The following is a 56839-nucleotide window of genomic DNA, read 5'->3' as shown; positions in this document are numbered from 1 at the left end:
CGAGTGCGTGAATACGGCACCGTTCGTTCCTGGACATCGGAACGGATTTTTGAAGTCGGTGCGCCAGGATTTGGGATGTGCGTAGTATTGCGCGGGATGATTCGCGTGACTAGCCGCGACGCGTTCGGGCGTCATGCCGTCGTTAGCGAAAATGGTCCGGGACAATTCGTTGCGGAAGTCGGGCAGCTATCTGGAGGACGATGCATAGTGGACGGTGATGCGGTCGGCGCCGTGTCGGCAATTCACATCCTCCCTGAGCAACTCCGAGCGCTTCTAATCGCCGAAGCGGAGTTGGGCGAGCGCATTATGCGGGCTCTCATCCTTCGACGGGTCGCTCTCATCGAGCGCGGCGATGGGATCGTTATAGTGAGCAAGCCACATAACGCTCGCCTCCACGCTTTGCAAAGCTTCCTGCGCCGTAACAACGTTCCCCATGCGGTCATCGGCGCCTCGTCGGAGGATGACGAGACCGCCAGCTACGTAGCAAAGTGGGTACGAGATGACTCGGACTACCCGCTCGTGTTGCATCCAAACGGCACTATCTTACGAGCGCCTGATGAAGTGGATCTTGCCAAAGCTTTAGGGTGGCTGCCTGATCTCGATCCGGATTATGTTTATGACGTTGCAATCGTTGGAGCTGGTCCAGCGGGTTTGGCGACGGCCGTCTACGCCGCGTCCGAAGGGTTGCGAGTCATAGTGCTCGATCATAGTGCTCCAGGAGGACAGGCAGGCGCCAGTGCTCGCATCGAAAATTTCTTTGGGTTCCCGACAGGGATTTCCGGACACGCGCTCACCGGACGCGCATACGTACAGGCACAAAAATTTGGAGCCGACGTAGCAATTCCTGCTCAGGTGGAGAGTCTTGATTGCGGCACGACGCCGTTCACGCTGCGCTTGTCCTCCGCCGTCACCATCCGCTCGAGAACTATTGTTATCGCCTCGGGCGCTGCGTACCGCAAGCCGGACATTCAGGGCCTGGAACGCTTCGAGGGAAGAGGGACGTATTATTGGGCTTCGCCCGTCGAGGCAAAGCTCTGTGCAGGGCAAGACGTATTGTTGGTCGGCGGCGGGAATTCCGCGGGGCAGGCCGCCGTGTTCCTCGCGTCGCGGGCGCGGCGAGTCTCTATGCTAGTACGCGGAAAAAGCCTTAAAGCCAGTATGTCGCAGTATCTAATCGATCGCATTGCCGCTTTGGACAATGTCGTTGTGATGCATGGCAGTCAAATTACCGCCCTTAGGGGTGGTAAGACGATCAACGAAGTGGAGGTCTTAACCGGGACTCAGCGATCAACCTTACTTGCAGAACACGTGTTCTTATTTACGGGTGCTTCTCCTAACACCGCGTGGCTTGGCGGCTGCGGCGTCGTCGTCGATGAGAACGGCTTCGTGCGTACAGGTGAGGCCGCCGGACCCGGGGCGCAAGAGCACGAAACAAGTGTGCCTGGTGTGTTCTGCGCGGGAGATGTCCGATCCGGCTCGACCAAACGAGTTGCTGCGGCTGTGGGCGATGGTGCTGCCGTTGTTGCGCAGATTCATCGTCATCTGGAGCGCGCGGTCGCTCAAGCATAGGCGCCGCCAGCGAGGGTTTGGCGTGCAATACGCGGGGCTACTATTCCGCACTTTCAAGGTGCTGCCCTACCGGGCGATTTCAATTGACGGAAAAAGGGAAATTCGCGATGGCAACGATCGAGCACTTCGAGCATGTATTTTTTGGCTGTGGCAAGGGCGGAAAGACTCTGGCTATGGAACTAGCGCAGGAGGGCCGCAAGGCTGCAGTGATTGACCGAGGCGTGATCGGCGGTTCGTGCATCAAGGTTGCGTGCATACCGGGCAAGACGTCGACCCAAACAGCGCGCACTGAACACATCCCTCATCAACAGGATGGTGCGTCCGCAATCATGGCGAACGTATCGTCGCGTATAAAAGCCGTGGTCGACGGTGCGGTGGAGATCAATCGCAATGCCTTTCGCGACTTCGACCTTGAACTTGTGCAAGGTTGGGGGTAGATACCCATTCCTTTTTTTCCCGGTCCGTTCGCCTTCGTGAGGATGTCGCGCTCGAGCCGCAACCATTGCATGTCGGGTCGAAGCAATTCCACCTGTCGTTCCAGTTCAGCACGCCCAATGTCCGGCGCTGGATTCTTCTGGCGTTTCATGGACGCTGGAACCTCTCGACCGAGTAGCTGATTCTTGAAGTTGTACAGCATCGGCCCGCTCACGCTTGTTTTCTGGGCAACCCCGGGCGCGCTTTCGTCTCTGGCGCACAATTCGATGACTGCTGGCCTGTTTGACCGTCAGCGATTTCGGAACGATACGAGCTACTTTGCCGACAAGGCGTTTTCGGATTTCGCGACACAGTTCTTTAATCCAGGTTTCAAGCGGCCTGCGAACCGGATAGCCCAAGGCCTTCAGGGTTGCGGCAGCGCAACGGTCATGGCTTAGATAATGATCGACGGCGGCCTGCTTCTGTTCGGCCGAATACCTCGGCGTGGCACGAACATAACCAGTTAGTAAATCATGACGCTGTTCGTATTCACGATGCCCGGTCTTCAAAGCATTCTTTGTGGGGTAACCCAACTCCTTGATGGTCGCATTGATGCGTTTCCCCAAATTCGGATAGAGCCGAACCGCTCGAACGCGGTCGTTTTACGAGTACATGGACTACCTCCAGGTAGTCAAACATTTTGTCCGCAAGCCCTGATCATGGTGAGGAAGATATGCTAGAAACGGAGAACAAGGCAGATGTCGTTCCCATCGTGTACGTGGTCGACGACGATCCAGCGATGCGGGCTGCGCTCGACACGCTCTTGCGTTCGGTGGGATTTCACGTCGTCGCATTTGCCAGTACAGCTGAATTCAGGGCGGCGGGTTGGGAGAATATCGAGAGTTGCTTGCTGCTCGACGTCCGTCTGCGTGGCGAGAGCGGCCTCGTATTCCAGCAGCAGACCGAAGGCCGTCCGCTAATCCCGATCGTGTTCATGAGCGGTTTCGCCGATGTGCAAGTGTGCCGGACGGCCATGAAGGGAGGCGCAGTCGATTTTCTGGTCAAGCCCTTCGCAGACCAGGAATTGATCGATGCCGTCAATTTGGCGTTATCGTTCGACGCAAAACGTAGAACGCAGAAGAACGCAAACAACCAGCTTCAACAATCGTTCGCTCTTTTGACGCGTCGCGAGCGCGAGGTGCTCTCGTATGTGATAAGCGGCGCTCTCAACAAGCAGACTGCGTCATACCTCGGGCTAAGTGTGATCACCATCAAACTGCATCGTGCTTCCGTGATGCGTAAGATGAAGGCCGCTTCGCTTGCCGATCTGGTTCGCAAGTCCGCGGCGATCGGTGTGCAAATGCCCGTGCACGATAGCCGTCACATAGATATTTCATCGAAGGCCTGAATATGGATATTCAGCCGCAAAGCGGGCATCTGCGATTTGAAGGCGCCGGAAAGGCCTCGTCTCCATCGGCCGGCATTGGCCTAAGCCTGATTCAGATAGCGGCTCTCCTGGCCGCAAACGCGTTCGAATTCTTCGACTTCTTCATGTACACGACGCTCGCCTCTTTTATCGGGCGTGCGTACTTCCCGCCTGGGACAGCGGTGAACAGCGCCTTTCTGCCGCTCGTCATTTTCGCTGTTGGCTATCTATCGCGGCCCGTCGGCGGTGCAATCATCGGGCGTTATGCCGATACGCGCGGGCGCAAGCCCGCCATGCTGCTGACCGGCTCGCTGATCACACTCGGCACGGTTGGCATTGCGATCACACCGACGTACGAAGTGATCGGCGTATTGGCATCGTTTCTAATACTCGTGTTCCGCATGCTTCAGGGCGTGGCTATCGGCGGAGAAATGGGGTCGTCGAGTGCGCTGTTGATCGAACGCAGTCCAACGGGAAGAGGGGGCCTCTTCGGAAGCTATCAGATGGCAGGACAAGGCATTGCCCTATTGACCACCGGCCTGTGCGGGCTTTCGCTCTCCATTGCGCTATCTCCCTTGGCACTTGCCGATTGGGGCTGGCGATTACCGTTCGCGCTAGGCGCGGTTCTTGTTCCTGTCCAACTGTTTCTACGGAGGTCGATCGTTGAGTCTGCGGCGCGCGTCGAATCTGTCAAACAAGCGACCGCCGGTAAGGTACGTGCATGCGATTGCGGGGTGCCACTGATTCTCTCTATCCTGTTGATCCTGGGCGGCACAGTGCCGACTTATATCGTGATCTACGTCACGAGCTTCGGGCTGGGCGGTCCTGTACCTTCTGCAACCGCATCATTCGTCACGACGGGCGTCACCGGAGCGGTCACGCTGGCAGCATCGATTGTCGGCGGTGCGCTAGCGGACGTCGTTGGCATGAACGCCGTGCTCATTGCATCGCGGGTTCTAACCGCGCTCGTCGTTTATCCTGCCTTTGCTGTAGCCGTCTCGCATCATTCGGAAACCGTGTCGATGCTCATGATCGCGTTGATCGCCGGCCTTTCTGCGCTTGGCGGAGGTCCGACAATCACGCTGATCCTTCAAAAGTTCAGGGCACATCATCGCGCAACCGGCCTTTCTCTCGCTTATGCGACCGGCGTCGCGCTCTTTGGCGGTACGGCACCGCTCGTCGCAGCGAGTCTGACGCGCTGGAGCGGCAATCCGCTCGGGAGCGCGTGGTACGTGATGCTTGCGGCGGGTTGCGCCGTCGTCGCGCAACTGGTGCTGACGAGGTGGCCAAGCTATCCGTTGCGGCGCTCACACGAAGCCGTGGGGGCGCTACGCGGCCAGCCTCGAAGGATCGGAAGTCGCCGGAAGTGTAAAGCTAAAGCAGGTCCCCCCTCCACGCTCGCTTCGTGCCCAGATGCGCCCCCCGTGAGCCTCGACGATAGAGCGCGCTACAGGTAGACCCATGCCCATGCCGTCGGGCTTGGTGGTAAAGAAGGGCTGAAACAGCGCATCGATTCGTGTTGGGTCGATGCCTGGCCCCGTATCGCGCACTTCGAAAACGACTTCTTTTGCCTCGGGTTTGACGGTAGCCGTGAGTATTCGTGCGGTGGAAGGCCCCGAATCGATTGCGTGAATGCCGTTCAATAGCAGGTTCGCGAGCACCTGCTGGATCTGGACCCGGTCACCAAACACGTGGACCTGCGGATCGACCTCGCTGACGACACGTATGTCTTTTGCGTTGGCCTCGGGCGATATCAGGAACAGCGCGGCGTTCACCGATTCCACGGCCGGAAACTGGACCAATTGCACCGGCACCTTGCCAACAAAGCCGCGAATCTTGCGGCAAATCTCGCTTGCGTCACGTGCCCAACGCGCCGTGTCGCGGATCGCAGTCACGGCTTCTCTGACGTCTGGCGTATCGCGCGTGAGCCAGCGCAATGATGCATCGGCGGACGCGCGGGCAGCCGAGAGCGGCTGGCTGATCTCGTGCAGGATCGAGGCCGACACTTCGCCGAACAGCGATATGCGGGATGCTCGCGCCATTTCGGCGCGCATGGCCTCCAACCTGTCGCTGTTTTCCTTTTGCTCGGTGACGTCGAATGCGTAGAAATGAAGCCGCCGATAACCATTCTCGTCTTGGGGCAGCGAGCAGCGCCAGATAATTGGTACGGCGCGTCCCGTGAACGTGACCAGGGTGCGTTCGCCCCGGCATGCTGGTTTGTTCTCGAACATGGCGCGAAACACTGCACTGTTGCTGATCCGGTCAGCGGGCAATAGCACCTTCACCCGCTCGAAGAACTGCGCTTTCGATTGCGCTTCGAAGAGACTGACGACTGCATCGTTGGCGTCGACGAACGAGTGCAGCGCACGCAGTTGTGACACGACTTCGGGATGGTCGTCAAAATAGCTGTCGATACTGGTAATGCCAGACGCCTGCAAATCTTTGATGGCGCGATAGATGCGCGACCAGTCTTCGATCAGGATTGGAATCGGCGCTGATCGAAAAAGATTGTCCTTTGCCGGACCGACAGATGCGGCGCGATCAGAATTGGGAACATTGTCCGTCGACAGTGGGCGCATTGTGCACATGCTGAAACCCGGCGCTGGGCGCAGGCCGGATGGCCGAAAAAAGAGGAGTTGGCTCACGGGCCGCAGCCTCTGGCTGTTGTTCGAAGTAGCCACAACTATACCCGAGGGCAGGCGTGTGCTGCTTGGCGTCTTCTCGCTGCCGACGCTTGCCGGAACGCCGACGCGCTGTGCGCTTTTCGCGGGACGAAACTTACCTCGAAAGTCCCGGTGAGCGGTTGTCGCAAAGCAAACCTTGGTATAGGGAGCGTTCGACCACGGACTGATAGAGCGGGATGCCGCCTTCAACTAGACTTCATTTCAACATTGATGAAGTCGCGCAACCCCGGAGATAAGCATGGATCGTGTTCTACACGCGATGTCGGTATTTACGCATGTCGTCCGGGCGGGGAGCTTCACCGACGCGGCGGAGTCACTCGGCATTTCGGCCGCGTCTGCGAGCACCCTCGTCCGGCAACTCGAGGCGCGGCTCGACGTGATGCTCCTGCAGCGCTCGACGAGGTCCATGTCGCTGACCGCCGAAGGATCGCAGTACTACAAGCACTGTTTGACCATTCTGGGCCAGATGCGCGAGATGGAGGAGCATTTGGGCGGCACAAGCCGCTTCGTGCGAGGTCGCCTCTACATCGAAGTCGATCAGGAAGCGGGCTCGGTGCTGCTGCCCTCTCTGACGGACTTTCGGTGTCTGCACTCCCAACTCGATCTGCGTATTGAAGTTGGGGGAGAAGGCGAACGGCTTATCGAGCAGGGTATCGATTGTGCGATCGTGATCGGTCATCTTCGTGATTCGTCGCTTCAATGTCGACGAGTGGGATCATACCAGGCAGTCACCGTGGCGAGTCCCGCTTATCTGAGAAGAAACGGCATGCCGCGCGAGGTCGCGCAATTGCATAAGCATGACTTCGTGCATCACTCGCCGAGACGTTCCGGCAGCGCCCGCCATCCACGTTTTCACGGTGAAACGGGAACTCAAACCCTGAGGCTGCCTGAGCGCACGCTGGTTGGTGACGTGCAGACTGTCGTCGACTGTGCGACGCGCGGCCTCGCGCTTGCGCAGGTCGGACTGCCGCTGGTTGACCGGCTTCTTCGAGCGGGCGAGCTTGTCGAAGTGCTTGCGGACGCCCGGCCAGCGCCGCTACCGATCGCCGCGGTTTACCCGCAGCGCCGGCATGTGCCGATGTCGTTACGTGTATTCATCGAGTGGGCGACGAGCCGGTTCAAGACAGATGCGCTCGTCGGTTTGCCGCATGCCGGCACTGATGCGGGCGAATGGCGCGCATCCTGCAATCTCGATCACGCCGCAGCAGCTTGAGTCGCGTACCGCGGTTTGAGTGGGTCAAACCCGGAATCCCACGAGCGCTAGACGAGGTGCAAATGACACAAGCAACTCATGCCGGGCAGGATGTGTTCGAAAGCGCGCTAACGCGCCTGCTGGATCCATCGAGGGCGACGGCTGTATGCCAGGGCGCGACTGCCTGGCTCCGCGGGCCGGGCAGAAGGGTCGGCACCGTGCAGGAGGGTGCCGCGCCAGACAAGGCGGCGCGCGTGGCCTCGCAGATTCGTGTGATCGAGGTCCTTTCGAGCTCTACGGTCAGTGTTCGTTGGAGCGATCCGCTCGGCGGGCACATCGGCGAGCAGGTCTGGTGCTGCGTGACCGCGCGAAAGCGGTCGTCGTGTGCGTTGACGGGCGAGCCGATCGGACGCGGCGACCGGGTCTATCAACCGCGCAGGCGTGGGAGGAACACGCCTTGGAACTGGGATCGGATGATCCACGCGGCGGCGATCCAGGCGTTGCCATCCATTTCGTCCGCTAGGGAGCAGATGTTATCAGGAACTGCGCCATGACAGAGGCGGACCGCGGGCCAGCGAATGCTAGCTCAGGTCGGTGCAGCGATACCAGAGGATGGTTGTGGCTATCAGGGCTCTCCGGATAGTCTGCCGGACAGAGCGACGCTTGAAGACTCGGATCCGCGAGCTTGGCGTCAGGCGAGAGAATCCGTGCGTGATATGACTGTTTGCATTGTTGACGATGAACTGTCCGTCAGGCAGTCGTTGGAGTCGCTCGTCCGTTCCATGGGAGGCCAAGCGCGCGCGTACGAATCGGCAGAACTGTTCCTGGCACATGGGCGGGAAGCGCCGTTCGATTGCGTCGTGTGCGACATACAGATGAGCGGCATGACCGGCGTTGAACTGCTTGCACGGTTACGCGCCGACGCTTGCGAGGTGCCTTTCATCTTGGTGACCGGACATCTGACCGTGCGCAGTCGTGAAGAAGCCGGTGTCTACCGCGCGCTATGCGTGCTTGAGAAGCCCTTCGATCCGGAAGAACTTGCGCAATGGATCAACAAAGCGCTGGCAGCCATGTGATTTCGTTGCCTTACCCGCTGTTCGAATACAGGCCGCAGGTCGGATCGTTTGAAGACGGCTGTAGCCAGGGCCGCTGATGCATTGCCGTCAATCAACACCGGCAGTATTTGTTTTTCACACTTCGTATAAGGACTCATACATTCATGGCTAACGTATCGCCCAGCAATAGTGCGAGGACTCAGTTCGTCGAAGTAGAGGGTCGGCGACTTGCCTATCGCAGATTTGGCAGTGGGATACCGCTCGTGCTGTGCGTCCGCTTTCGGGGCACGATGGACGCGTGGGATCCGCTGTTTCTGGATAGTCTCGCCGCGCGAGGCTTCGAGGTCGTGACTTTCGACTACAGCGGCCTCGGGCAGTCAACGGGCGAGCGAACCTACAGCCCGGCGTCGCTCGCGAGAGACGCGATCGACCTTGTAGTCGGACTGAAGCTGGGCAAAGTGGTGATGGGCGGATGGTCGGTCGGCGGTATGGCCGCGCAGATCGTACTGGCTAAAGCGCCTGAACTGGTGAGCCATGCCGTGCTGATCGCGACCACGCCGCCGGGTCCGCTCGTTAAGCCCGGCGAGCCGCTGTTCTACACGCTGGCCAGGCGCGAGAACGACTTCGAAGACTTCGTCACGCTGTTCTTCGAGCCCGCAGACCCGGCCAGCCGCGCTGCGGCAGAACGCTCGGCGAGACGACTCGCCGAACGCACTGACGATGTTAGTCCCGCAGTGCCATTCGAGTGGGCAGGGCAGCAACTCGGCGATGGCCCACAGAACCCGGTGTTCCCCGCGGATGCGGTGCTCCATGCCCTGAAATCCACGTCGGTTCCGGTCCTTCATCTCGGCGCGGATCATGACATCGTGTTCCCGGTTGAGAACTGGTATGCACTTAATGGTCAGCTTCCGACCTTGCACCTCGTGACGCTACCCCGCACGGGGCACGGGCCGCAGCTTGAGTACCCGGAGGCTTCTGCCAGTCATATCGCCGCATTCGTTAGATCCGACGAGCAGGCCGCCCCCTGATCGCGCGTGTCCGTCCCTGTCCGATTTCAATTTGTGAGTGAAGAACAAGACATGACCTTCCCATCAACGTATCGAGCTGTAGTCGTCAAAGCGCCCGGCCAGTTGCAACTCGTTGAGCGGCCGATTCAGCAACCGGCTCGTGGCCAAGTCCGAATCCGTGTCGAAGCCTGCGGCGTGTGCCATTCCGATAGCGCCACGGTCGAGCGCGAGGCAGCCGAAGGCGCCCGCCCTCGCGTGCCCGGTCACGAAGTAGTCGGCCGCATCGAGGCATTGGGCGAAGGCGTCGAGGGCTGGAACATAGGCCAACGGGTCGGTGTTGGCTTTCTTGCCGGCGAAGATCGCACCTGCCCGTCGTGCCGGCAAGGCGACATCGTGAACTGCCAGAACCCGGTCATTACCGGGATGACCACCGACGGCGGATATGCGGAAATCATGCTCGCCGAAGCGCGCGGTCTGGTCCGTGTGCCCGACGACCTGAGCGCAGCCGAGGCTGCTCCGTTGCTGTGTGCCGGGCTCACCACCTTCAATGCGCTGCGCAATGCCGGTGCGAGAGCTGGTGACGTAGTGGCGATCCACGGACTCGGCGGCCTTGGACATCTCGCTGTGCAGTTCGCACGCAAGATGGGTTTTTACACCGTCGCTATCGCGCGGGGCGCTGACAAGGCCGAACTGGCGTCGCAACTTGGCGCGCATCGCTACGTCGACGCGAAAGTCGAGGACGTTGCTGCGGCCCTGCAGCAACTCGGTGGCGCCAAGGTGGTGCTCGGCACCGCGCCGACTGGTGCCGGCATGGCCGAAACCGTCCGCGGGTTGGCGCCACGAGGCCGGCTGGTGGTGGTCGCTGTCCCCGGCGAGTCGATTGCGCTTAATGCCGTCGACCTCGTATTCGGCGGGCGTACCGTGGTGGGCGCATTGACCGGTACGGTGACCGATAACGAGCAAACGCTCGCCTTCGCCCAATTACAAAACATTCGCCCGCTGATTGAAACCTTTCCACTCGAACAGGCACAGGCTGCCTACGATCGCATGATGCGCGCTGATGTGCGTTTTCGTGCGGTGCTATTGATGAATGTCGATAAAACTGGAGTTCAAGCATGAACGTCATTGCGCAATCCATCATCGAGGCACATGGTGGCCTCGAACAGTGGCGCAAGTTTCACACGGTCCGCGCCGATCTCGTACAGGGCGGGGCGCTGTGGGGGCTGAAGGGCCACGCCGGCACATTGGATCGGACGACGGTTACGGTGGCCACGGACCGCCAATGGGCGTCGCACGCGCCGTTTGGAGCGCTTGCGGCGCGCAGCGAATTCACCGGCGGCCGTATCGCTCTTCGGGACACAAGCGGCGGCGTTGTGGCAGCTCACGACAATCCGCGTGCCTCGTTTGACGGCCACACGCTTGAGACACCGTGGGAAGCGCTGCAACTTGCATTCTTCGCGGGCTGCGCGATGTGGACCTACCTCAACACTCCGTTTGTCCTCGCATGGGATGGCGTGGAGTGCGAAGAAGAGGGCGTGTGGAGCGAACAGGGCGAGGAGTGGCATAAAATACGCATCGATTACCCGGACGAACTGGAAGTGTTCAGCAAGGCCCAGGCTATTTACGTGGGGCACGACAACCTGGTTCGCCGTCTCGACTACGACGTCGAGATCGCGGGCAACACGCCTGGTGCGCACTACGTTACCGACTATGCGACCGTCTCCGGAATCCGGTTTCCCACGAAGCGGCGCATTTATCCTCGAACGCCTGACGGAAAGTCCTTGCCCGAGCCGCTCGTCGTGTCCATCGACCTGCATGACATCACCCTGAGCTAAGGTTGAAAAACGAGGCGCTGCGCGCGCCTCCGGACGAAACCAACGGTGACTGCAATCGCTTCATCCAAGCTGAGACGCGTTATGCCGATGTATCCGGTCTGCGCTATGCGCATCGCCGTCTTGGCAAGCAACAGCGCCCTGCCGCTTGTTTACCTATGGGTTGGACGACGAGCGTATCGCGGGCCACCGGCACATGTCGGTTTCCGCTGCCGAAGCGGCGGCGTTGCCGCTCACCTGTATCACAGCGTGGGAACTGCTGTTCGCCCGCCTGGGCAGCATATGGGCACGATCGGCGCGGACAATCTGCAGAAGGCGCACACGCTGATCGAAAGCAACGGGGCCTTGGGGAATATCGTTCTCGAAGACTTCTGACATCAGCCTACTGTGCGTGCGCTCATGGACGCTCCAGAAAAAAGCGTGCGCTGCCCAAACGTAGCGCACGCTTTTGCGCCGATATTGAAACAGGGAAAGAGTGCGGCGCGTAGGCGTGTATGCCTAGGCTTGCATGCTTAACCGACCCAGATGCTGATGGATCTGTGAGACAACAGCGGCGCCATCGCCGACCGCTGCCGCCACGCGCTTGGTTGAGCCGAATCGAACGTCGCCGGCGCAGAATACGGCCGGTACGCTTGTCTCGTGTTCAGCCGCGTGCGCCGAGGCCGCCGGCCCGGTAAGAACGAAGCCGCTGCGTTCCACCAGCACACCGCATCCGGACAGCCATGCGGTGTTGGGCGATGCGCCGATAAACAGGAATACATGCTCGGTCGGGAAAACCGCGCATTGCCCATCGTGTACGATTTCCGCGGACTCGAGGTTCTCCGCCCCGTGCAACGCAGTGATCTGCGTATTGTATTGAACGTCGACATTGCCGAGAGACGCGATGCGCTCGACCAGGTATTGAGACATGCTGGACTTCAGGTCTCGTCCGCGAACGAGCATGCTGACGCGTCGCGCGTGCGAGGCGAGATAGACGGCCGCCTGACCCGCTGAATTGCCGGCTCCGATCAGAAGGATGTCTTTGCCTGCGCATGCCTTGGCTTCCACTGGCGACACCCAGTAATACGCGCCTTTGCCTTCGAATCGCTCCAAACCCTGGATGTCTGGCTTCCTGTATGCCGCGCCAGATGCGATGACCACAGTGCGCGTGCTGATCTCGGCCCCGCCTCGAAGCCTCAGCCGGAGCGGTGATGCCGCGCAGTCGAGCGACTCGACTTCTGCGGGTATTGCCATGCGTGCACCGAACTTCTGGGCCTGAACGAAGGCGCGAGCAGTCAGTGCGTGCCCGGAAATTCCCGTTGGGAAGCCGAAAAAATTCTCGATGCGGGCACTGGCCCCAGCCTGCCCTCCCGGCGCGCGATGATCGAGGACAGCGACGCGCAGTCCTTCGGAGGCGGCATAAACTGCCGTCGCGAGACCTGCGGGGCCGGCGCCTACCACCGCGACGTCGAACACCTCGCCGGCAACGAACTCGGGGAGCCAGCCGAGTGCGGTGGCTAGTTCGGATTCGCTCGGCGCGCGCAAGATGATGCCGTTCGGGCTCAGGACCAGGGGATAGTCTGAATCGTCAGCGGCCCATTGGCCGACGTACTTCGCCATGTCACCGTCGGAGGCCGTGCTCACCACCGTGTGCGGAACGTTGTTGCGTGCGAGGAAACTCTGCAAGGAATTGAGCCTCGCGTTGTTGGCCCTGGTCACCAGGATGAGCCCGCTGCCGCCTTCGATCAGTCCCACTCGCCGCAGGATCAGCGCGCGCAAGATCCGCTCGCCGAGCTCCGCTTCCGCGATCAGAAGCGCGCGCAGCCGTTCCGGCGGCACATGAATAGCGTGTACGTCGCCCGCTGCGTCGCCGTCAACGAGGCAGCGGCCGCTCGAGATCTGCCCGACTTCCGACACGAAATGGCCGACGCCCTGTTCGTTGATCACGAGTTGCCGGTCGAACGCATCGCGACGGGTCACCTTGATCCTGCCGGACAACACCACGTACATCCCAAAGCCCGGATCGGCGACCTTGAAGATACGACTGCCATCGGGCCAATGGCAAACTTCGCCGAATCGCGAAATCCGGGCAATTTCCGCTTCGGTCAGCACCGGGTACTTCTGTTGACGGCGCGAGGTGTGTACGTCCGATTCGGGGCTCAGCTGCGACGATGACTTGCCGGTCGGGTCATCCGTGTCTGAAGGACGGCTCATGGGATTTACTTTAGGGTTGCAAACAGAAGGTTCAGTCCCTCGGACATCAGCGGGTGAGCGATGATCGCATCACGCAAAGCCGTATAAGGCAAGCCGCCGAGCATTGCCATCTGGACAGCCGTGGTGACCTCTCCCGCGCCCGAGCCTAGCATGGTGAAGCCGAGAATCTGCCCGGAATCCGGATCCACAAGTGCCTTCATGAACCCGCGCGTCGCACGGTTGGTGCGGGCACGCGGCACGGCCGCCATCGGCAGTTTTGCGACTCGATGAGGCAGGCCGCGCGCCCTGGCCTGCGATTCGTTCATGCCGATGCGCCCAAGCTCGGGGTCGATGAATAGTGCATAGGGAATCGTGCGCGACCTGACGCTTCGCGAGTGTCCTTCGATGCCGGCTTTGAGAACACGATAGTCGTCAAAAGACGCGTGGGTGAACATCGGCGTGCCGGCGACTTCGCCAATGGCCCACGTTCGTTCCGCCGTCGTGGCTAGCCGGTCGTCGACCTTGATGAAACCGTGTTCATCGCATTCCACACCTGCAAGATGCAGGTCCAGGATGTGGGTAGCCGGCGTCCTGCCGGCGGCGACGAGTACATGAGTTCCTTCCACCATGCTTTCGTCACTGAGCCTGATGCGCACGGTGTCACCGCTTCGGCCGTGAGCTTCGACAGGCCGTACATCGAGATTCACGTTGATTCCGTCGTCCTGGAAGGCTCGCAGGATTTCCACGCTGACGTCTTCGTCTTCGCGCATCACGAGGCGCGGCCCGTCGTTGATCACCGTGACATCGCTGCCAAGGCGTCTGAAGGCCTGCGCCATCTCCAGTCCGATGTAGCCACCGCCGAGCACGATCAGGTGCGAGGGCAGTTCCGGCAGTCTCAGTGCTTCGACATGGGTGAGGGGCTGAAGCTCACGAAGGCCCGGAACATCAGGGATCGTAGCGAACGTGCCAGTGTTGATATAGACGCGCTCGCCTTCGAACAGCTGTTCGCTGCCGTCGGCGGTCTGGACCAGAATCTTGCGCAAACCGACGAAGCGCCCCGTGCCTGTTACGAGGTGTAGTCCCGAGTCCTCAAACGCACGGCGATTCAGATCGACCATTCCGTCCACAACGGCTTTGACACTGGCGCTCACTTGGGCCATGTCCGTCTTCGATACGGGCTCCTTGTCGACCAGACTTCGTGCGTGGTGGTTGCGCGCGATCTGGATGAGGGTCTTGCTAGGAATGCAAGCCACGTTTATACATGATCCACCGATCATCCCTCGCTCGATCACCGCGACGCGCTTTCCCGCTCGGGCCAGATCCATGGCGAGCGACTTGCCACCCTTGCCGCCGCCGAGAAACAGATAGTCGTAATGCTGGACTTTATTCATTCAATTCTCCGATTCATGATAAGAACAATCGCGGCACGGCGCTGAGCCCGGCTTGCGCGTTCATCACCGTATGGACGGCTCAGTTGCTATTCGCGCCTGGAAATGGCGGCGCGAACGCCACTAGCGTATGCCGGATCGATGCGTTCAAAATGCGTGAGAGTTCGCTCGACGATCTGCTGCGGAACGCCGTGGAGGGCGCGAGCAATGTTGCCGAACAGGCGCGACCGCTCGCCCTCATCGAAAAGGCGGAACAGCCGTGCCGGCTGACTGTAGTAATCCGTATCCTCCCGATGGTCGTAGCGATCGACGGGACCCGCCTCGAGCGGCGGCTCGGCGACGCTCAGGTCTTGCGTGAAGTCGCCGAAGCGGTTCGGCTCGTAGTTCACCTCGTCTCCCAGATTGCCGTCGACGCGCATAACACCGTCGCGATGGAACGGGTGCAGCGCCGCCGCTCGCGAAGCGTTCACAGGAATCTGGTGGTGATTGACGCCGAGACGATAGCGCTGTGTGTCGCCATAGGAAAAAAGTCTGCCTTGCAGGAGGCGGTCCGGTGAGAAGCCAATGCCCGGCACGACATTGGCCGGTGTGAATGCCGCCTGTTCGACATCGGCAAAGTAGTTTTGCGCATTACGGTTCAACTCGATCATGCCCACGTCGATTAACGGGTAGTCGGCGTGCGGCCAGACCTTCGTGATGTCGAACGGGTTATACCGGCAGGTGACCGTTTCGTTTTCAGGCATGACCTGAATCTGGAGTTTCCAGCGCGGGAAGTTCCTCTCTTCGATGTTCGTCACGAGATCGCGCTGCGCGCTCTCGCGGTCTTCGGCGACCACTTGGGCGGCTTCGTCGTCGGTGTAGTTCTCGATCCCCTGCATCGACCTGAAGTGGAACTTCACGTAGAAGCGCTCGCTTGCCGCGTTGATGAACGAGAAAGTATGCGAGCCGAAGCCGTGCATCTGCCGGTAGTTCTTCGGAATACCCCGGTCGCTCATCAGGATTGTTACCTGATGCAGCGACTCCGGATGACGCGACCAGAAATCCCAGGCTGCGATGTTGTTGCGCAGATTTGTATAAGGGTCGCGTTTCTGTGTGTGGATGAAGTCCGGAAACTTCAAAGGATCGCGAATGAAGAACACAGGCGTATTGTTGCCGACGACGTCCCAATTTCCCTCGTCGGTATAAAACCTGATCGCGAAACCTCGCACGTCGCGCTCCGCATCAGCTGCGCCGCGTTCGCCTGCTACCGTCGAAAAACGCATGAAAACCGGTGTCTCCTTTCCGGGTTCGGCGAATACCTCTGCCTTCGTGAAGCGGGAAATGTCGTGTGTCACCGTGAGGGTGCCGAACGCGCCCGATCCTTTTGCATGGACGCGCCGCTCAGGGATGACTTCGCGGTCGAAATGCGCCAGTTTCTCCAGCAACCAGACGTCTTGCAATACGACGGGTCCACGGCTGCCGGCCGTCATCGAGTTCTGGTTGTCTGCCACCGGTGCACCGCTGGCGCTCGTTAAATATTGCTCGGACATTCTGGCTACTCCTCGTTGCTCTATTGATTGCACTGGACTGTCGATCCAGAGTCCGCCGTTTGCGGTAACAGATCGGGTTAATGCCCGGTCGCTCCGATATCGAAACGCTAGTGTCGAATCTCGCTCACGGAAATGTACACAATCGCCATAACGCGAGAAACCGTGCCTCAGTTGGTATTGCAATGACCAAAGAGGTCTTGAACCCTATGCCTTGGTATTGGTTAAGAAGCGCGGCGCCCGCCGCCCTGTACGTCGTGGGGAGCCTTGAAAGTGTTTTAGCAGAAAAGTCATATAAGCCGGCACATAAGCTGACTATGATTGAGCGCGAAAAATGGTTCTTTCTGAAAGTGGCCCCTACCACCATTCTCGCAACAACAACCCAATGGAGTCTGTAATGAAGAGGACGATCGCATCTGTCTTGTGCATCAGCTATGTCGCTTTCGGCGTCGCGGCCCATGCTTCTGTTTCTACTTATTCGCCACCGGTCGAAGATCACGCATCGAAGTCTGGATTCGCCAGTCCCGAGCGCAAAGCTGAACGCGCCGCAAACCGCGCGCTGGCAAAAAAGGTTCGCGTAGCGCTGACACACACTCAAGGTCTTGACGTATCGAACCTGTCTGTACTCGCGCGCAAGGGGGCTGTCACGCTTGCCGGTACGGTTCCCGATGACCAGCAGATCGTCCTCGCAGAGGCTGTGGCCCAAGGTGTTGATGGCGTCTCATCTGTCAAAAATAATCTGACTCCGGGGTACGCCGGTCACTAATTTGAACGGCTGATGGCGCGCAGTTCAGTTCAACGAGGAGAAAAAATGAAAATGATCACGCCGCGGGTTACTGTCTGTTTGGCAATGGCGAGTGCAGCGTTCGCTACGTCGGTTGGGGCGGCGCCTGTTCTGGAACCGACAACACAAGGCTTCATCGACGCGCTCGCGGCGCAGTCAGGGCCCCCGATCTACACCCTCGCGCCGGGAGATGCGCGCAACCTGTTGGCGGAGGTGCAGTCCAGGCCGACGGCAAAGCTTCCGGCCAGGATCGAGAACCGCACTTTGCCTGTAGGGCCAACAGGATCGGTGAAGGTTCGAATCGTCAAGCCGGAACATGCCGGAGGGCCGCTGCCCGTCGTCATGTACTTTCACGGAGGCGGTTGGGTCTTGGGCGATGCCGACACACATGACCGGCTGATTCGTGAGATTGCGAACGGCGCCCACGTCGCTGTTGTGTTCGTCGAATACGACCGCTCACCTGAAGCGAAATATCCGGTTCCTGTCGAGCAGGCTTATGCAGCGACCGAATATGTCGCTAAACATGGACGGGAATTAGGCGTTGATCCGTCGCGGATGGCAGTGGCGGGCGACAGTGTGGGCGGCAATATGACCGCAGCGGTGACGCTGCTCGCGAAGCAGCGACATGGTCCGGCTCTTCGATATCAGGTGCTGTTTTATCCGGTCACGGATGCGGATTTTGACGACGGTTCGTATCAGGAGTTTGCGAACGGGCCGTGACTCACCAAGCCTGCCATGGAATGGTTCTGGAACGCCTACGCTCCGAACGTAGAGGACCGGAAGAATGTTACGGCCTCGCCGCTTCGCGCAACGATTGAGAGCCTTAAGGGACTGCCGCCGGCGCTCGTGATCACGGATGAAAACGACGTGCTTCGGGACGAAGGCGAAGCTTATGCCAAAAAGCTCATTGAAGCGGGAGTGAGGGTCACGGCGACTCGTTACGTTGGCACCATCCATGACTTTGTCATGCTCAATGCATTGGCGGACTCGCCGGCGACCCGCGCTGCCATCCGGCAGGCAACTGATGCATTGCGGTACGGTCTGGCGAAGTAAATGCATGAGCGCAGCCGCGGCCGCATTGCGCGGCCGCCGTGATGAAAATAACGAAGCGATACTTATCCTGAGCTGCGTTCGACTATCGCAATCGCCCGCGGCGAATCACAACGTATCTTTACCGACGCCTAGCGCGTTCCTCGTTGCCGGGCAGGTCGGCTCCGGCGGCGCGACCGTTCATCGGACCGCTTTGCGATGCAGAACGGATCTGCCAGTGGCGTCTCTCACGGCTTCCGGGCGGCCACCTTCAAGGCGCACCGTCTCGATTGGCAAACGTCGCTCCTGAAGCTGGGTTGGCCGAGAAGGTATTTCCGTTATGGTCAATTTCGTCTGGCCTCGCGGTCGTCATCTCGAACTACGTGTCTGGCGGGCCCCCTTTCGTCTAGCAAGAAGTGCGTCCCCTCAGTACTCGACGGGACCCTATCGATTCGACATCGGACGGGCCGGGTCGAGAACTGTGGCCTGTGAGAAACGCTAACAGAATGCATTTCGAAGCTGTCGGCAGCAGATAATGCAACCGGCGATTCTAACGGATACCTCATGTTTGGCCGCGAGGCGTTCGAGCCGACGTCACATGTTTATGTGATTTCGGGACATCAAGCTGATTCCCATAATGGGCACCAGGCGAACCGTTACGCGAAGACGGGTCTATTCACCAACTGGAAGCCCACGATGAATTTTGGTATTGCTACGGTCATGAAGCCTGACCCGATGGCCGCACTGGAAATCGAAGGTCAATACTGGCCTTTTGACGTCTTGAAGCAGCGCGGGATCGATCTGCCAGCGCTGGAGGTCAAAGCGCTTTTTTCTGACTGGTTCACACATATAGAGCACCTTGCGCAGATTGCGGAGCGTTGCGTGGAAGAGCCCGCGCTAGCCTCGCTCGGCCTGGCTGCGGACGAGGTCACGCTCGGCGTGGCAATACAGTTTCCGAACAAGGTTGTTGCTGTAGGTGCGAATTACGCGAGTCATCTTGCCGAGATGGGATTGCCGGTTGCTCGCTGGGAGCCGCTGCCGTTCTTTTTCAAGCCGCCAACGACCACTATGGTGGGTCCCGGCAAGACCGTTGTGCTGTCAGCCAGAACGCGCCAGCTCGATTGGGAGATTGAGCTTGCTGTTGTCATCGGGAGGCGCTTAAGCGACGCGAGTCGCGACGAAGCCATGCAGGCGATTGCGGGATACGCAGTGGGCCTCGACATGAGCGCGCGCGACTGGATACAGCAGCCGGATTCTCCGCTCAAGGTGGATCTGATGCGAGGCAAGTGCCAGGACACGATGTGCCCCTTCGGACCAGTTATTCGGCCAGCCCACCTGATCAAGGATCCGCATCGTTTGCGTCTGCAATTGTGGGTGAACGAACAGCCTCGACAGGACGCCACGACCAACGAGATGTTGTACCGGATCGATGAGCAACTCAGTCTGATCAGTCAGTTCATCACGCTCGAGCCCGGCGACGTCGTATTGACCGGCGCACCAGCCGGATCTGGTGTCTCGTACGGAGCCTTCCTCAAGCCAGGTGATCGCATAAGAGCGTCCATCGAGCAGGTAGGCGTTCTCGAAGTAGAAGTGACTTCGCCGCCGAAAAAACTCTAAGTCGCTGCGCGGTGGCTGTTCTCGTACGCGTACGTCGGGTCTGAAGGAACCTGACGGCGCCGACAGCCTCACCGATTCGCCGACATACGACAAAAAAAATAGTTCTGGTTTGGAGACACCCATGAAAAGTTACCTCTCGACAGCACTCCCGATCGCGGCGCTACTCATCATGCCGACAGTCGCCGAGGCGCAAGGCTCAGTTACGCTGTATGGTCTGATTGATACAGGCATAACTTACGTTTCGAATGCCGGGGGGAAAAGCAACGTTGTTGCTAACGACGGAATCATCCAGCCTAGTCGTTTTGGCTTTCGAGGAAGCGAGGAGATCGGGGGAGGTACCCGGGTGATCTTCACCTTGGAGAATGGATTCTCGCTAAATACCGGCGCTTTTTCTCAAAGCGGCCTGATATTCGGGCGGCAGGCGTTTGTCGGTCTTGCCAATTCCGGATGGGGCGCGTTGACGATGGGACGTCAGTACGACTTCGTTTGGGATTACATCACGTTGTTCTCGATGGGTTCGCGCATTGGTGCCTTTGGTTTCCACCCTGGCGACTACGATCACCTCGGTGGTTCCTTGCGCATCAATAATGCAGTGAAGTATGCGGTAGAGCCGTTTGGCGGGTTGAGTCTGGGTTTGCTGTATGCCTTCGGAGGCCAGCCCGCTAGCGCGAGCAACGGTCGTGCGGTTGCTGCAGGCGCAAGGTACACGGGTGGCATATTCAGCGTTGCGGCGGCATATAACAACGTACATGACATGCCGCTTAACCCATCCGCACAGATTGGCACGTCCCTTGGGCCATCGTTTCCGCGGGGATTGTTCGTCGCGAATAACCTGCAGAATATTGAACTGGCTGCCAGCGTAACGGCCGGGCCGTCGTCCACGCGTGCGCTGTTCACCGATACCACAATCGACGCACCCGGCACCTCGGTGACAATGCGCTCCTACGAAGTCAGCGAGGTATACCAGTTCACGCCCGCGCTAGCGTTCAGCGCCGGCTACTCTTTCACCAGAATGTCCACCGCAATATGGCGCAATACGAGCGCTGTGCTTGACTATTCCTTGTCAAAGCGCACCGATGTCTACGTAAGTGCGGCCTATCAGAACGCCAGCGGTGGCGCTCATGCAGCCTTTCTTACCGTACCGGCGTCGAGCAACGGTCACGAGACTGCAGTGCGAATTGGCATGCGAACGTTCTTCTAACCTTCCAGCGCCGGATTCGGCGAAGGCTGGACGGCGCCGATTGTGCTGCACCGGGAGGTCCCGCTGCGCCAACCTTACACGTTTTCTGGGGTAGGAAGAAATATGAACTATATCCGTAAGAACAGGCTTTTCCTCGGAGCACTGATGGTCTTTGTGTCCTTCAGTGCAAACGCAGAAGTCGCTGGCGACGCGACCCCGACTGCGTCGTCTGTAGTAATGCGCACGAAGACAGTCAAAGCAGCGGACCGTACGTTACAGCGCAATGTACGGCGCGCGCTTGCGAAAACGAAGGGGTTGAATATTGCGAACCTTACGGTTCGTGCACGCGATGGCTGCGTAATGCTGGAAGGCTCGGTTCCAGAGCAATCCCAAAGCGATCTTGCTGCACAGGTCGCCAGCGCGGTGGTTGGTGTGAAATCGCTGAAGAACGCGCTGACGCTACGACCGATTCAATAGCGAGGGGAGGGCGTTGTTGGCTCGAGCGCGCCTGCGTTGAAGAAGTGCAGTCACACACCCGTCGGTTCTTGATGTGGGATGGGACTACCGCTACCAGAAGCGTGCGCGCACTTCGGAAAGAGCTGCCCCGGTCGTTGACGAAAAGTCAGTCGATTTCTTCTAAAACCACAGTTTCCCGTTGAAAATGAAGTGATTCTCCTTGCGTGATCGCCGGATACTGAGGCGTTTTGCATCCCGCGACGCGCGTATCGCTGGTCCAGCCCATAGCCGTGGCTTTTCGCCACCGACGTGCTCACGATGGCATCAGCTCAACCCTCGCATTCCACCCGGCCCGCTTCTCTTTTGCGGCATCGACTGTACGAGGACGCGTTTGCTCTGATAGTGGGTGCGCTGCTCGTCTCGACAGGCATCAATCTGTACAGCAGGGTGGGGCTGCTCACCGGAGGCACAGCGGGGCTGACCTTTCTGATTCACTATCTGAGCGGCCTCCCGTTCGGGCCGGTCTTTTTCACCATCAATCTTCCGTTCTGCTATTTCTCACTACGCCGAATGGGCAAGCGATTCAGACGAAAGTCTCTGATCGCTTCCGCGCTCGTCTCCGGATTTTCGATGGCCCATCCATACCTGGTCCAGTACGAGAAGCTCAACCTTTTCTATTCAGCGGTACTAGGGGGCGTCCTCATGGGCACGGGCTTCGTCGTACTCTTTCGCCATCAGGCAAGTCTGGGAGGGGTCAACGTGGTCGCACTGTTCCTGCAGGAGCAGTACGGGATTCGTGCCGGCAAGCTGCAAATGTCCGTAGATATTTCCATTGTGCTGGCATCCGTATTCCTAGTGAAGCCTGTGGTATTGCTGGCATCTCTCGCAGGCGCAGTGGCCCTCAATATGGTGATTGCGCTTAACCACCGTCCGGGTCGGTATACAGGAGCGTAGGCAGTTCCCGTAAACCGCGTGCAATTGGCCACGTTGCTTCTATCGAACTATCAGCATCGCCGTCCCTGTCACAGTATTGTGTGATTGGAAACGCTCTGACGCCGGGGGATACTCGGGCTTAATGTTCCAGTTTGCTGGACGAATCATGCAAGTTGCAGCGACTCGCGTAACGCATGCCATCCAGGCCTCGGAACGGTGCGAGCCAATGCTTCCATCCATCTAACCGACGCGCGACGCCTTCGCATCGAGAGCGGCAGTTACTTATCGTGTGACCATGACTACTTTCAAGAACGAACTGCGTGACGGATGGCGCGACATTGCCGGTGCTGCAATCGGACTAGGTTGCGGCATTGGCGCATATACACCGGTCTCCAGCCTTTTCTTTCGCGCACTCGAACATCAGTACGGCTGGAGCAAAGCGGCGTCAACAGCGTCGCTGGTTGCGCTGCCGGTGACGGCGGCCGTGCTGCCATTGGTGGGCATGCTGCTTGACCGCTATGGAGTGCGCCGGATAGCTGCAGCATCTGCGCTGGCGGTTGCGCTTTGCTACCTTGGTCTGTCAACCATGACGGGCGAACTCATCCAGTTCTACGTTCTCATTCTACTGCTCAATGTGTTCGGTGCAGGGACGGGACCGATTAGCTACACTCGCCAGATCGCCGCTCGGTTCGTGGCCGGCCGGGGCGCAGCGCTGGCCTGTGCGTTGGTTGGCATTGCGGCGGCTGGCATGATTCTGCCAGCAGTGCTGTTTCATACCCTATCCCTCGGCGGCTGGCGATCCGGCTATCGTCTGATGGGCTGGCTTACTCTTGGAGGTGTATTCGTCGCGCTGCTTTGCATCGGCAATCGTCGGTCAGATTCGTCGGAACTGGCTGCCGAGCAGACAGGACTGAGCGCCGGTCAGGCGGCCCGCACGACAGCGTTCTGGTGTCTCGGCATAGCGATTTTCTTCGTCAGCGCAGCGACGATCGGCTTCGTTTCGCAAGCTCAGTCTTTGGTGATTGAAAAGGGGATCGCACCCGCTCGCGCGGCGTTGTTACTCTCGGTGCTCGCGGGGTCCGTACTCATCAGTCGCGTCGTAATCGGAAGAACGCTAGATTTGGGCCACCCAAAGCGTGTTGCGGCGGGCGTATTGACTTTGGCTGCACTCGGCGCAGCCATTTGGCTCGGCCGACCCGAAACCGTGGGCGCGATCTTTGGCGTGGTACTGCTTGGCTTCTCAATCGGCGCGGAGCTCGACTTGCTGTCGTTCTTTATTGCGGCCTGTTTCGGATTGCGCCACTACGGTGTTATCTACGGTTGGCTTGGCGCATTCTTCTATGCCGGCATGGCAGCGGGCGGTCTTGGCTACGCCATCGTGCACGACCGTACAAGTTCATATCAAGGCGCGATCCTCGGTTCGGTGTTCCTGCTGCTGGCGAGCGCCGGCCTGTTTCTCATACTGCAGGTACGCGGCACGAAGGACGCGAGTCCCAATCGCACCGCCGAGGTAGCCGTTAATCCAGCCCTCAACCAAAAGGAATTCCCATGACGCGTCCGTCCATTGATGGTATTCATCACCTTAAATTTTCGGTCTCCGATCTCGAAAGCAGCCTGCGATTTTACGAGGTCGCGCTCGGCGCGCAGCGTCTGAGGGAACTCGACCATCGCCGTCCCGACGGGGAATTGTTCGCGTACATTCTGGCAATCGAGGGTCTCGGCACCCACCTCGAAATCAGGTTGTCGCCGACGGCTGCGGCGGCCGAAGCGGGGCAGGACCATCTCACACTGACTGTCGATACACGCGATGAACTCGAAGCGTGGCGTCAGCACTTTGCCGACGTTTCTGTGCCGCATTCACCCGTGCTGACGGGGATCGTCGGATGGTTGCTGATTGTCGAAGATCCTGACAAACGACGGATCCGGTTTTATACGCGGGAGACGCATGCGCCCGGAGAAGGCGTTTCTTCTGACGCATATTGGCTCGGTACTGACCACGAATCTCAAAAATCGTCCTGATTGTAAGTATCTGCTGCACGGGGCATAACTCCAGAACCATGCTCGAGGCATTCGCGGCTTAGCGCGGCGAATGCTTTCTTGTTTATCACGAAGGTAACTCTGCAACCGATGCGTAACGTCCATTTGCATAGAGAAGCGGCGCGACCGGCGCGCTCGCATCGGCGTTGACGATGCTGTCACAGGTACCGATGAAGATGTCATGCGTGCCGTACGAAAAGACCGATGCGACTGTGCAAAATAAGTTTGATTGCGAATCGGTAAGGTAAGGTAGTCCGGTTGGGTTGGTTGCCCACCTGCCGACAGCAAATTTTTCGGTTGGATGGACGGTCTTGCGGCCAAACGCAGCCGAGACGTCCCGGTGCTGTGTACCCAGAATGTTCACGCAAAAGCTCGACGCATTACGTAACGCCGCATGAAAGATGTTGGTGCGATTCACGCACACCAGCAACGCTGGTGGATCAGCACAGAGCGACGTGACCGCAGTTGCTGTCATGCCGTACCGCAGGCCACGGCTATAACACGTCACAATATTCACGGAGGCAGCGAGACGCCTCATGGCGTCGCGAAATTCGTCTTCAATTGCTGGCTGCATGGTGGGTATCCATCGGTGACTGTGGCATGCGAAGGGCGTCCTGTGAGCAAAGCGAGTTCATCGACGTACGCCGTCTCCCAGGACCCCGTATCATTGGGCGGGGGTGCCGACGAAGCTATTGGTGGGTTTCGGGAGGTCAAGGTTCTCGCGCAGGGTTGTGCCCTGATACTCGCGTCGGGCGACACCGCGTTCTCGAAGGATTGGTAGGACGAGGCGGTCGAAATCGTCTTGAGCCTGGGGCATGACGCCCGGTATCAGCATGAATCCATCAGCAGCATCGTCACGATGCCAGTCCATCAGGGTCTCGGCCACCCGTTGCGCGGAGCCAACCAACGTGTAGTGGCCCCGCCCCGGTGCAAGACGCGTATAGATTTCGCGAACGGTTACCTTCTCGTCGAGTCCCATCGCGCGGATCATATCCAGTCGACTCTTGGACGTATTAACGTCGGCGATCGGAGGGAGCGGCTGGTCGATATCAATGCTGTCAAAATCTGCCTTCCCGAGCAGCTTCGCCAGTAGTTCAAGCCCCACTTCAGGATGAACGAGTGACTGCAGTTCCGCAAATTTTTCCTGCGCTTCTTTTTCGGATTCACCCACTACCGCGTAGACCCCCGGCATGACAATCAGCGAGTCCGGGGAACGTCCGCGTGCCGCAAGACGACCTTTCAACGATCTGTAAAACTGCTGTGCATTGCTTTTATTCGCCTGTGCGGTAAACACGATGTCGGCGCTGGCGGCTGCAAGGTCCTGTCCTGGGCCCGACGATCCTGCCTGGATAATCACGGGATGTCCTTGAGGTGGGCGCGGCGCATTGAGTGGCCCTTGCACGGCGTAGTACTTGCCCCTGTGGTTTAACGTGTGAAGCTTTCTGGTGTCCACTGCAACGCCCGTTTCCTTGTCGCCGATTAAAGCACTTTCTTCCCAGCTATCCCAAAGACGCCTTACAACATCGACATATTCTGCGGCGCGGGCATAGCGGTCCGCATGCTGTGCGTGAATGTCCAGTCCGTAGTTGCGTGCCTCGAGATCCGACTGTGACGTAACAACATTCCAACCAGCGCGTCCGCCGCTCAGGTGGTCCAACGACGCAAACGTTCTGGCGGTGGTGTACGGCGCCGAATAGGTTGTCGAAAGCGTGGCGGCCAAACCGATATTTCGCATAACGACCGACAGTGCGGAGAGCAAGGTCAGCGGTTCGAATTCCAGATGAGGATGGCGCGGGTATCGGCGTGCTCCCCCGCGCTCGCCATGACTCATATAGAGCGAATCTGCGATAAACAGAAGGTCGTAGCGGGACCGCTCCGCGTTTTCCGCAATCCTCCTGAAATAGCTGAAGTCGGTCGCAGCGTCAGTCTGGACGCCCGGATGACGCCATCCGGCGCTGTGGGTACCAGTTGTCGTCAGCAGCAGTGCCAGAGGCATTGGCTTTGGAGCATTCATCGTCCATTCCAGGGGGGCGGTTAAGGTCCGGGTATCCGGGCATCACGAAGCTTCTCGCGAATACGAACTCGCGAAGTGCAGGGCGCGAGCGATATTGGTATGGGGCCTAACGATTTAAGTATAGTCACCACGATAGTGGTTGCAATCGCTGGAAAACCCTGATCCAGTAAGACCCGAGAGGCAAATTTATACGCGGCGCAGGCCTCGAATTGATTTTGTCCGGGACTTGTATCTCGTCGAACCTGGGTGCTCATCCCGCGTCCATTGCCGGTATCGCGGCATGCCAACCGCCAGCCGGCGGAGATGCGAATTTCGGGGAGGAGGCGATTATTGCCACAATGTTCGCAATGCATTGCAAAAGACGGGGCCACTTGCTGAACTCAAAGCCCTATACTTGGAAGAAATCAATTCGGTAAGGGCTTGAGTAAATCTGTCATGAAAAGAAACATTGCCGTCTGGCTCGGGCTGCTTTCATGCAGCGGTACGGTCCTTGCACAAACCAGTTCCGGTTCAGAGCCGGTCGCTGCGACAGTCATACGGGAAAATGGGCTAAGCCGTGCAGAGGTCCAGGCGGAATTACTTTCGGCGGAAAAGGCCGGCGTGTTGCCAATGAACGATTCGAACTACCCGTCCGCGCAGTTGGCGCATGCGCGCGGCGCGGACGTGCGCTCTCTTACCGCGCCGCAAACGCTGGCCCGCCGGACGCAGCAATAGCCTGGCGATTCGCTGCTGGCGTCAGGCGAAGTAAGTCACGGCGAGATCAATGAAACTTCGTACTTTCTGTGGGACAAACTGCCGACTTGGGTAGACGAGAGCGATTTCGACGTCTCCATTAGCAACGCGATATGTTGGTAGCAGGCGGATCAGGTTGCCCGCCATCAGGTCGTCAGCGACAAGACTTACCGGCAGAACGGCCACGCCCATCCCGGCGAGCGCCGCCTGTTTGAGCATCATTGCATTGTTGACAGTAAAAGAGGGATTGAACGGCACCCGTTCTTCGGTGTCGTTGGCGAAGGTCCAATGCTGCAGTCCCGTCTCTTGGGGCGGACAAAGGAGACGATGCCGGACAAGGTCGGCTGGCACAATCGGCGAACCGGCGTCTGCAAGATAGCGCGGTGATGCGACAGGAATTCTGGCCGCACGAACCAATCGCCTGGCGACCAGCGACGAGGAGCTGACCATGCGGTCAACGACGATTCCCACATCGAAGCCGGCGTCCAGCATGTCAACGTGCTGTTCGGTCAGAGTTACGTTCAGACCGACTCGCGGGTATTGCGTCTGGTACGCGGCAAAAAACGGCGCAAGCTGAAACAGCGAGAAGCTTCCCGACGCTACCACTCTCAAGTCGCCTGCTACTTCTCGAGATGTCATTGTCGCGCAAGATTCGATGTCTTCAATTTCGGCGAGTACGGAACGACATCCCACGGCATACTGCGCTCCCGCTTCGGTGAGGACCACCGTGCGGGTCGTGCGCTGGAGCAGTCGGATGCCAAGGTGCGCTTCGAGGTTGGCCACGTGACGTGTCACGATCGAAGTCGACAGATTAAGTTGCGACGCTGCCTGTGCGAAGCTGCCGGTATGGGCGACCCGATCGAAGACGCTCATAGCCTGAAGAAGATTAATCATTGTCGTGTTGAACCGAGGCGGCGTCGAACCTATCCAAAAGATAGTATGCTTGTGTTGATTCTGATCCCGACCCACGTTCCGAGATTCAATTCCATCGCATGGCAAAGAAAGATCCACTAATCAAGCACGGGCAATATGCGCTACCGCCGACGTGGACGGCGCGTTATCACCAAAACTATCCGGATTTGCCTGTGGTGATTTTCGATGCTATTTATGCATTGCGTCGGACGGCGCAACGCATGGACAACGCGTTCGCCGCTTGGCTCGCGGACACTGGCTTGACGCCGGCCAAGATGGGCGTGTTGATGTTGATCTGGGCGGCGGGCGACGAAGCAGTAAGTTTTTCGCGACTTGGCAGCCAATTATCGGTGACACGTGCCACTGTCTCCGGGCTCATTGATGGTCTCGTAAAAGACGACTTCGTCGAGCGTGTGGAGGATTCTGTCGACCGGCGTAATCTGCGTGCCCGGCTTAGCAAGAAGGGACGCGCACGTCTGAAGCGAATCATGGACGATCATTGCCAGCGACTGTCTCACGCTTTTGGAAGCATTGATGGCAGTGAACTCACGACGTTGACAGATTTGCTCAATCATCTGGCTGATCGCGCGGAAGCGACTAGCGAAACTGTGCGGTAAGCCGGGTGACCGCCGCCAGAGTCATTGCACTCGCGACAGTTGTTACGCTTCTCACACGGCCCGCGACTCAGCGTGTCGCACTTGGCCCGCTTAGGCACTCCCCGATGGCACTTCGACGCTTCTTCGCGTTATCAAGTGTCGGAACGTGAGCATGAATAGCTCGTTCTGAGACGTGATACGCAGCTTTTCGTAAATGCGCTTCCGATAGGTCAGCACGCTGTTGATCGAAATCCCCAAATTAAGCGCGATTGCCTCTGACGTATAGCCTGTCAGGATGCCCAAACAAACGGTGCGCTCGCGAGCAGTGAGCGGCGAAAATGCTTGCGTGTCCGCGAGAATCCAGTCATCGCTCAGTCCAACGGGACGCGCTGTCGACTGCTCGTTTCGCAGCGCAGTGCCTTCCATATTGCTCATCACATTCGCTCCTTCCCACCTGCGCCCTCGTGAATCCGGCGGCGCCGGTTATCTCCCGTTTAGGTAGTCACGGCCTCCTTCTCAATTCGTAAGGAGCCTGACGGTTGCGAGTATAGAACTCCGCCATTTGTTGGCGCAAGGCATGGAAAACCCTGCAGCAGGGTCTTTTCGTTAGAACGGGTGACCGGGTAATGAGCAACTCTTGGGACTTTTGGCATGTGCGACGAGGGGGGCGACCTGGCGCGTTACGACCTGCCGCCATCCACTTTGAGATCCCTATCTGGAGCCAGATCGCCGGATCAAAGACGAGTTGCCGAGTGACTCGTGCAAACTCGGTATAACCGGGAAGAAAGGGGATCGGCCTCGGTGAAACGGTCGGATCCGTGGCTAGGCGTCGGGGATTGCGGTGCCCTCTGTCTTCGCCGGTCATTTGCATCACGGAACGAAGTACCCGCCCTCTTCGAAGCGACAATCTCTAAGGCTGCTTCTTTCGCACGCAGCTTCCTGCATGGAACGCGGAGTGTAGCTGCCGGGCATAGTCAACGCGTGGTCGAAATCTCCGAGGAGAGCAGGAATTAACGCGTCGGGCGTCCGGTTCTTTCAAGCGAATGCTGCCGGGTAGCGCGAAGCAAAATCGAGGTGGTATATAAAACTAGAGGGGCCGCGCAAATTCGGACAGCCGGATTAGAGGAACGTTCTGGGCTGAGCCGGCGATAAGGTCGACAAAGGGACCAGGCAGATGGCGAAGAGAGCCCGGCGGACACATCCGGCCGCGTTCAGAGCGAATGTGGCGATGGGGGCGGTCGAGGGTGAGCGGACGCAAGCCGAATTGGCGCAGCTGTTCGATGTGCACCCCACCCAGAACACCATTCGCGACTCGTTGGACGCCATCGATCCCGATAACCACGAAAACCGTTGTTTGCCGCCGAGCCGGAGCCCCTCTGGAACGATGCGGTAGCAACTCAAGCCCAGCGCACCGGCGAACTCGACCCGCTGCGCGAACAGCCGGTAGATTCACTCAGGAACGCCGCTCGCGACGAACTCATAAGCTTCGGAATGGACCTGTCCCGGCTTTGGAATCACCCGGCCAGTACCTTCGAAATCAAAAGACGTATCTTGCGTACTGTTCTCAAGGAGATTGGTTACGAAGCCGGACCACATCATCCGAGCGCTTCTTCACAGGCAGCGAGGCCAACACATTGAACTCGAACTCCGACGAACCGGACTGGGCAACATCGCTGGGTCACCGATAGCGAGACGATTGATACCATCCGCGCGTTGGCGTCGAAAAGCGCATGAAAAGCGGCGTGTCCTTACCGATCTGGGTGAACACTTTCGCCTTCGTGTAACGCGAAACGTCATATGTAACTTTCAGCGTGCCGAAGGCGCATGGCCCCTTCGCGTGAACGCGACGCTCCAGAATCACGTCGCGGTCGAAGCGAGCGAGCTTCTCCATGAGCCAGACGTCTTGCAATACGACGGGGCTGCGACTGCCCGCTGTCATCGAATTCTGATTGGCTGGCACGGGCGCGCCGCTCGCGGTCGTTAGTTTTTCGCTCTGAAATATGCACTCTTGCGCGAGGGTGGGTCACGCTGGGGAAATGTTCAGGAGCGCTATATCGTGTGGAACTGTCTTGCAGTTGGTATAGGAGTGCCTAAACGGATCATGAAACCTATACCTCGGTATGGCTTTAGACGCAGGATGCGAACCGGTGAGAACATCGTTCAGCAGATATCCAGCGCTCAGCAGATATCCAGCGCGAAGCATATCCGTTGCGGGTTCAAAGAGAATGTCCTAAAACACTACCTTCTACGTCGTTTGCACCGCATGCTGTTTGCTCCACAATTCGCGCATACCATCTTCTGAACAGGAGCGAAAGCATGACGCAAACACATCTGGGTACGGCGTTGATCACGGGCGCCTCGTCGGGAATCGGCGCGGTGTATGCCGACCGTCTCGCGCGTCGGGGCTACGACCTCTTGCTCGTTGCACGCAACCGTGAACGGCTCATGACGCTTGCCAGCAGCATCACGACCGACACCCGGCGAAACGTCGAGATTCTCGACGCTGACCTCGGCGACGGAGTTGCACTGACGAGTGTCGAAGCCAAGCTGCGGCAGGACGCGAGCATCACTCTGCTGGTTAACAACGCAGGCATCGGCACGCACACTCCGCTCGTAGATAGCGACGTCGACGCGATGTCACGCATGATCGACCTTAACGTGACGGCCTTGATGCGCCTCACCTACGCTGCTGTGCCGGGCTTTCTTTCCCGTGGCAAGGGCGCCGTCATCAACATCTCGTCGATCGTGGCGCTCGCACCGGAAATGCTCAACGGCGTGTATGGCGGTAGCAAGGCATTCGTGCTCGCCTTCACCCAGTCGCTGCATCATGAACTGGCCGGTAAGGGCATACAGGTGCAGGCCGTATTGCCTGGCGCAACGGCCACCGATTTCTGGCAGACAGGCGGCCTTCCGCTCGAAAGCCTCGACAAGTCGATCGTGATGTCCGCCGGGAACATGGTCGATGCCGCACTGGTCGGGTTTGATCGCAGCGAACTCGTGACGATCCCGTCACTGCAAGACGTGGCCAGGTGGGAGGACTTTGCAGACGCCCGGCGGGCGATGTCAAACCTGTTGTCGACCAACACACCGGCGCCGCGTTATGCGGCATCGCGCTAAGCACCATTCGCATTTCATCGTCAAAGGAGCAGTAATAATGAAACTCACAAACAACACAGTCTTTATCACGGGCGGAACCTCGGGCATTGGCCGTTCGCTCGCCGAAGCTTTTCACAGCCGCGGGAACAAGGTCATCGTCGCTGGGCGCCGCAAGGCGTTGCTGGACGAGGTTGCAAGTGCGAATCCGGGCATCGACACAATTGAGCTCGATATCGCCGATGGCGCACAGATCCAGCAGGTCGCGCAACAGCTCATCGCGAAATATCCGAAGCTCAACGTTGTCATCAACAACGCGGGCATCATGCCGTTCGACGATGCTGGCGGCGTACTCGACGACGCGCAAGCTGTTCATCTGATCAACACGAACCTGCTCGGACCTGTTCGGCTGAGCGCGGCACTTGTCGAGCATCTGAAGCAACAGCCGGAGTCGTACATCATCAACAACAGTTCCGTGCTGGCCTACGTGCCGCTCGCTACCACTGCGCTCTACTCGGCGACGAAGGCCGCGCTGCATTCGTACTCAATGTCGCAGCGTTTCATGCTGCGTGACACCAGCGTGCGGGTACTCGAAATCGCGCCGCCGTGGGTCGATACGGATCTTGTCCACAAGAGCGGCGACCCGCGAGCGATGCCGTTGGCTGCGTTCATCGCTGAGACAATGGACAAGCTCGCCACGGCGACGACAGAGGTGGTCGTCAGCGTCGCGCAGCCGCTGCGCGACAACGCTGGACCGAACGAGCACGCGTTCGTCGACCAGTTCAATCTTTCGCTGCGGGACAACCCGATCCCCGTCGCCTGACGCTCGCGCGCCCTCGAAATCAGGGTTGCGATGAGCCGAACATCACAGCGAACCGCGCAATGTCGACGCTCGACGAGTTGCGCGCGGTCAAGCGTGCGCTCGTTATCGGCCTCTTCCTGTTGGCGAGCCACGACGCAGCTGAGCGGCGAGAAGATCGTCGCCACGATGAAGGATGCGGTTTCGAGTCCACACACCGGCGTCGCGAACGCAGGCAGCTCTACGCCGGTGCTGAACCGCTGAGCGCGTCCGTTGCGTCAAACGCCGGACTGGCTGATCGTTGCTGCGGTCGTGCTCTTCGTCGCGGCGAATGTCGTCCGGTACCCGCTCGGCGTTTGATGCCGTGCGCCTCAATCTTGGAACACTCATGACCACATCATTTTCCGCGCCGACCACGCGCGCGCTCCGGGCGCTCAGCCTTGCGTATTTTGTGCAAGCAACGGGTGCTCTGTCCGTCGTCGGGAGTCTCGATTCGATCTCGCGTCAATGGGGGCTCGCCGATTCGCAAAGTGCCTATTTGATTTCGGTGTTCGGCGTCACGTTCGCTTTTGCCGCGCCGCTGCTGCAAGTGGGCTTCGGACACTTGCGCCGGCGTCGCCAAGTGTTGATCGGCTTGGCACTCTTCAGCGCTTCGGCGTTGTTGTTCGCCGCCGCGCCGGACTATCGCGTGCTCCTGCTTTCGCGCGTGCTCATGGGGCTCGGCGCGGGTTTTATCGGCCCCGTGCTCGGCGCGTTGGGTTCGAGCCTGGTTGAGCGAGAGCACCAAGGCAGTGCGATCGCTGTCGTCCTGCTCGGACTGAGCGTCGCAGGGCTTGTTGGCATGCCGCTGTCCGCGTGGGTCGCTCACGCATGGGGTGCGCGAGCGCTGTTCCTGGCGGTCGGAGTGGTGGGCGCGGCGACCGCAGCACTCATCGCGTGGGTGGTACCCGACTCCAGCGAAGGCGAGCACGTCAGGCTCGCGACGGTCGTCTCGCTTTTGACGCGCGTCGACACCCTCACCGCGTTCCTCGTAGTGTTCTTCATTGCGGCAGGCGTTTATTCGACGTATTCGTTCATTGCGCCCATCATCCGTGACGTCTTTCATGCGGGGCCTGGAACGGTGTCGACATCGCTTGTTGTGCTGGGCGTGGCAGGCGTCGGGGGCAATCTGTTCGTGACCCGCGCAGCACGGCGCTATGGCTCGGAAACGATGCTGCTAGCCGGCCTCGCGCTGCTTGCGGCGGACCTCGTCTTTCTCTGGTTTGCATCGCCGAGCGTGCAATGGCTGTTCGTCGCGCTGACGGCGTGGGCGTTCGCGACCGATCTGCTGTGGCCTTCGCAGCAAAGACGCATCGTGGAACTCGTGCCGCACTTACGTGGCGTATCGTTGGCATTGACCGCGTCGTTTGTGTTCTGTGGGATTGCCCTCGGTTCGGCTGTCGCAGCATGGATCTATCCGGCGCTTGGTTTCACTGGAGTGATCGCCAGTTCGCTGCTTTTTCTCGCGCTGGCTACCGCTAGCCTTACCATTTCGCGAGCGTCCGTTGCGGCGAAGGCGAAACTGGGAACTTGTCGTAGCTCGCTTCGATCATGAAGCCATCGATTCAGGACGCGACTACACCCGTGCGATGCCTCTGTATTCATCGTCACGGATTGTTTCTCGGTGCATTGCTTCATGTTCGAAGCGTTCCTCTTCGACGCAGGGCCCCGAGGCCCGCGGCAATAGCGGCCATTGAAGCGACGGAGCTCTCTCTCACCGATTACACTCTGCCAGATGTTTCCAGCATGCCGCGGATGTGGCCAAACCGGCCGACTGGCGCGCGACTGCGGGAATTTTAGTGTTATTGCATCTTTTCGAACAAACGCAACAATCCTGCCCTTTGATTTAACGTCTTGGTCTAAACAGACTCACAAAACAACAACCCCACCCGGAGCCGCTCAATGACAACGCTCAATATCAACGGCCAGACGCATACCGTCGACGCGCCACCCGACATGCCGCTACTGTGGGTCTTGCGCGATCTGGTCGGCCTGACCGGCACGAAGTTCGGTTGCGGCATCGCGCAATGCGGCGCCTGCACCGTGCATCTCGACGGCGTGGCGGTGCGCTCGTGCGTGTTGCCGGCAGCGGCCGTCGGCGACCGCAAGATCACCACGATCGAAGCGGTAGGCAACACGCCGGCGGGTCAGAAAGTGCAGCAGGCATGGCGTCAACTGGACGTGGTGCAATGCGGCTACTGCCAGTCCGGGCAGGTGATGTCGGCGGCTTCGCTGCTCGCGAGCAACCCCAATCCTACCGACGCGGACATCGACGCGGCCATGGCCGGCAATATCTGCCGCTGCGGCACATACAACCGCATCCGCGCGGCGATCAAGCAAGCCGCGAAGGGGGCCTGACATGTCCCAGGGATTGCTCGATGCACAGAACGGCGGCGCGTCTTCGAAAGGCGGCGCGCGGGCCGCGGGTGGATTGTCCCGCCGCACCTTTCTGAAGTTCGGCGTGACGGTGGGGGCGGCGGCCGGTGGCGGCCTGCTGCTCGGCTTCAGCATGCCGGCCGCCAGCCAGGATCAGAAGGCCGGCAAATCGGTGATTGGCGGCGACGGTGTCGAAACGCCGCAAAGCGGTGTGTTCGCGCCGAACGCGTTCATCCAGATCGATACTGCGGGCAAGGTCACGCTCGTGATTCCGAAGGTCGAGATGGGCCAGGGCGTCTATACGTCGATTCCGATGCTGATTGCCGAAGAGCTCGAAGTGCCGCTCGACTCGATCACCGTCGACCACGCGCCGCCGAACGAAAAGCTCTTCATGGACCCGCTGCTCGGCGGCCAGCTCACGGGCGGTTCGACCTCGATCCGCTATGCGTGGGAGCCGATGCGTAAAGCCGGCGCCGCCGCGCGCACGGTTCTGATCAGCGCGGCCGCGCAGCAATGGCAAGTCGATCCGGCGAGCTGCCATGCGCAGGCCGGGCAGGTGATTCATGAGGCCAGCAAGCGCAGCATCGGCTATGGCGAGCTGGTCACCGCGGCCGCCGGTCTGCCGGCGCCGCAGAACGTCAAGCTCAAAGACCCGAAGGACTTCAAGCTGATCGGCACGCCGGCGAAGCGCCTCGACTCGCCGGAGAAAGTGGACGGTACCGCGCAGTTCGGGCTCGACGTGCGCGTGCCCGACATGGTCTATGCGGCGATTGCCAATTGTCCGGTGTTCGGCGGCACGCTCGCGAGCGTCGACGACACCCACGCGAAAAAGATCCCCGGTGTGCGTCAGGTCATCAAGATCGACAACGCGGTCGCCGTGATCGGCGATCACACCTGGGCCGCGAAGCGCGGCGTGCAGGCGCTCGTGATCAAATGGAACGAAGGCGCGGGCGCGAACGTTTCGATGAAACAGATCGTCGACGATCTCGCGAACGCGTCGCAGCGCAACGGCGCGGTGGCGCGTAAAGACGGCGACGTCGGCAGTGCATTCAACAATGCCAAGACGCGCGTGGACGCCGTCTATCAGCAGCCGTTCCTCGCGCACGCCACCATGGAGCCGATCAACTGCACGGTGCATGTGCGCCCCGACGGCTGCGATGTCTGGCTCGGCTCGCAAGTGCCGACGCGGGTCGTGGACGCCGCCGTGGCGGTCACGGGTTTGCCCGCCGACAAGATCGTCGTGCACAACCACCTGATCGGCGGCGGCTTCGGGCGGCGGCTCGAATTCGACATGGTCACGCAGGCGGTCAAGGTCGGCAAACAGGTATCGACGCCGGTGAAGGTGGTCTGGACACGCGAAGAAGACATTCAGCACGACATGTACCGGCCGTACTACTACGACAAGATTTCCGCGGGCCTCGACGCGAACGGCAAGCCGGTTGCGTGGCAGCACCGCATCGTCGGTTCTTCGGTGATGGCGCGTTTCGCGCCGCCCGCGTTCAAGAACGGGCTCGATCCGGATGCGGTCGAAGTCGCTTCGGACCTGCCGTACGACTTGCCGAATCAACTGGTCGACTACGTTCGTCAGGAGCCGCACGCGGTTCCCACCGCATTCTGGCGCGGCGTGGGACCGACGCGCGGCACTTTCGTGGTGGAGAGCTTTATCGATGAACTCGCGGCGCAGGCCAAAGTCGATCCGGTCAAATACCGTCAGGATCTGCTCGGCAAGACGCCGCGCGCGTTGAACGTGCTCAACGTCGCCACGCAGGCGGCGAACTGGGGCAGCGCGGTGCCGAAGGGGCAGGGGCGCGGCGTGTCCGTCATGCATGCGTTCGGCAGCTTCTTCGGGATCGTCGTGGATGTCGCGGTGGATCAGGGCGAGGTGGCGGTCAAGCGTGTGGTGTGCGCGGTCGATTGCGGCATGGTGGTCAATCCGAACACGGTGGAGGCGCAGGTGCAGGGCGGCATCATCTTCGGTATCACGGCGGCGCTCTATAGCGAGATCACGATCAAGGACGGCCGCGTCGAGCAGAACAACTTCACCGATTACCGGATGTTGCGGATCGATCAGACGCCGCCTATCGAGGTGCATATCGTGAAGAGCGGCGAGGCGCCCGGCGGCATCGGCGAACCCGGCACGGCGGCGCTCGCGCCCGCGCTGACCAACGCGATTTTCGCGGCCACCGGCAAACGGCTGCGGCAGTTGCCCGTCGGCAGCCAGTTGCAAACCGCCTGACCGGAGCCCGATATGAAAAACACACTGAAGGGTTTTGCCGTCGCGTTGAGCGTGACGCTGCCGTTGTTCGCGCAGACTCCGGCGCAGGCGGCCGCGCAATCCGCCGATCCTGCGCTCGTGCAACGTGGCGCCTATCTGGCGAAGGTCGGCGATTGCGTCGCCTGTCATACGGCGCCGAAAGGCAAGCCGTTTGCGGGCGGCCTGCCGATGACCACGCCGATGGGCCAGATCTACACCACCAACATCACGCCCGATCCGCAAACCGGCATTGGCGGTTACACGGAGGAGGACTTCGCGCGGGCCATGCGCGAAGGCGTCGCGAAAGACGGCCACAATCTCTATCCGGCGATGCCGTACCCGTCGTACGCGAAGGTCAACGACGACGACATGAAAGCGCTGTACGCGTATTTCATGAGCGGCGTGGCGCCCGTGCAGCAGGCGAACCGCGAGCCGGACATCAAGTGGCCATTGAACATGCGCTGGCCGCTGAAGTTCTGGAACATGGTGTTCCTGGAGAAAGGCGTCTATCAGGACAAGTCGGGCAAAGACGTGGCATGGAATCGCGGCGCGTATCTGATTCAGGGGCTCGGGCACTGCGGCTCGTGTCACACGCCGCGCGGCATCGCGTTCCAGGAGAAGGCGCTCGATGAAAGCGGCAGCGCGTTCCTGACCGGCGGACTGCTCGACGGCTGGTTCGCGGCGAACCTGACCGGCGAGCACAACGTCGGTCTGGGCCGCTGGAACGATCAGGATCTGCAGGCGTTCCTGAAGACCGGCGCGAATCGCCATGCATCGGCGTTCGGTTCGATGACCAGCGTGATCAACAACAGCACGCAGAACATGAACGACACCGACATCGCCGCGATGACGACGTATCTGAAGTCGCTGCCGTCGGCGGGCGGCACCGGCGCGCCGCCTTATACGTACGACCCGCAGGCGACCAAAGTGTCGCTGAACCGTCCGGCGAACAATGAAGGCGCGCGTGTCTACACGGCGTACTGCATGCACTGCCACGGCGTCGACGGACGCGGCTTCGCGCCGATGCTGGCGCCGTTGTCCGGCAATCCGAACGTGCTGGAAAAGGATCCGTCGTCGCTGATCAACGTGACGCTGAACGGCACGGAGGACCTGGTGATCGGCGGCATTCCCGCGCCGTATCCGATGCCGAAATACGCACCGGTGCTCAACGACCAGCAGATCGCGGATGTGTTGACCTTCGTGCGGGCGGGTTGGAACAACGGCGCGCCGGCGGTGACGGCGGAAGACGTGGCAAAGCTGCGTAAGTCGACGCACGCGGCGCGCTAGTTCTATCAGGCGGCGCGAAAAAAAAGCGGCAACCGTTGTGCACGGTTGCCGCTTTTTTATATTTAGTCGCCGCTACTATCTCAGCCTAATCGGTGCAACACGACCGTCAATGACAGAGATGTGCACAGTGAGGCCGGGGGAAAGTAAGCGCCTCGGTACCCCCCTTTCACAGTAGTGAATTTTTAGACGCGTGATTGGTGTCAATCGAACTAAACATGGAACCCCCTCACGGTCTCGAAACCGACTCAATCAAAGGGGCGGCCGCGGAATTGTCACGTTGGCTGATCGACGGCGCAAATCTACAGAGGACGAGTAGTTGCTCAGACGGCTGACGGATTCTGGGCGAATTCGATGAATCGATGCCGTGCGTCGAAACGCCGGGCGAGTTGATTGCGGTAGAGAGAAGCACGCAGCAAGTGTCGCTTGAGCGCGAAGTGCTGCCGGATTGGTCCGAAGCACGAGAGAAACACCTGGGTGCGCTTTGGGTCTCGAAACCGCGCAAGCGCCGCTCACGTTCACGCTTAGGTTGATGGCTATTCTCGGCCCGATTGTTCACGCGGGTTGCAGCCTTAAAAAACACATGTTTGACGTTTGCAAGTTCGGGGATCCTGGACTTCGCGGCCGGATAACTGCGCAGCTGGTCGGTGATAACCTTGCGCGGCGGGGGGCAGTAATGAAGCATGCGCTTGTGGAAACCCGCTGGCGTTCGCCACGTCGAATGTCCGCTTCGCTCTCGAGATGGTTCGCCAAGCTTTCTCAGTCTCGACTTTTTTCCTGCTCGCCAGTTCTTGAGGAACGGGCGCGCCACTTTGCCGGCGTCATGCCTACCTGCCGTTTGAACACGCGCTGAAACGCGGCATCCGATTGATATCCCACCGCTTCGCCGATCTCCGCGACAGACATCCCTGTTTGCGCCAGTTTGCGCCCGGCGAGCGCCATGCGAATTTCGGTGAGCACGTCGCTGGCTGAACGGCTGATCGCTTCTTCGAAGTGGCGTGCAAACGTGGCACGCGACATGTGACAGAGTTCAGCCAGTTGAGGAAGCGTCCACGGCTTCCCGGGTTCGTCGAACATGGCCGCGAGAGCTGGCTGCAGCCGCTGTCGCTGCGCGAGCGCCAGCAGGCCGCGCGGCGCCTGGTCAGTATCGGAGGCGCAACGCAGGGTCAACGCAAACAGGGCCCCCGACAACTGGTTCACGACCGTCGCGCTGCCCGGGCGTTGCTCAAACGCCTCCTCGCGCATCAATTCAATGACTCGGGCAAGCCTGGTTGCTGCAAACGCGGCGTCGCGCGCCTGCCCGTCGCCCTCGCTCACGCTGCTCACCAGCAAACGCCCCGGCAGATGGTCGCGCATCAACTGCTGCGGCACCGCCGGGAGCACGAAGCGGCCGCACAGTACATCGGCGCCACCCCGTGCGCTGCCGTTCGTGACAATGGTCAAGCCGTCCTTGTGCTGCTCGCGCGCCGGGCGGGGCGGATTGCCGCTGCCGTCGCGCAAGCTGTGTGCGCTGCCGGAAGGAAACAGCACGATATCGCCGGCTTTCATGCGAAGTGCCGGTTCGCTTCTGCCTCCAGCGTCGCTTTCCACCACGGCCTCGCCGCGCAACAGCACGTGATACGGAAATTCCCAGTCATTCGACTCCGGGTGGTCGATGCGCCACGGCGAGCCGAAGTGGCATCGCACATCCAGCCGTCCAGTGACCGGCATCAGCGAGAGCAGTCGGTCCAGCAGTTCCATATGAGACGTTTGAGCATGAAGTTGCGGAATTATGGCATTAAAGAACTCGCCGTGCATCCCTACACTGACTCCCATGCCATAGGACATGGCTAGGCAGTTCAACCCACCAATCTGAAGGAAGGAGTCAATCATGTCCCGTCTGACCACCATTCACCCTGAAGAAGCAACTGGCGCGGCCGCTGAAGTGTTCGCGAAGATCAAGAAGGCTGTCGGCAAGGTGCCCAATGCGTACGCTACCGTCGGCACGCACAGCCCCGAAGCGCTCAGCGCGGCGCTCGCGTTCGACGCCGCAGTGGCTGCCAGCACGCTCGGCAAGGCAGACGTCGAAGTCATCAAGCTGGCTGTCAGCGAACACGTGGGCTGTGACTACTGTGTCGCCGCTCATACGTTGATGGGCAAGCTGGCCGGACTGTCGAGCGATGACATGAAGCAGGTGCGTGCTGGCGTTGCAACTGGCGACGAGAAGCGCGACGCGCTGGTGACGTATGTAAGTACGTTGGTCGGCACGCGTGGCACGGTGCCGGAGGCGGCTGTCGATGCGGTGCGGGCGGTTGGTTACACCGACCGCCAGATCATCGAAATCAACCTCGCCATCGCGTCGATTACATTCACGAATCTCGTAAATCGCGTGAATGACACGACGCTCGACTTTCCGGCAGTCAAGTAACCCGTAGCTCCAGCACCCAGTCCTCGACAGGAGAGATTGCCATGCGCACCATTCGTACAGACGTCGCCGTTATCGGCGCAGGGACGGCCGGGCTGTCGGCTTACCGCAGCGCGAAAGCCGAAGGCCGCACGGCCGTAATCATCGAAGGCGGTGAATACGGCACGACGTGTGCGCGAGTGGGGTGCATGCCGTCGAAGCTGCTGATCGCGGCGGCGGAAGCCGCGCATGCCGCGAGCCACGCCGGCGCATTCGGCGTTCGTGTCGAGGGGGTGCGGGTAGACGGCAAGGCGGTCATGGATCGGGTGCGCAGCGAGCGCGACCGATTCGTCGGATTCGTCGTGGACGGCGTCCACGCGCTGCCGGAAGCGGACCGGCTGGTCGGCCATGTGCGCTTCATCGACGACCGGCTGCTGCAGGTCGGCGGCGATACGCTCGTGGAGGCGGCGAGCGTGGTGATCGCGACCGGCTCCACTCCCGTCATTCCCGACGTGCTTCGTGGCGTGGGCGAGCGCGTCATCGTGAACGACGACGTATTTGCCTGGCAGACGCTGCCGCGCAGCGTGGCGGTGGTTGGCCCGGGCGCGATCGGGTTGGAACTCGGTCAGGCGCTCGCCCGCCTTGGCGTGGAGGTGAGCGTGTTTGGCGCCCGCGGCAGCGTGGGACCGCTGACGGACCCGTTGATCGTGGAGGAGGCGCGCTCGACATTTGCGCACGCGTTCCACTTCGAGCCGCAAGGTATGCTCGAGGCCGCGACGGCAGTTGAGGGCGGCGTGCAGATCCGCTTTGCGCGCGCCGACGGCAGTTACTTTGAACGCAGCTACGAGTACGTTCTGGCGGCGGCCGGGCGACGGCCGAACGTTGCGGACCTCGGCCTTGAAAACACATCGCTCGCACTGGACAGTCATGGCGTGCCGCGTTTCAATCGCGACACGCTGCAAGCAGGCGCGCACCTCGTCTTCATTGCCGGCGACGCGAACGGGATCCTGCCGCTCTTGCATGAGGCCGCCGACGAAGGCCGGGCCGCCGGCCGCAATGCCGCGCTGTATCCGGATGTCGTGCCGCTCGTGAGGCGTGCGCCGCTCGCGATCGTTTTCTCGGACCCTCATATTGCCATGGTCGGGGCACGGTACCGCGAGCTCGTGCCGGGCAGTTTTGTGGCAGGCGAAGTGAGCTTCGAAGATCAGGGGCGCAGTCGCGTCATGCTGAAGAACCGCGGACTGGCAAGGGTGTACATCGACCGCGCGACGCGGCGCTTCGTGGGCGCGGAATGGTTCGGCCCGGCTGCGGAACACATCGGTCATCTGCTTGCGTGGAGCTTGCAAATGCAGGTTACGGTCGACGATATGCTCGGGATGCCTTTCTATCATCCGGTCGTCGAAGAGGGCTTGAGGACGGCGTTGCGGGATGCGGTAGCAAGGTTGCAAGGCGGCGTGTGAACTCAGATGTCTTGAAGATGGGTGACGCCTAAACGTAGGGGAGCTGGTGTAGGCCGGCAAGCTCGTCCTACTCGGCCAGATGGCGGCGAGCGTCACTCACAAGCTGAGTCAGCCGCTGGTCGCGATGCGCACGCTCGTGGACAAACGGGAACAAAATTACTTGAACCGACGCCAGCGCGATGGCGGCATTCCATTTCTAATCTTGAATTTCACATTATTAAAGTTGTCCCCAATTTTTAAACAGGGAATCGTTGCATGACAAGTCCTTGGCGAGTAGGATTTAATCCTATTCAGTGCCGGGAGGCTCCGATGCGAACGACGCAGCAGATGAGTATTACGCTACCCAATGAAATGGCGGACTTTGTCCGCGACAAGGTTGCTCGCGGCGACTACGCATCCGACAGCGAAGTGCTTCGAGATGCGCTCCGGGTGCTTCGTGAGCGGGATCGGGCAGTCGAAGCCTGGTTGCGCGATCAGGTTGTTCCTGCTGCGCAAGCACTCCGCGACGACCCCGGGCGAGCGCTGTCTGCCGATCAGCTGCGCGCTGAGCTCAAGAAATCCCGGGCGCGTCGCGGATGAATTGGAAGGTTCAGTTTGCCCCTGAAGCACTCGGCCAGTTGCAGGAACTCGAAGAACGGATCGCACGGGTCGGTGCTCCAATCACCGCGGAACGTTATGTCGATGCAATCGTAGACTTCTGCATGTCACTGCAGACCTTCGCTGCTCGCGGGGTCGCACGCGACGACCTGTTGCCGGGACTTAGAATCACGCACTTCCGCAAGCGCGCGATCATCGCTTACTTGCTGGACGACGAAACTGTCTCAATCTTGGGCGTCTTTTATGGAGGCCAGGACTACGAGACCGTGCTTGGATCCGAAGACAGGTAAGTCACAGCGGAAATCAGGCGTCACATATCCGCTTGCTCGCGCAGGCTTGCCGGACGAGGAACTTGTGCAACAACCTGCTGCACAATTCCAGGCGAATGAGCGCGGCGGAGTAGCCCATGCTTCAAGAAGTGCAGGAATCACTGGAAGCGGAGTTCCCGTTGATCGGCTTGATTAAAACAGACCGCCGGCCAGATGTGCCCGAGGCGTGGCACGCGTTCAGCGGCATGTGCAGCCGGAGCACGATAATCCAGATCCACCCGCAATTTAATTTGACATAATTAAAGTTGTCGCTCGCACGCATATAGAAGCAAAGTAGTAGTGTCGTACCTGAGCAAAGTACAGATGTCGTACCCCACGGATCTGTAGCGCATGCTGGTGCGGTTTTCCCGCCTGTGGAGACCGCCATGACGCGCACCGGGACGATCACGATGAGCGCTGGTATACCGGCTGGTACGCCGGTACTGCACTGGGAGGACGTAGACGAAGGTGGATTCCGGATCGCGGCGAACGTCGCTGAAGCTGCCCGACGCGCTGGACATGTGTTGCAGCCTTACAGAATGAGTCCGTCAGACATCCTCGAAGACCGGCGGTGCCCAGTCGCTGGTGGCCAGGCCGAACGCATGCGGGCGTTTGCAGCCAAGGCTGGTTGGGCCGAGTTGGCAGTTGCGCTTTCCGAGTCGGAATTTACCGCGGAGCAAGAGGTTCTGGATTGAGAACCAACTCGGCGGCCAAGTACTTTCTAATCCTGACAGGCGCTCGAATCTGTAGGTGGTGCAGGGTTCAGGGGGCGCTGTATCTCTATGGGAAAGCGCGAGTTGTCCACGGCACGACGGTGGGCAACTCCCCTCCCCCAGATTCTACCGCAGCCACCAGCCGCCCCTCAGGCCCGTTTGCGACGGAACGAAGCAATCAGGTTGCGGCGCATGTCCTGAAGCTGCTGGGCGGCCTGTGAATCCGTCATGACCATAGCAGTCTCGCTGAGGGCTGCGGTACTGCTCGAAGTGTGAGATCGAGTGCAGCCGGTCCCACGGCGTCATGATCATCTCGGTCGGGTAGGTCTTGCGGATGCGCCCGCGTGCATCCATCGTGTCCACCGCGAAGTAGCAGGGCCGATGGAAGTTCAGGTACGGATAAAGCGCCTCTTCGTAGAAGCGGTTGATCGCCGCGGCATGCTTCTGCGGGATGTGGCAGTGAATGGACGCCCATCGAATAGCTGTCGAACAGGTTCGCTTCATCGTAGGCAGCAAAACTGTTTATCAATTGCGTGTTTTATTTGCGTTAACTAACAATAAATGTATATTTGAGGATGTTAAGTTACGCGAGTGGGGGGCTTTGTTGTGGCAAAGCAGGCCGTACAACTTCTGATGCAAGAGGCGCCGCGTGGACAACCTCTCGACCCTGCGATGCTCAGAAACCTGGGGATCAGCCCTGCGCAGACTCATTATCTGGTGACTGCCGGGTGGCTGCAGCGACTGTCAAAAGGGGCATACCTGCTCAGGGGAGACGTTCCGACAACGGAAGGGATTCTGATGTATTTGGGCCGACACATTGCTGGACTCCATGTTGGTGGAAAGACTGCGCTCGACTGGCAGGGAGTACGCCACAACGTTGCGTTCCGGCCGCGAATAACGTTGTGGGGACTTCAGGCGTATCGCTTTCCGGCCTGGGTCAAACAGCATATGCATCATACCTATCAGACAACGCGGCTGTTCGATGACCAGTTCTCCCTGTCCGACTGTCTAAGGCCACTGCCACTGAAGAATTCCTCTGTCTTGGTATCCATACCCGAACTTGCGCTGCTCGAGCTTGCCAGCGACATTGGCAAGCGCGGCGAAAAGGGCCAATCGCTGGAGGAGGCACTGCATCTGGCTGATTCGCTGCGGAACCTGCGTGCCGATCGTCTCCTTGGGCTGCTGCGACGTTGTACACGTGTCAAGGTGGTCAGACTCGTGCGCGATCTGGGCGAGAGCAGCGGACATGAATGGGGCCGCGAGTTGCGAGTCATCGCGAATCAGCTGAGCCCGAGCAAGCGCTGGTCAGCCCGGGAAGAGGGCGGCCGAAGGCTTACCCTGAAGCCCTGATTGCCTCTGGAGGAAAGTCGCACGAGCTGTGAGTGGGAAAGCGATATCCCGGCCCGATGCGATCCACTTCCCATTCGTCGCGTAACCGGCTTCCACCGGTTACGCCCAGATGAACCGTCGGCATGGAGCAGCGATGTTCATGCTGTCGGGAAACGCTTGTTCGCACGGAGCCCAACGGGGCAGCAGTGCAGGGCGCCTTTCACAGGCACCGTCGGAGCGTCTCTTCATTCTGGCGTGCGCTTGGTTGCGCGTGCGCGTCGTTGCGTTGGCCGGATCGGTGTTCGTCGTTCTTTCCCACGAGCCTTCGCGAGCCGCTCTTCTACTTCAAGCAGCAGGTCGCTTGGATGGCAGCGCAGCGCGGCCGCAAGAGTGAACAGCATGCTGAGTGTCGGCTGGTGCTGGCCCAACTCAAGCATGCTGACGTAGTTGCGCCGGATGTTGGCCTCGAAGGCAAATTGCTCCTGCGTCAGCGCTGCCGCGAGACGGCGCTTGCGCAGGACCGCCCCAAAGGCTTCGACTGTTTCCAAATTGTGCTCCCAGTGAAATGGGAGCACTGTCCTTTTGACGCTATAATTTGTCTTCCCAGTTCACTAGGAGTTGGCTCGATCACGAGGAGCTGGCCGACCTGTGCTGATTGGGTTTGCGGCTTTCCGAACACATTGTGGCTGTGTGTGATGGAGCGAAGACCGGCTAACGGACATCCGACTCAACGGCAACGAACAGGGCGCTCTTTCCGCATTCATGGAAATGCGGCAGACGAGGGATACGTATGGAACACAAGGACCCGTGGTGACGTGGGCGATCGGATTAACTTAAGGAGTCTAGATGTTGGTCACTGATACGAGCTGGGCGGAGTCGCACCCAGTCAGGAAAGCAATTGCCCAGCCCTACCAGGTGTGGCGGTGTGTCGGCTGGACCGATGAGGTTCTGAACTTTCTTGTTGTGAGCGCGCTCAACGTGAGCCATGGCATCGACCTGCCGGATGGTTGGTTGATTGGTGGGCCGGACGCCTTGATGGAGCTAGCCGCGCAGATCGAACCCGCCAGTTTCAGCGTGTATGTACTGGACCTCGTGGCTGAAAACGGTCCCGCACGTTTGCGTCAGGTTACGGGCATCTGGCGCGAAAAGGAGCCGGTCGAAACCATATTGCGCCTTTGGTACTCCACGGATGGCGGCGAAATGAGACCCTGTTCACGCGCCGACCGGCACATCCAGCCGCCAGACGATTTGGTGTGCACGCTCGTATTCGGAGAGGTTGCCGCCGCACCGGCTAGCCACTAAAGAAGCGTCGACGTTGCTCGACCGGGTTGCCTCGCCGTGAGCCATGCCCAGGCGAGGGCAGCCACTCGGCGTGCTGCGCGGTGCCGGTCCTCCTGCCGACTTTGTCAAGGCGAGGCATATGCCCACACCCAAAGATGCTGTGCTTGCTTTTCGCGATGAGCTACTCGCAAATCGCTGGCCCGACGACTCGCGGGTCGCAGAGCTAATCGGTGTCCCGCGCGATCAGGATGCTGTCGGACATATCCGTGATTTGCGCATTTCCGGTGCCTTGCTCGGGGTGTGGTCTGAAGCGCAGCATCGGTACGTGTATCCATGGTTTCAATTTGATTTGAATGGTGCACTACTTCCCGGGATCGCGAGTCTGGTTGAGAACTTGCACGTTCCGTATGATGCCGGGGGATGGCGGCGCGCATTCTGGCTTTACTCGCCGCACGCGCTACTTAACGGCGCGCTGCCTGCGGACGTTTTCATAACCGACCCGACTCGGGTGATCGAGGCTGCCAAGTGCGAATTCAATGGAGATCCCGATGCTGCATGGTGATCCCGTCGTCGCAACAGGCAACACGAAATCAGCCGGTCGAGGTGCTGCGGGCTAATCCTCGCACATGGATCGACCTTATGAAGAGCAATACTGAGCCGCCCCGGGGCGGTTCAGTAATACGCTTTAGTTATCAAAAACGCACAAAATAATTCACCACACTGCATAACTGGAACTAAATTCAGCACATGCCTGCGTCGATCCTGCACAGACCCCGCAAGCCGTTCCATCCATACGTTTTTTTGGAACTAAACTATCTACAAAGTTGCGACGCAGGATTTTGCGGATTTAAACCAAAAAGCACGAAATTTAGTTCCCCGCGCTTTACTCGCGGCTCACTTGGTTTCGCAAAAGTGCCTCCTTACGCAATCCAGCATGGGTACTGCATTAGTGGTGTTCGTTTTCCTGGACCGTATTGTTTCGTGACTTCTTGTAATTATCCTCGGCAAAATGTGAAATGCTAAGCAGGTGTTCAGATAACTCTTCTTATCTGAACACCCAAATTCTTTGCCCAAACTCGGCGACCCGAAAAAGCGCCGCCTCGAAGTGAAGAAAATGGCCCTTTAGTTTCCACAGCGTCCGGGGCACGCAGAAACCGAGGCGCGCTGGAGCCGACAGACGTCCGGCTTCGCTGGGCGGGTTGCCGCTTTCAAGCGATCGGGTATTTCATGAAGTGACGGGGCAACGGCGCGTGAGGCTACTAGCGGGACGGACGTGTGTCGCCAGCGAGAGAATCCGGACGACGCAAAGGCAACGTCAATATCGTGGACTCGCTGCGAAATATCCGCCTTGATGTGCTGCAACAATTGATTGGTCACTGCCTGCGACGGGATGTTGCCTAGACGCTTAAGTTTATCGGGGAAGATGAAGATTTCGAGTGGGCGGAACTTTAACTATCGTGCGAACAAGACCAGACACCGCTTGAGATACATCAACTTTACCCACCGTGCCAGTCCGATCCGCATTGATTAATTAAGCAAAATTTTAACATCGATGTCTGTCTTTGAAATTTGTTTACGTACCATCTAGTCGCCCTAAAATTAGAAATTCACGATCGTGTCAGAGGCATTAATTCTATTTGTTTCGTTATACAAACTGTTTGTATCGGAGATTAGAAATTCGTCGAAAGCCAGGCGGAGAGAGAGGTTGATCAAAAGCACGAGAAAAAATTGAACGGATTTCAACCCCAAGATCCCCAGAAAAGCACGCTGAAGTCAGTATAGGCCCGTGTTACCCCACCGGATCTATCAAGGCCTGTTGTCGACTTTCCGCGACGTCCACGGTTGTCGCAGTACTTGCATTCGTTGCGTTGTCACCTACAGTGATGCCGAACCTGATCATCCCGGATTGAAGGACCCTGATATGTTCCGCCCCGTCGAGCTCTCCGACTACTTCGACCAGAACAAACTCTGTGACGAAGCTCGCAAACTCATTGGTGAGAGCCGAGAGCGTCAACCCGAAGTAAAAGTGCCGCGGGACCTCGGAGCGGTTTCGGTTATGGGCGTATTTTCTCGGAAAATGGGTGAACGGCACATTGCCGTGACAGGCAGGAGCCTGCGGGGTAGCGCGGCGACCTGGTACGAGTTTAATGATCGTGTGCACGAGTACCACGCCAACGCCCACACCGTGACGATCTCCACTCGCAGGGAAGATGGTCGCGTTGTCAGCACCGATCAGCACACTTTTGATTTCCTTGTCCTTGCCGATACGCCGAGATTTGAGGACTGGCGTGAAGAAAAAGATCTGGTTGCCATAGAAGTCAAGGACTCGGCCCGAGCGGTCAGGACAGGGCGCTTCTTTCGCGACGAAGAGAATGTCTGGCATGACCGTGAGGCCGAGGCATACTGTGCCTCAGTGGGGCTGGCGCACGTGCTGCGAACCAACGGCCACATTCCCCGGCAGTTTGTCGAGAATGCTCGCTACCTTTGTGATTATCACGACGGGCGAACACCGCTGATCGCGTCTGACACGCAGGACAAGCTGCGCAGTCTGGTTCGGGAGGGTCCCGTACGGTTTGAAGGGTTATTGAACCATGAAGGCATCGACGCTGACACCGTTCTTTCTGCGATCGTCCAGAAGGTCCTTTATGTGGATCTTGTCCGGGATTCACTGCGCGATACGGCTAACCTCTGGGTACATCTGGACGCAGTTGCCTGGGAGACGGATCGGCTTATCCGAGAGGCAAGCGGGTATCAGGAGCCGCTGCCACTGCCTGGCATGGGGTGTTGCCAGCCGGGTACTAAGGTCAGCTATGGCAACGAGGAGTGGCAAATTGAACTCGTCGCGGGTCTCAAGGCAGATGCCCAGGTCCTGCTTGTCAGTGACAACCGGGGGAGCCTTTCTCTCTCCAGAAGTCAGGTTGAGGAACTGCTGCGCAAGCAGGCGGATGAAACAGCGAGTCGCGGCCTGCTTGAGCTATCGAAGCGGCGAACCCTGTCGGATCTCAGTAAGAAGGAACGGGCCTGTGCAATCAGGAAATACACCGCCGTACAGGAAGGGCACGGACTTGCACGGTCGACGCTGGCCCGTGCCAAACGTGTCGTTGCCCACCAAGCCTCTGCAATCGATGCCTTAATTGCACTGGCGCCCCGCAACGGTGACAAAGGACGACGCGGACCGCGCCTTTCGGCCGCGCTGGAGGCGTTGGCAAAGGAGATCATAGAAACAAAATACAACACCCCGGAGGCACCTTCTAAGGCGAGAGCCTACGATATCTTTCTGCCGCTGTGTGAAGAGCGGCTTCCCGGCGAATACATGTCGTATGCAACGTTCTGCAAGCGCGCAGAGGATCAAGAGTCGCTCCGGAAGCGTTATGGAAAGCGGGTCGAATACCGGGACAGCGATATCCCGTTAATACTTGATGCTCGCGAGTCACTCCATGGGATATTGCCGCACGAAGTTCTGTACATTGATCACACGATTCCGAATCTGGTCACCCGCGGGCCGCAGGGGCAAGACTGGAAGAAAACGTGGCTATCACTCGGCGTTGATGGAAACGTTACATGCCCGCGCGCAATGTATCTGAGCTATCACGCTCCATCCGCGATGTCTGTCCTGATGGTTCTCCGGGACTACGTGCGGCGCTGGCGAAGAATGCCCCGCGTCGTCGTGGTCGACGGAGGCGCGGATCTTCGTGCGGGCGTGGTCAAAGAATTCTGCGAAATATTCGGGACGGGATACATTCATCGAACCACTGGTCGTCCGCGCGGAGGTGCACCTGTCGAGCGAATTATCGGCGTGTCGGAAGAGGAGTTTTTCAATGGACTCGAGGGCTGCTCGATCCAACTCAAGCAGGCACGCACAGTCACAAAATCCATGCAACCGAACCTGCGTCGGGCGTGGTCATTCCCGGAACTCTATCAGGCACTTGATAAGTACCTGTTCGATTTCAGATACCGTGTTCATGTGCACCCAAAATTAGGAATGACCGCAGAGGCTTTCGAGAATGTCCGATATGAGCAAACGGGTCTCCGCTCGCATGTGACGGTCGACTTCGATGAGAATCTCCTGCTACTGACATCACCTACACCACCGCACGAGTTTCACACCATCCATCCAGGCAGGGGTGTTTGGGAAAGTAACCACTTCTACTGGCATTCCGAATTCAGCCGCTTCGGAGGAGCAAAGTGTCCGGTCAGGGTAGAGCCATGGATGGACAACGTCATCTATGTTTATGTCGATAAGCATTGGGTAACTGCGATCGCCCGAAACCTCATGCCGTGTTGGAACCGTACGCGCTACGAGGTCGCGCAGGCGAAGCGCCAGGAACGGAGTTTCAATCGCCTCGCGGCAGCGCGGGATGGACGGACCGTTGCCCGTGCGCGTCGCTTGCAGGAAATTCGTACCCGCCCTGTCTTTGATGAAACGATCGCCCTGCAGCAGGCGACCGCGACCGCCGTCTACCAAGCGCTGGGGATGACGCTTGCAAGACCGCTGCCGGAGGAGCTCCGCCGTGACCTCCCGACGCCGGCGCTTCCGTCAGTTACTGCTGATACGGAGCTTGAAGCCACAAGTGCTTCTTTGGCTATTGACGAGCCTGACGTTTCTGCTCCTCTTAGCGAAAGCCGACATGGACCGATGGACTGGGCTGCATATGACGAACGAACTGGTCTCATTTGACATCACGCGCAATATTTCAGTCGAGGATCGTCTTCGCTACAGTGCGCTCGCGCCCGAGCAGGTGTTGGCGCTCGATAACGAGCAGAAGCTCAGATTTTTCTACTCGCTTCAGGCGAGTCATGCGCTTCTTGATGAGGTAGGCGGTGAGTTAGACAGATATATCGGAAAGTACACTGATACCCGGATACTGACCTTGATCGGGCCGCCAGGAGCGGGAAAGACCGCTCTTGCCCAAAACATGGGGGCCAAATTGCAGAACCATGAAGTGGGCGAGCATCCTTTCATCTTCTTGGCTGCGCCAGCACATGGGACGGCCAAGGTATCCTGGGGTGGTGTCTACAGGAATATGCTCGCTGCAGGGCAGGAGCCGCTCATCGCTGCGAAGCGTTCATGGAAAGTCGTCAATGGCCATGTCAAAGCAAGCAGGCGCGCATCGTTGGCTGCGTTACGGGACGCAGTGGAGGAAATGTTGATTCATCGGAAAACGAAGATCCTCGCCATCGACGAAATTCTGCATCTTCTTCGCTACGGCGATCACGAAGGCCTTATGGATACCCTGAAAAGTCTGGTCGACGCCATCTCGTGTCAGTTGTTACTCGTCGGTTCCTACGACCTTTTCAGCATGGTAACGAGTTACGGCCAGGTGGCGCGACGAGGAGAAATATTTTATCTCGGCCGTTACCGACGGGACCGTCCCGATAATCCGAGGCAGAATGACGCCGATCTGCAAGCCTTTACGACTATTGTAGAAAAGTTGCAGAATCGGTGGCCTCTCAAACAGGTTCCGAAATTTCTCGCCATTGCTCCCGAGCTTCTGGACGTTACTCTCGGTATCGTCGGTCTGCTGAAGGAATTTATGGTTCAGTGTCTCGTACTCCAGATTTCGAACCATGGCGAGTGGAGCAGCAAGATGTTGAGGAAGGCGCTCAAGCCTTCTTATGTCATTGAAAAGATTCGGAAGGAGATCGTCGAGGGCGAGCTTTCGATGTTGGACCAAGGCTTCGGAAGGGCTGTCTTCAGCGACACGCTTTTTGCAGACCTAGAGAAACGCATCGCTTGCTGACTCTCGAAGGGAGGTTGATTTGGAACTGCGAAGTGCGGGACAATCAGCGAGACGATCTTTTTACGCCATGGAACCCATAGGTCTGGGTACGGCGGATTGCGAAACTCCCGTCAGTTATCTGTGTCGCCTTGCCGCTGCGCATGGCGTCACTGTCGATGATCTGGTGAATAAGGGACTATTGCCTCATTCATCGACGGATTTCTCTTTTTGGCGACATTTTTCGACGTGGAGTAAGCGGTGTTCGGTGAACTTATACGCGCCGAATCGGACTCTCCAACTTATCGATGCACTCGTATCCGCAACGAATGTCGCTACAGTGAAGTATCTGTCGTTGTATGGTGTTGCGGACGTCATAGACCTCCAAGGAATGGCGGCGCATCAGGCGCGACATTGTCCTGCCTGTGTTTCTCAGAGCTTTCCTGAGTGTGCGTACCTGCCGGTTCTCTGGGATATACGGGAGGTTCAGTGTTGCCCAAAGCACTGTATTCGCCTGGTACCGACAAGCTGCGGCAAATCCGCTGATCAACAACAGGCAAGGTGGTCACGGATTCATTTCCCGGGACTCTGTGCTCGTTGCGGTTCGATTGGCTATCGTTGCCAAGGCGGGGAGGAAATTGTCGCCTCCATCGAGGAGCAATGGGTCGCCGATCAGTCGGCGCGCCTCATCGCAGCTGTTTCTTGCGGAGAGACATTTTCGCGTGAAACAGTGAGATCAAGCGTAGAGTGGCTCGCATCACTGATTGGCGGAGGTAAGCCGTACCGTTCGGCAGCGATTTGCGGCGTAAATAAGGCGCGATTGCACGACTGGATCAATGGGCGTAGAAAAATCAAATATGCGCCTCTGTTGGCGCTCTGCGCAGCAGCTGGCGCTGATGTGGTTGACGCCATGCGCGGAGAAATTCGCTGTGCATCTCCAGTTAAGCATCACTATGTTTCGCAACCACGGAGGAGTGATATTGCCTCGATTGATGAGCGCCGTGCGCTCACATTGGCGGCGCTCCAGGACGACAACTGCCCGTCGGTGGCTGCACTGGCGCGACAAATGCGTTGTCACCGGAGGACGCTAGAGAAAAGGTTTCCTGTCGAAACGAAAGAGATTGCCAGACGCTCTTGTCAATTGAGAGCCGAAGAGACGGCCACGCGCCGGCAGGCGGTCGACGCGCTGTTCTGGAAGGCAGTGGACCAACTGCGTCGTGACGGCATTCCGGTGACGGTGCGTAACATCTGGATTGAGGCAGGCATTCTGGTTACTCGTGGTTCAAGGTTTGAGAATCTTCTTCCCCTCGAACCGCAGAAAAATTCGGACAATTGACGCTGCTCCGGGGAGATTTTCGATGAGCCTACCGGCATCGCTGGCAAGTTACGTTCGGCCCGCTAAGACAAAGCTTTATGCCATGGAACCCATTGGGGTTGGCACTGGCCAGTGCGAAAGCATATCCAGTTACGGGCGGCGTCTGGCTGTTGCGCATGGCGTCACTATCGCCGAGCTTTGTCGATATATAGCCAAATCTGCTGACTTGAAGGGGGCGGAACCACGTATTGTGAGTACCGTTGCGCACTTTGATCGAGAGGATATGCCCCTCCTGAGGACCTTAGTGTTGGCCACAGGACGGCCGGAGCTTGTCAACTGCACGATGGGCCCATTGGTAAGTATTTTTTCGGGCCTTGTGGGAATGGAGGGGCAGAGGATTCAACGATTCTGTCCTGTGTGTGTCGACGATAATCCTTACCCTGGTGCGTGGGGCAGAGTTCTCTGGCGTATGCCATTGGTGCGAGCTTGTCCCGCGCATAAAGTAAATCTTGTTGTTGCAAAATGCGGGGGCAGCAGAAGACGTCTCGGTTGTCCCAGCTTACCGGGTGTCTGCTCAAGGTGCGGAGCCGTAGGCTATCGGTGTGCGGTTAGAGAACCTGTTGATGCGTCAAGGGAGGATCTCTGGACCGCGTTTCATCTGTCAAGAGTGGTGGCTGCCGCCTCGAGCGGGCAGTCGTTCGACCTCGCTGATGCCTGCCGCGCCTTTGATTCTCTCATCAAACTTCATTACGGGAACGTTTTTGCGGCGGCTGGTAGCATAGGTCTTGAAAAGTTTTCCGATAGTGGCGGCTTCGACGGATCAAAGCGCCTTCCAATGGATATATTGGTGCATTTTTGTAAGTCTACAGGCACAGATTTGCTTGGCTTACTTCAAGGTGAATTACAACCAGCCGACAAGATATGGGGCGACAGAAGCCCGCTCACGCGAGTGCGCCACTCTCCCGATGACCTTGCGCTTCAATTCCTGAATGCGACGCGTGCGGACCCCAAGGCCTCAATTGCAGCGATTGCTCGTTCATTGAACACAACACCGGCTTGCCTGGCTTCAATATGTCCACACTGGGTGAGCAGACACTCAAAGGCTCGGCAAGATATTTTATGCTGTGAGCGTACCGAGCGGCGTGTGCGAACGGCGCATGCCTTGAAATCCTTGAAGGTGGAGTTGGAAAGTTCCGGAAAAAAGTTGCATGCAAAAGTGGCGGGCGAAAGGCTCGGTACGGTCTTTTTCGCCGGTTCCGAGAATTACCGGATCTTGAAATTGGTGCAGCGGGGTAAGTTATAGCCCACAGATAAGAGCCTCAAGGTGGGCCTGTTGTGCTCTCAATAGTAATGGTTAAACCACAAACACGGCCGCGCTTGCGATAAACCACAAACCGATACCGAAGGTTCAGTTTATGGTTTACTTGTCAAATCACCTCACGCACCGAAACCCCGCATACACATACTGATAATGCGGCTGAAACCAGTTGCGGAAAGTCGGCCGCAACATGCACTGCGCGGTGCGCGCCGAGCCGCCTTTGATCACAAAATGCTGGCCGTCGAAGAAGTTGGCCGAATAGCCCGGATAAAACGAAAACGCTTCGAAGCCGGGCAGGGCGTCGAACACCGTCGAGGTCCACTCCCAGCCATTACCGAATTGACCTTCGACACCGAATGCGCTGACGTTATCCGGATACGCGTCCACCGGTTGCGGGTTCCAACTGCGAAAATCGAAATTGCCCGACGCGGCGTGCGGGGCGCCGTGTGCGGCACGCTGCCATTGCGCCTCGGTGGGGAGCGCTTTGCCAGCCCAGCGCGCGTAAGCGCTGGCTTCGGCGTGGCTCACGTACGCGGGCCAGTCGAGCGGCAATGGGACTTCGTCGAACATGGTGCGCAGCATCCACGCGCCGCCTTCGCTATCTTCGCCGTGAGCGCGCCGCGACCAGCAGGCGGGATGCTCGATGTGCTCGGCCTCCCGCCACGCCCAATCCTTTTGCGACCACCATTTCGGCTCGCGATAGCCACCTGCCTCGATGAACTCGCGAAACGCGCCGTTCGTCACCATGTAGCGATCGATCTCGAAGGCGGGCACGTCGACACGTATTTCGCCGAACTCGTTGTCCCAGCCGAAGCGGCCGCCTTCGCGCGCCATACCCAGCACAGTCGCGCCGGCCGGCACGCTCACCATCGACGACAGCGCGTCCCGTGCTCCGCCGCGCGTCAAGACGGGCTCGCGCAGTTCGGTGACCTTCTGCGCGAGCGGCAACTGATGGAGCATGTACGCCAGCGTCTCGGCGTGCATCAACCGGTGCTCGATGGCGACATTCAGCAATTGCCCGGCGGTCGCGGCTTGGGTGACGTCGCGGCCGGGTTGCGCGGCATGCGTTAGCGCATCCAGCTCGCGGTCGATCTGCTCGCGCGCGCGCAAGCCGTAGCCGCGAACGGTGTCGAGCGACGGCCAGTCGCTGGGCTGATCGGTCGGAAAACCACCATCGACAGGGTCGATGCCGAAAGCAAAAAGCTGGTCGAGCTGCGGATCGAACGCGGGCAGATCGCACAGGCGCTGATCGAGCAGATTACGATCGAAAGCTTCCAGATGGCCGATGTAAAACACGATCCGGTGGCGCTCACGGATCGGGCGTTCATACAAAAACTCGGGTTTGACGATGGAAAACAGTGCGTCGGTGACTTGACGCGCTTCGATCAGGCGCTGGACGAGCGGGTGATGCGGGGCGGGGTCGCGATTCATTTCGCCGGGTCTCCTTGCGGGGGACGGACTAAAGACTGTACCCGCTCGCAGGAGCCATGCCAAGACGAAAGCGCGTTAAAAGAAGTGGGCGGGGAGCATCGGCTGGGCTCCTGGCGGCAGGCTAGACCCGCCGCAGACCTTCCAGATCGACGATCCGTATGTGCTTGCCCTGTGTGTCGATCAGGTCGCGCTTTTGAAATCTTGACAGGGTGCGGCTCACGGTTTCAAGCGTCATGCCGAGGTAGCTGCCCATGTCTTCGCGTGTCATGCGCAGATTGAATTCCGCCGACGAATACCCCCGCTGTGCATTGCGCTCTGACACGTCGAGCAGGAATGCGGCGACCCGTTCGTCCGCCGAGAGCGAGCCGAGCACCATCATCTGCGCTGCTTCGCGCACGATCTGCTCCCCCAGCAGTTTGTGCATGCGTTCCTGCATCGAACTGATTTCTCGGCATAGCGACTTGAGTGCGGTGTAGGGCACGATGCACACGGTGCTGTCTTCGAGAGCGACGGCACTGCAGGCATGCATGTCGTTGCTGATGCCGTCGAGGCCGAGCGCTTCGCCGGCGAGCCGCAGACCCGTAACC

At 59.2% G+C, this 56839-nt stretch carries 51 protein-coding genes and 8 pseudogenes (2 of these 59 only partly in view); 43 read left to right on the top strand and 16 right to left on the bottom strand.

The annotated features are described in order from the left end of the window. On the top strand, positions 1-1569 hold the 3' portion of the coding sequence (locus AC57B1_RS06675; RefSeq protein ID WP_496417016.1) for an FAD-dependent oxidoreductase. Its footprint begins 81 nt before the window's first position; only the last 1569 of its 1650 coding nucleotides appear in the window; the start codon falls outside the window, past its left edge; its stop codon occupies positions 1567-1569. Positions 1570-1676: 107 nt separating this feature from the next. Further along, positions 1677-2006 carry a hypothetical protein gene (locus AC57B1_RS06670; RefSeq protein WP_496417047.1) on the top strand — a complete coding sequence of 110 codons (330 nt, stop codon included), beginning with the start codon at positions 1677-1679 and terminating at the stop codon, positions 2004-2006. On the opposite strand, the pseudogene AC57B1_RS06665 reads toward AC57B1_RS06670, so the two are convergent. Further along, a pseudogene (locus tag AC57B1_RS06665) lies at positions 1970-2609 on the bottom strand (IS3 family transposase); the annotation flags it as partial. The gene AC57B1_RS06670 and the pseudogene AC57B1_RS06665 sit on opposite strands and share 37 nt — an antisense overlap. A gap of 107 nt (positions 2610-2716) precedes the next feature. Here AC57B1_RS06665 and AC57B1_RS06660 point away from each other — a divergent pair. Then, positions 2717-3391 carry a response regulator transcription factor gene (locus tag AC57B1_RS06660; protein WP_408186895.1) on the top strand — a complete coding sequence of 225 codons (675 nt, stop codon included), beginning with the start codon at positions 2717-2719 and terminating at the stop codon, positions 3389-3391. A gap of 2 nt (positions 3392-3393) precedes the next feature. After that, positions 3394-4563 (top strand): annotated as a pseudogene (locus AC57B1_RS06655) (MFS transporter); the annotation flags it as partial. A gap of 174 nt (positions 4564-4737) precedes the next feature. Here the strand turns inward: AC57B1_RS06655 and AC57B1_RS06650 are convergent. Next, positions 4738-6054 carry a sensor histidine kinase gene (locus tag AC57B1_RS06650; RefSeq protein ID WP_408186883.1) on the bottom strand — a complete coding sequence of 439 codons (1317 nt, stop codon included), beginning with the start codon at positions 6052-6054 and terminating at the stop codon, positions 4738-4740. Positions 6055-6331: 277 nt separating this feature from the next. Between AC57B1_RS06650 and AC57B1_RS06645 the strand changes: the two genes are divergently transcribed. From AC57B1_RS06645 to AC57B1_RS06615, 7 genes and pseudogenes are all read left to right on the top strand, one after another. Beyond that, positions 6332-7306 (top strand): LysR family transcriptional regulator, encoded by a 975-nt coding sequence (locus AC57B1_RS06645; RefSeq protein ID WP_408186882.1) that lies wholly within the window; start codon positions 6332-6334, stop codon positions 7304-7306. Beyond that, positions 7264-7839, top strand: a complete 576-nt coding sequence (locus AC57B1_RS06640; RefSeq protein WP_496417015.1) for a DUF3331 domain-containing protein — start codon at positions 7264-7266, stop codon at positions 7837-7839. Before AC57B1_RS06645 ends, AC57B1_RS06640 begins: the two co-directional genes overlap by 43 nt. A 162-nt stretch (positions 7840-8001) precedes the next feature. Next, positions 8002-8361, top strand: a complete 360-nt coding sequence (locus AC57B1_RS06635) for a response regulator transcription factor (RefSeq protein WP_408186894.1) — start codon at positions 8002-8004, stop codon at positions 8359-8361. Between the two features lie 143 nt (positions 8362-8504). Beyond that, on the top strand, positions 8505-9368 hold the full coding sequence (locus AC57B1_RS06630) for an alpha/beta fold hydrolase (protein WP_496417014.1): 864 nt from the start codon (positions 8505-8507) through the stop codon (positions 9366-9368). Positions 9369-9419: 51 nt separating this feature from the next. Next, the gene (locus AC57B1_RS06625) at positions 9420-10466 is read left to right on the top strand and encodes an alcohol dehydrogenase (protein ID WP_408492076.1); all 1047 of its coding nucleotides are present in this window, start codon (positions 9420-9422) and stop codon (positions 10464-10466) included. Then, positions 10463-11182 carry a hypothetical protein gene (locus AC57B1_RS06620; protein ID WP_408186878.1) on the top strand — a complete coding sequence of 240 codons (720 nt, stop codon included), beginning with the start codon at positions 10463-10465 and terminating at the stop codon, positions 11180-11182. Before AC57B1_RS06625 ends, AC57B1_RS06620 begins: the two co-directional genes overlap by 4 nt. Positions 11183-11342: 160 nt before the next feature. Beyond that, a pseudogene (locus tag AC57B1_RS06615) lies at positions 11343-11456 on the top strand (zinc-binding alcohol dehydrogenase family protein); the annotation flags it as partial. 221 nt (positions 11457-11677) lie between these two features. On the opposite strand, the gene AC57B1_RS06610 reads toward AC57B1_RS06615, so the two are convergent. The 3 genes from AC57B1_RS06610 to AC57B1_RS06600 all read right to left on the bottom strand — a co-directional run bounded on the left by AC57B1_RS06610 (position 11678) and on the right by AC57B1_RS06600 (position 16268). Further along, a complete protein-coding gene (locus AC57B1_RS06610) occupies positions 11678-13372 on the bottom strand; it encodes an FAD-dependent oxidoreductase (protein ID WP_496417013.1) in 1695 nt (564 codons plus the stop codon). 5 nt (positions 13373-13377) lie between these two features. Continuing rightward, positions 13378-14742: an FAD-dependent oxidoreductase gene (locus AC57B1_RS06605; protein ID WP_496417012.1), complete on the bottom strand. Its 1365-nt coding sequence runs from the start codon at positions 14740-14742 to the stop codon at positions 13378-13380. 86 nt (positions 14743-14828) lie between these two features. Continuing rightward, a complete protein-coding gene (locus AC57B1_RS06600) occupies positions 14829-16268 on the bottom strand; it encodes a catalase (protein ID WP_408186893.1) in 1440 nt (479 codons plus the stop codon). 394 nt (positions 16269-16662) lie between these two features. Between AC57B1_RS06600 and AC57B1_RS06595 the strand changes: the two genes are divergently transcribed. The 8 genes and pseudogenes from AC57B1_RS06595 to AC57B1_RS06560 all read left to right on the top strand — a co-directional run bounded on the left by AC57B1_RS06595 (position 16663) and on the right by AC57B1_RS06560 (position 24283). Then, positions 16663-17031 carry a BON domain-containing protein gene (locus AC57B1_RS06595; RefSeq protein ID WP_408186875.1) on the top strand — a complete coding sequence of 123 codons (369 nt, stop codon included), beginning with the start codon at positions 16663-16665 and terminating at the stop codon, positions 17029-17031. 45 nt (positions 17032-17076) lie between these two features. Continuing rightward, positions 17077-18102: pseudogene (locus tag AC57B1_RS06590) on the top strand (alpha/beta hydrolase). Between the two features lie 540 nt (positions 18103-18642). Next, the gene (locus tag AC57B1_RS06585) at positions 18643-19695 is read left to right on the top strand and encodes a fumarylacetoacetate hydrolase family protein (protein WP_496417011.1); all 1053 of its coding nucleotides are present in this window, start codon (positions 18643-18645) and stop codon (positions 19693-19695) included. Positions 19696-19816: 121 nt separating this feature from the next. Then, positions 19817-20896 (top strand): porin, encoded by a 1080-nt coding sequence (locus AC57B1_RS06580; RefSeq protein ID WP_408492082.1) that lies wholly within the window; start codon positions 19817-19819, stop codon positions 20894-20896. A 102-nt stretch (positions 20897-20998) separates the two neighbouring features. Next, positions 20999-21352: a BON domain-containing protein gene (locus AC57B1_RS06575; protein ID WP_408186872.1), complete on the top strand. Its 354-nt coding sequence runs from the start codon at positions 20999-21001 to the stop codon at positions 21350-21352. A 297-nt stretch (positions 21353-21649) separates the two neighbouring features. Further along, the gene (locus AC57B1_RS06570) at positions 21650-22285 is read left to right on the top strand and encodes a YitT family protein (RefSeq protein WP_496417010.1); all 636 of its coding nucleotides are present in this window, start codon (positions 21650-21652) and stop codon (positions 22283-22285) included. 274 nt (positions 22286-22559) lie between these two features. Further along, a complete protein-coding gene (locus tag AC57B1_RS06565) occupies positions 22560-23816 on the top strand; it encodes an MFS transporter (RefSeq protein WP_496417009.1) in 1257 nt (418 codons plus the stop codon). Next, positions 23813-24283 carry a VOC family protein gene (locus AC57B1_RS06560; RefSeq protein WP_408186869.1) on the top strand — a complete coding sequence of 157 codons (471 nt, stop codon included), beginning with the start codon at positions 23813-23815 and terminating at the stop codon, positions 24281-24283. Before AC57B1_RS06565 ends, AC57B1_RS06560 begins: the two co-directional genes overlap by 4 nt. Positions 24284-24368: 85 nt before the next feature. Here AC57B1_RS06560 and AC57B1_RS06555 read toward each other — a convergent pair whose 3' ends face one another. Then, the gene (locus AC57B1_RS06555) at positions 24369-24875 is read right to left on the bottom strand and encodes a flavin reductase family protein (protein WP_408186868.1); all 507 of its coding nucleotides are present in this window, start codon (positions 24873-24875) and stop codon (positions 24369-24371) included. Between the two features lie 90 nt (positions 24876-24965). Further along, positions 24966-26315 (bottom strand): LLM class flavin-dependent oxidoreductase, encoded by a 1350-nt coding sequence (locus AC57B1_RS06550; protein WP_496417008.1) that lies wholly within the window; start codon positions 26313-26315, stop codon positions 24966-24968. Between the two features lie 435 nt (positions 26316-26750). On the opposite strand from AC57B1_RS06550, the gene AC57B1_RS06545 reads away from it, so the two are divergent. Further along, positions 26751-27029, top strand: coding sequence for a DUF4148 domain-containing protein (locus AC57B1_RS06545; RefSeq protein ID WP_408186866.1), 279 nt, complete (start codon positions 26751-26753; stop codon positions 27027-27029). Between the two features lie 21 nt (positions 27030-27050). On the opposite strand, the gene AC57B1_RS06540 is transcribed toward AC57B1_RS06545, so the two are convergent. Next, positions 27051-27941: a LysR family transcriptional regulator gene (locus tag AC57B1_RS06540; RefSeq protein WP_496417007.1), complete on the bottom strand. Its 891-nt coding sequence runs from the start codon at positions 27939-27941 to the stop codon at positions 27051-27053. A 98-nt stretch (positions 27942-28039) separates the two neighbouring features. Here AC57B1_RS06540 and AC57B1_RS06535 point away from each other — a divergent pair, with 98 nt between their 5' ends. Next, positions 28040-28576, top strand: a complete 537-nt coding sequence (locus AC57B1_RS06535) for a MarR family winged helix-turn-helix transcriptional regulator (protein ID WP_496417006.1) — start codon at positions 28040-28042, stop codon at positions 28574-28576. Between the two features lie 90 nt (positions 28577-28666). Here AC57B1_RS06535 and AC57B1_RS06530 read toward each other — a convergent pair whose 3' ends face one another. Then, a complete protein-coding gene (locus AC57B1_RS06530; protein WP_408186863.1) occupies positions 28667-28990 on the bottom strand; it encodes a helix-turn-helix transcriptional regulator in 324 nt (107 codons plus the stop codon). A 739-nt stretch (positions 28991-29729) separates the two neighbouring features. On the opposite strand from AC57B1_RS06530, the pseudogene AC57B1_RS06525 reads away from it, so the two are divergent. Then, positions 29730-29861 (top strand): annotated as a pseudogene (locus AC57B1_RS06525) (transposase); the annotation flags it as partial. Between the two features lie 44 nt (positions 29862-29905). Then, a complete protein-coding gene (locus AC57B1_RS06520; RefSeq protein WP_496417046.1) occupies positions 29906-30193 on the top strand; it encodes a hypothetical protein in 288 nt (95 codons plus the stop codon). Between the two features lie 79 nt (positions 30194-30272). On the opposite strand, the pseudogene AC57B1_RS06515 reads toward AC57B1_RS06520, so the two are convergent. Continuing rightward, positions 30273-30557, bottom strand: a pseudogene (locus tag AC57B1_RS06515) (catalase); the annotation flags it as partial. Positions 30558-30871: 314 nt separating this feature from the next. On the opposite strand from AC57B1_RS06515, the gene AC57B1_RS06510 reads away from it, so the two are divergent. From AC57B1_RS06510 to AC57B1_RS06485, 6 genes are all read left to right on the top strand, one after another. Continuing rightward, positions 30872-31672 carry an SDR family NAD(P)-dependent oxidoreductase gene (locus AC57B1_RS06510; RefSeq protein WP_496417005.1) on the top strand — a complete coding sequence of 267 codons (801 nt, stop codon included), beginning with the start codon at positions 30872-30874 and terminating at the stop codon, positions 31670-31672. Positions 31673-31709: 37 nt separating this feature from the next. Further along, positions 31710-32471 (top strand): SDR family oxidoreductase, encoded by a 762-nt coding sequence (locus AC57B1_RS06505; RefSeq protein WP_496417004.1) that lies wholly within the window; start codon positions 31710-31712, stop codon positions 32469-32471. Between the two features lie 364 nt (positions 32472-32835). Next, on the top strand, positions 32836-34041 hold the full coding sequence (locus tag AC57B1_RS06500) for an MFS transporter (RefSeq protein WP_496417003.1): 1206 nt from the start codon (positions 32836-32838) through the stop codon (positions 34039-34041). Between the two features lie 347 nt (positions 34042-34388). Continuing rightward, positions 34389-34844, top strand: coding sequence for a (2Fe-2S)-binding protein (locus AC57B1_RS06495; protein ID WP_091801759.1), 456 nt, complete (start codon positions 34389-34391; stop codon positions 34842-34844). 1 nt (position 34845) lies between these two features. Then, positions 34846-37098, top strand: a complete 2253-nt coding sequence (locus AC57B1_RS06490) for a xanthine dehydrogenase family protein molybdopterin-binding subunit (protein WP_496416238.1) — start codon at positions 34846-34848, stop codon at positions 37096-37098. Between the two features lie 12 nt (positions 37099-37110). Beyond that, positions 37111-38403, top strand: a complete 1293-nt coding sequence (locus AC57B1_RS06485; RefSeq protein ID WP_496417002.1) for a c-type cytochrome — start codon at positions 37111-37113, stop codon at positions 38401-38403. A gap of 320 nt (positions 38404-38723) precedes the next feature. Here AC57B1_RS06485 and AC57B1_RS06480 read toward each other — a convergent pair. Together AC57B1_RS06480 and AC57B1_RS06475 are read right to left on the bottom strand one after the other, a co-directional pair. Then, positions 38724-39097: pseudogene (locus AC57B1_RS06480) on the bottom strand (DDE-type integrase/transposase/recombinase); the annotation flags it as partial. A 62-nt stretch (positions 39098-39159) separates the two neighbouring features. Beyond that, positions 39160-40197 carry a cupin domain-containing protein gene (locus AC57B1_RS06475; protein WP_496417044.1) on the bottom strand — a complete coding sequence of 346 codons (1038 nt, stop codon included), beginning with the start codon at positions 40195-40197 and terminating at the stop codon, positions 39160-39162. 73 nt (positions 40198-40270) lie between these two features. Between AC57B1_RS06475 and AC57B1_RS06470 the strand changes: the two genes are divergently transcribed. The 6 genes from AC57B1_RS06470 (at position 40271) to AC57B1_RS06445 (ending at position 43843) form a co-directional block, all read left to right on the top strand. Beyond that, a complete protein-coding gene (locus AC57B1_RS06470; RefSeq protein ID WP_496417001.1) occupies positions 40271-40807 on the top strand; it encodes a carboxymuconolactone decarboxylase family protein in 537 nt (178 codons plus the stop codon). Positions 40808-40848: 41 nt separating this feature from the next. Continuing rightward, positions 40849-42243: a dihydrolipoyl dehydrogenase gene (locus tag AC57B1_RS06465; protein WP_496417000.1), complete on the top strand. Its 1395-nt coding sequence runs from the start codon at positions 40849-40851 to the stop codon at positions 42241-42243. A 309-nt stretch (positions 42244-42552) separates the two neighbouring features. Beyond that, positions 42553-42822, top strand: a complete 270-nt coding sequence (locus AC57B1_RS06460; RefSeq protein ID WP_496416999.1) for a type II toxin-antitoxin system ParD family antitoxin — start codon at positions 42553-42555, stop codon at positions 42820-42822. After that, on the top strand, positions 42819-43130 hold the full coding sequence (locus AC57B1_RS06455) for a type II toxin-antitoxin system RelE/ParE family toxin (protein WP_095423370.1): 312 nt from the start codon (positions 42819-42821) through the stop codon (positions 43128-43130). Before AC57B1_RS06460 ends, AC57B1_RS06455 begins: the two co-directional genes overlap by 4 nt. A 116-nt stretch (positions 43131-43246) precedes the next feature. After that, the gene (locus tag AC57B1_RS06450; protein ID WP_496416998.1) at positions 43247-43408 is read left to right on the top strand and encodes a hypothetical protein; all 162 of its coding nucleotides are present in this window, start codon (positions 43247-43249) and stop codon (positions 43406-43408) included. 126 nt (positions 43409-43534) lie between these two features. Continuing rightward, positions 43535-43843, top strand: coding sequence for a hypothetical protein (locus AC57B1_RS06445; protein WP_496416997.1), 309 nt, complete (start codon positions 43535-43537; stop codon positions 43841-43843). Positions 43844-43987: 144 nt separating this feature from the next. Here AC57B1_RS06445 and AC57B1_RS06440 read toward each other — a convergent pair whose 3' ends face one another. Beyond that, positions 43988-44365 carry a hypothetical protein gene (locus AC57B1_RS06440; RefSeq protein WP_496416996.1) on the bottom strand — a complete coding sequence of 126 codons (378 nt, stop codon included), beginning with the start codon at positions 44363-44365 and terminating at the stop codon, positions 43988-43990. 102 nt (positions 44366-44467) lie between these two features. On the opposite strand from AC57B1_RS06440, the gene AC57B1_RS06435 reads away from it, so the two are divergent. Beyond that, positions 44468-45211, top strand: a complete 744-nt coding sequence (locus tag AC57B1_RS06435; RefSeq protein ID WP_496416995.1) for a type IV toxin-antitoxin system AbiEi family antitoxin domain-containing protein — start codon at positions 44468-44470, stop codon at positions 45209-45211. A 224-nt stretch (positions 45212-45435) separates the two neighbouring features. On the opposite strand, the gene AC57B1_RS06430 is transcribed toward AC57B1_RS06435, so the two are convergent. Then, complete coding sequence (locus tag AC57B1_RS06430; RefSeq protein ID WP_046565375.1) at positions 45436-45738, bottom strand: helix-turn-helix domain-containing protein; 303 nt, start codon at positions 45736-45738, stop codon at positions 45436-45438. 298 nt (positions 45739-46036) lie between these two features. On the opposite strand from AC57B1_RS06430, the gene AC57B1_RS06425 reads away from it, so the two are divergent. From AC57B1_RS06425 to AC57B1_RS06395, 7 genes and pseudogenes are all read left to right on the top strand, one after another. Beyond that, entirely contained in the window at positions 46037-46492 is a 456-nt protein-coding gene (locus tag AC57B1_RS06425) for a hypothetical protein (protein ID WP_496416994.1), read from the top strand. A gap of 118 nt (positions 46493-46610) precedes the next feature. After that, positions 46611-47033 (top strand): hypothetical protein, encoded by a 423-nt coding sequence (locus AC57B1_RS06420; RefSeq protein ID WP_046565370.1) that lies wholly within the window; start codon positions 46611-46613, stop codon positions 47031-47033. 1359 nt (positions 47034-48392) lie between these two features. After that, positions 48393-51149: a hypothetical protein gene (locus AC57B1_RS06415; protein WP_496416993.1), complete on the top strand. Its 2757-nt coding sequence runs from the start codon at positions 48393-48395 to the stop codon at positions 51147-51149. Beyond that, on the top strand, positions 51124-52212 hold the full coding sequence (locus tag AC57B1_RS06410) for an ATP-binding protein (RefSeq protein ID WP_496416992.1): 1089 nt from the start codon (positions 51124-51126) through the stop codon (positions 52210-52212). The genes AC57B1_RS06415 and AC57B1_RS06410 overlap by 26 nt, the downstream gene beginning before the upstream one ends. Before the next feature lie 67 nt (positions 52213-52279). Then, on the top strand, positions 52280-53524 hold the full coding sequence (locus tag AC57B1_RS06405) for a TniQ family protein (RefSeq protein ID WP_496416991.1): 1245 nt from the start codon (positions 52280-52282) through the stop codon (positions 53522-53524). A gap of 22 nt (positions 53525-53546) precedes the next feature. Further along, positions 53547-54002 (top strand): annotated as a pseudogene (locus AC57B1_RS06400) (TniQ family protein); the annotation flags it as partial. A 171-nt stretch (positions 54003-54173) separates the two neighbouring features. Further along, on the top strand, positions 54174-54806 hold the full coding sequence (locus tag AC57B1_RS06395) for a hypothetical protein (RefSeq protein ID WP_496417045.1): 633 nt from the start codon (positions 54174-54176) through the stop codon (positions 54804-54806). Between the two features lie 129 nt (positions 54807-54935). On the opposite strand, the gene AC57B1_RS06390 is transcribed toward AC57B1_RS06395, so the two are convergent. After that, positions 54936-56252, bottom strand: coding sequence for an SUMF1/EgtB/PvdO family nonheme iron enzyme (locus AC57B1_RS06390; protein ID WP_496416990.1), 1317 nt, complete (start codon positions 56250-56252; stop codon positions 54936-54938). Positions 56253-56373: 121 nt separating this feature from the next. Next, positions 56374-56839, bottom strand: partial view of a helix-turn-helix domain-containing protein gene (locus tag AC57B1_RS06385; RefSeq protein WP_496416989.1) — the 3' portion only. 338 nt of this gene lie beyond the right edge of the window; the window shows 466 of its 804 coding nt (coding positions 339-804); its start codon lies off the right edge, out of view — the gene reads right to left on this strand; it ends in the stop codon at positions 56374-56376.

The organism is Paraburkholderia sp. BGA-UO-ETr-F21 (assembly GCF_059567925.1).
Note: the sequence above shows the minus strand (reverse complement) of the source record. Positions and strands in the feature narration are given on the sequence as shown.

Excerpts from the sequence above, each read along its gene's own strand:
- AC57B1_RS06670 (WP_496417047.1), top strand. The coding sequence starts at position 1,677 with ATGGCAACGATCGAGCACTTCGAGCATGTATTTTTTGGCTGTGGCAAG.
- AC57B1_RS06660 (WP_408186895.1), top strand. The coding sequence starts at position 2,717 with ATGCTAGAAACGGAGAACAAGGCAGATGTCGTTCCCATCGTGTACGTG.
- AC57B1_RS06645 (WP_408186882.1), top strand. The coding sequence starts at position 6,332 with ATGGATCGTGTTCTACACGCGATGTCGGTATTTACGCATGTCGTCCGG.
- AC57B1_RS06640 (WP_496417015.1), top strand. The coding sequence starts at position 7,264 with ATGGCGCGCATCCTGCAATCTCGATCACGCCGCAGCAGCTTGAGTCGC.
- AC57B1_RS06635 (WP_408186894.1), top strand. The coding sequence starts at position 8,002 with ATGACTGTTTGCATTGTTGACGATGAACTGTCCGTCAGGCAGTCGTTG.
- AC57B1_RS06630 (WP_496417014.1), top strand. The coding sequence starts at position 8,505 with ATGGCTAACGTATCGCCCAGCAATAGTGCGAGGACTCAGTTCGTCGAA.
- AC57B1_RS06625 (WP_408492076.1), top strand. The coding sequence starts at position 9,420 with ATGACCTTCCCATCAACGTATCGAGCTGTAGTCGTCAAAGCGCCCGGC.
- AC57B1_RS06620 (WP_408186878.1), top strand. The coding sequence starts at position 10,463 with ATGAACGTCATTGCGCAATCCATCATCGAGGCACATGGTGGCCTCGAA.
- AC57B1_RS06610 (WP_496417013.1), bottom strand. The coding sequence starts at position 13,372 with ATGAGCCGTCCTTCAGACACGGATGACCCGACCGGCAAGTCATCGTCG.
- AC57B1_RS06605 (WP_496417012.1), bottom strand. The coding sequence starts at position 14,742 with ATGAATAAAGTCCAGCATTACGACTATCTGTTTCTCGGCGGCGGCAAG.
- AC57B1_RS06600 (WP_408186893.1), bottom strand. The coding sequence starts at position 16,268 with ATGTCCGAGCAATATTTAACGAGCGCCAGCGGTGCACCGGTGGCAGAC.
- AC57B1_RS06595 (WP_408186875.1), top strand. The coding sequence starts at position 16,663 with ATGAAGAGGACGATCGCATCTGTCTTGTGCATCAGCTATGTCGCTTTC.
- AC57B1_RS06585 (WP_496417011.1), top strand. The coding sequence starts at position 18,643 with ATGTTTGGCCGCGAGGCGTTCGAGCCGACGTCACATGTTTATGTGATT.
- AC57B1_RS06580 (WP_408492082.1), top strand. The coding sequence starts at position 19,817 with ATGAAAAGTTACCTCTCGACAGCACTCCCGATCGCGGCGCTACTCATC.
- AC57B1_RS06575 (WP_408186872.1), top strand. The coding sequence starts at position 20,999 with ATGAACTATATCCGTAAGAACAGGCTTTTCCTCGGAGCACTGATGGTC.
- AC57B1_RS06570 (WP_496417010.1), top strand. The coding sequence starts at position 21,650 with ATGGCATCAGCTCAACCCTCGCATTCCACCCGGCCCGCTTCTCTTTTG.
- AC57B1_RS06565 (WP_496417009.1), top strand. The coding sequence starts at position 22,560 with ATGACTACTTTCAAGAACGAACTGCGTGACGGATGGCGCGACATTGCC.
- AC57B1_RS06560 (WP_408186869.1), top strand. The coding sequence starts at position 23,813 with ATGACGCGTCCGTCCATTGATGGTATTCATCACCTTAAATTTTCGGTC.
- AC57B1_RS06555 (WP_408186868.1), bottom strand. The coding sequence starts at position 24,875 with ATGCAGCCAGCAATTGAAGACGAATTTCGCGACGCCATGAGGCGTCTC.
- AC57B1_RS06550 (WP_496417008.1), bottom strand. The coding sequence starts at position 26,315 with ATGAATGCTCCAAAGCCAATGCCTCTGGCACTGCTGCTGACGACAACT.
- AC57B1_RS06545 (WP_408186866.1), top strand. The coding sequence starts at position 26,751 with ATGAAAAGAAACATTGCCGTCTGGCTCGGGCTGCTTTCATGCAGCGGT.
- AC57B1_RS06540 (WP_496417007.1), bottom strand. The coding sequence starts at position 27,941 with ATGATTAATCTTCTTCAGGCTATGAGCGTCTTCGATCGGGTCGCCCAT.
- AC57B1_RS06535 (WP_496417006.1), top strand. The coding sequence starts at position 28,040 with ATGGCAAAGAAAGATCCACTAATCAAGCACGGGCAATATGCGCTACCG.
- AC57B1_RS06530 (WP_408186863.1), bottom strand. The coding sequence starts at position 28,990 with ATGAGCAATATGGAAGGCACTGCGCTGCGAAACGAGCAGTCGACAGCG.
- AC57B1_RS06510 (WP_496417005.1), top strand. The coding sequence starts at position 30,872 with ATGACGCAAACACATCTGGGTACGGCGTTGATCACGGGCGCCTCGTCG.
- AC57B1_RS06505 (WP_496417004.1), top strand. The coding sequence starts at position 31,710 with ATGAAACTCACAAACAACACAGTCTTTATCACGGGCGGAACCTCGGGC.
- AC57B1_RS06500 (WP_496417003.1), top strand. The coding sequence starts at position 32,836 with ATGACCACATCATTTTCCGCGCCGACCACGCGCGCGCTCCGGGCGCTC.
- AC57B1_RS06495 (WP_091801759.1), top strand. The coding sequence starts at position 34,389 with ATGACAACGCTCAATATCAACGGCCAGACGCATACCGTCGACGCGCCA.
- AC57B1_RS06490 (WP_496416238.1), top strand. The coding sequence starts at position 34,846 with ATGTCCCAGGGATTGCTCGATGCACAGAACGGCGGCGCGTCTTCGAAA.
- AC57B1_RS06485 (WP_496417002.1), top strand. The coding sequence starts at position 37,111 with ATGAAAAACACACTGAAGGGTTTTGCCGTCGCGTTGAGCGTGACGCTG.
- AC57B1_RS06475 (WP_496417044.1), bottom strand. The coding sequence starts at position 40,197 with ATGCACGGCGAGTTCTTTAATGCCATAATTCCGCAACTTCATGCTCAA.
- AC57B1_RS06470 (WP_496417001.1), top strand. The coding sequence starts at position 40,271 with ATGTCCCGTCTGACCACCATTCACCCTGAAGAAGCAACTGGCGCGGCC.
- AC57B1_RS06465 (WP_496417000.1), top strand. The coding sequence starts at position 40,849 with ATGCGCACCATTCGTACAGACGTCGCCGTTATCGGCGCAGGGACGGCC.
- AC57B1_RS06460 (WP_496416999.1), top strand. The coding sequence starts at position 42,553 with ATGCGAACGACGCAGCAGATGAGTATTACGCTACCCAATGAAATGGCG.
- AC57B1_RS06455 (WP_095423370.1), top strand. The coding sequence starts at position 42,819 with ATGAATTGGAAGGTTCAGTTTGCCCCTGAAGCACTCGGCCAGTTGCAG.
- AC57B1_RS06450 (WP_496416998.1), top strand. The coding sequence starts at position 43,247 with ATGCTTCAAGAAGTGCAGGAATCACTGGAAGCGGAGTTCCCGTTGATC.
- AC57B1_RS06445 (WP_496416997.1), top strand. The coding sequence starts at position 43,535 with ATGACGCGCACCGGGACGATCACGATGAGCGCTGGTATACCGGCTGGT.
- AC57B1_RS06440 (WP_496416996.1), bottom strand. The coding sequence starts at position 44,365 with ATGAAGCGAACCTGTTCGACAGCTATTCGATGGGCGTCCATTCACTGC.
- AC57B1_RS06425 (WP_496416994.1), top strand. The coding sequence starts at position 46,037 with ATGTTGGTCACTGATACGAGCTGGGCGGAGTCGCACCCAGTCAGGAAA.
- AC57B1_RS06420 (WP_046565370.1), top strand. The coding sequence starts at position 46,611 with ATGCCCACACCCAAAGATGCTGTGCTTGCTTTTCGCGATGAGCTACTC.
- AC57B1_RS06415 (WP_496416993.1), top strand. The coding sequence starts at position 48,393 with ATGTTCCGCCCCGTCGAGCTCTCCGACTACTTCGACCAGAACAAACTC.
- AC57B1_RS06410 (WP_496416992.1), top strand. The coding sequence starts at position 51,124 with ATGACGAACGAACTGGTCTCATTTGACATCACGCGCAATATTTCAGTC.
- AC57B1_RS06405 (WP_496416991.1), top strand. The coding sequence starts at position 52,280 with ATGGAACCCATAGGTCTGGGTACGGCGGATTGCGAAACTCCCGTCAGT.
- AC57B1_RS06390 (WP_496416990.1), bottom strand. The coding sequence starts at position 56,252 with ATGAATCGCGACCCCGCCCCGCATCACCCGCTCGTCCAGCGCCTGATC.